Origin of the sequence: Georgenia daeguensis (assembly GCF_039537705.1) — a bacterium.
Lineage (GTDB): Bacteria > Actinomycetota > Actinomycetes > Actinomycetales > Actinomycetaceae > Georgenia > Georgenia daeguensis.
In genome coordinates this window covers 285,013-331,154 of the sequence record NZ_BAABBA010000003.1, presented here as the reverse complement: position 1 = coordinate 331,154, position 46,142 = coordinate 285,013, and the positions used below count along the sequence as shown (strand labels likewise).

General features: G+C 74.6%; 47 protein-coding genes (1 of these 47 running past the window's edge). 25 read left to right on the top strand and 22 right to left on the bottom strand.

The window, feature by feature from the left end:
• Positions 1–441 precede the first annotated feature (441 nt).
• From ABD774_RS04860 to ABD774_RS04850, 3 genes are all read left to right on the top strand, one after another.
• Positions 442–966, top strand: coding sequence for a hypothetical protein (locus ABD774_RS04860; protein ID WP_345038253.1), 525 nt, complete (start codon positions 442–444; stop codon positions 964–966).
• A gap of 162 nt (positions 967–1,128) precedes the next feature.
• A complete protein-coding gene (locus tag ABD774_RS04855) occupies positions 1,129–1,473 on the top strand; it encodes a PadR family transcriptional regulator (RefSeq protein WP_345038251.1) in 345 nt (114 codons plus the stop codon).
• Positions 1,470–2,417 carry a hypothetical protein gene (locus ABD774_RS04850; RefSeq protein WP_345038249.1) on the top strand — a complete coding sequence of 316 codons (948 nt, stop codon included), beginning with the start codon at positions 1,470–1,472 and terminating at the stop codon, positions 2,415–2,417. The genes ABD774_RS04855 and ABD774_RS04850 overlap by 4 nt, the downstream gene beginning before the upstream one ends.
• Positions 2,418–2,514: 97 nt before the next feature.
• Here ABD774_RS04850 and ABD774_RS04845 read toward each other — a convergent pair whose 3' ends face one another.
• The 4 genes from ABD774_RS04845 to ABD774_RS04830 form a co-directional block, all read right to left on the bottom strand.
• Complete coding sequence (locus ABD774_RS04845) at positions 2,515–3,969, bottom strand: Fis family transcriptional regulator (RefSeq protein ID WP_345038246.1); 1,455 nt, start codon at positions 3,967–3,969, stop codon at positions 2,515–2,517.
• A complete protein-coding gene (locus tag ABD774_RS04840; protein WP_345038245.1) occupies positions 3,962–4,315 on the bottom strand; it encodes a helix-turn-helix domain-containing protein in 354 nt (117 codons plus the stop codon). Before ABD774_RS04840 ends, ABD774_RS04845 begins: the two co-directional genes overlap by 8 nt.
• Entirely contained in the window at positions 4,308–5,441 is a 1,134-nt protein-coding gene (locus ABD774_RS04835) for a tyrosine-type recombinase/integrase (RefSeq protein ID WP_345038243.1), read from the bottom strand. Before ABD774_RS04835 ends, ABD774_RS04840 begins: the two co-directional genes overlap by 8 nt.
• Before the next feature lie 378 nt (positions 5,442–5,819).
• Entirely contained in the window at positions 5,820–6,338 is a 519-nt protein-coding gene (locus tag ABD774_RS04830; RefSeq protein ID WP_345038241.1) for a VOC family protein, read from the bottom strand.
• 138 nt (positions 6,339–6,476) lie between these two features.
• Between ABD774_RS04830 and ABD774_RS04825 the strand changes: the two genes are divergently transcribed.
• The 6 genes from ABD774_RS04825 (at position 6,477) to ABD774_RS04800 (ending at position 11,502) form a co-directional block, all read left to right on the top strand.
• Entirely contained in the window at positions 6,477–6,731 is a 255-nt protein-coding gene (locus ABD774_RS04825; RefSeq protein ID WP_345038239.1) for a hypothetical protein, read from the top strand.
• Positions 6,732–6,852: 121 nt separating this feature from the next.
• Positions 6,853–7,260 carry a YciI family protein gene (locus tag ABD774_RS04820; protein ID WP_345038236.1) on the top strand — a complete coding sequence of 136 codons (408 nt, stop codon included), beginning with the start codon at positions 6,853–6,855 and terminating at the stop codon, positions 7,258–7,260.
• A 6-nt stretch (positions 7,261–7,266) separates the two neighbouring features.
• On the top strand, positions 7,267–8,412 hold the full coding sequence (locus ABD774_RS04815; RefSeq protein ID WP_345038235.1) for an RNA polymerase sigma factor: 1,146 nt from the start codon (positions 7,267–7,269) through the stop codon (positions 8,410–8,412).
• 127 nt (positions 8,413–8,539) lie between these two features.
• Positions 8,540–9,523: an NAD-dependent epimerase/dehydratase family protein gene (locus tag ABD774_RS04810; protein ID WP_345038233.1), complete on the top strand. Its 984-nt coding sequence runs from the start codon at positions 8,540–8,542 to the stop codon at positions 9,521–9,523.
• Positions 9,524–9,619: 96 nt separating this feature from the next.
• The gene (locus ABD774_RS04805) at positions 9,620–10,576 is read left to right on the top strand and encodes an NAD-dependent epimerase/dehydratase family protein (protein ID WP_345038230.1); all 957 of its coding nucleotides are present in this window, start codon (positions 9,620–9,622) and stop codon (positions 10,574–10,576) included.
• Positions 10,573–11,502, top strand: coding sequence for an RNA polymerase sigma-70 factor (locus tag ABD774_RS04800; RefSeq protein WP_345038228.1), 930 nt, complete (start codon positions 10,573–10,575; stop codon positions 11,500–11,502). Before ABD774_RS04805 ends, ABD774_RS04800 begins: the two co-directional genes overlap by 4 nt.
• A 40-nt stretch (positions 11,503–11,542) precedes the next feature.
• Here ABD774_RS04800 and ABD774_RS04795 read toward each other — a convergent pair whose 3' ends face one another.
• From ABD774_RS04795 to ABD774_RS04785, 3 genes are all read right to left on the bottom strand, one after another.
• A complete protein-coding gene (locus ABD774_RS04795) occupies positions 11,543–11,962 on the bottom strand; it encodes a DUF2695 domain-containing protein (RefSeq protein WP_345038226.1) in 420 nt (139 codons plus the stop codon).
• Between the two features lie 86 nt (positions 11,963–12,048).
• On the bottom strand, positions 12,049–12,951 hold the full coding sequence (locus ABD774_RS04790) for an ornithine carbamoyltransferase (protein ID WP_345038223.1): 903 nt from the start codon (positions 12,949–12,951) through the stop codon (positions 12,049–12,051).
• 95 nt (positions 12,952–13,046) lie between these two features.
• Positions 13,047–13,970 (bottom strand): S1C family serine protease, encoded by a 924-nt coding sequence (locus tag ABD774_RS04785; RefSeq protein WP_345038221.1) that lies wholly within the window; start codon positions 13,968–13,970, stop codon positions 13,047–13,049.
• A 129-nt stretch (positions 13,971–14,099) separates the two neighbouring features.
• Between ABD774_RS04785 and ABD774_RS04780 the strand changes: the two genes are divergently transcribed.
• Positions 14,100–15,203: a hypothetical protein gene (locus ABD774_RS04780; protein WP_345038219.1), complete on the top strand. Its 1,104-nt coding sequence runs from the start codon at positions 14,100–14,102 to the stop codon at positions 15,201–15,203.
• Between the two features lie 119 nt (positions 15,204–15,322).
• Here the strand turns inward: ABD774_RS04780 and ABD774_RS04775 are convergent, their stop codons facing one another.
• The 8 genes from ABD774_RS04775 to clsA all read right to left on the bottom strand — a co-directional run bounded on the left by ABD774_RS04775 (position 15,323) and on the right by clsA (position 21,017).
• On the bottom strand, positions 15,323–15,844 hold the full coding sequence (locus ABD774_RS04775) for a MerR family transcriptional regulator (protein ID WP_248256285.1): 522 nt from the start codon (positions 15,842–15,844) through the stop codon (positions 15,323–15,325).
• A 259-nt stretch (positions 15,845–16,103) separates the two neighbouring features.
• Complete coding sequence (locus ABD774_RS04770; protein ID WP_345038217.1) at positions 16,104–16,667, bottom strand: bifunctional nuclease family protein; 564 nt, start codon at positions 16,665–16,667, stop codon at positions 16,104–16,106.
• Between the two features lie 69 nt (positions 16,668–16,736).
• Positions 16,737–17,519 carry a transcriptional regulator FtsR gene (gene ftsR, locus ABD774_RS04765; protein ID WP_345038215.1) on the bottom strand — a complete coding sequence of 261 codons (783 nt, stop codon included), beginning with the start codon at positions 17,517–17,519 and terminating at the stop codon, positions 16,737–16,739.
• Positions 17,516–18,013, bottom strand: a complete 498-nt coding sequence (locus tag ABD774_RS04760) for an FHA domain-containing protein (protein WP_345038213.1) — start codon at positions 18,011–18,013, stop codon at positions 17,516–17,518. Before ABD774_RS04760 ends, ftsR begins: the two co-directional genes overlap by 4 nt.
• A gap of 94 nt (positions 18,014–18,107) precedes the next feature.
• Positions 18,108–19,091 (bottom strand): DUF881 domain-containing protein, encoded by a 984-nt coding sequence (locus tag ABD774_RS04755; RefSeq protein ID WP_345038211.1) that lies wholly within the window; start codon positions 19,089–19,091, stop codon positions 18,108–18,110.
• Positions 19,088–19,420 (bottom strand): small basic family protein, encoded by a 333-nt coding sequence (locus ABD774_RS04750; protein ID WP_345038208.1) that lies wholly within the window; start codon positions 19,418–19,420, stop codon positions 19,088–19,090. The genes ABD774_RS04755 and ABD774_RS04750 overlap by 4 nt, the downstream gene beginning before the upstream one ends.
• Complete coding sequence (locus tag ABD774_RS04745) at positions 19,420–20,409, bottom strand: DUF881 domain-containing protein (protein WP_345038206.1); 990 nt, start codon at positions 20,407–20,409, stop codon at positions 19,420–19,422. Before ABD774_RS04745 ends, ABD774_RS04750 begins: the two co-directional genes overlap by 1 nt.
• Complete coding sequence (gene clsA, locus ABD774_RS04740; RefSeq protein ID WP_345038204.1) at positions 20,406–21,017, bottom strand: cardiolipin synthase ClsA; 612 nt, start codon at positions 21,015–21,017, stop codon at positions 20,406–20,408. Before clsA ends, ABD774_RS04745 begins: the two co-directional genes overlap by 4 nt.
• A 95-nt stretch (positions 21,018–21,112) precedes the next feature.
• On the opposite strand from clsA, the gene ABD774_RS04735 reads away from it, so the two are divergent.
• Together ABD774_RS04735 and ABD774_RS04730 are read left to right on the top strand one after the other, a co-directional pair.
• Complete coding sequence (locus ABD774_RS04735; protein ID WP_345038202.1) at positions 21,113–21,742, top strand: DUF4126 domain-containing protein; 630 nt, start codon at positions 21,113–21,115, stop codon at positions 21,740–21,742.
• A 40-nt stretch (positions 21,743–21,782) separates the two neighbouring features.
• Positions 21,783–22,772, top strand: coding sequence for an LLM class F420-dependent oxidoreductase (locus tag ABD774_RS04730; RefSeq protein WP_345038200.1), 990 nt, complete (start codon positions 21,783–21,785; stop codon positions 22,770–22,772).
• Between the two features lie 133 nt (positions 22,773–22,905).
• On the opposite strand, the gene ABD774_RS04725 is transcribed toward ABD774_RS04730, so the two are convergent.
• The 3 genes from ABD774_RS04725 to pepN all read right to left on the bottom strand — a co-directional run bounded on the left by ABD774_RS04725 (position 22,906) and on the right by pepN (position 27,675).
• Positions 22,906–23,787, bottom strand: a complete 882-nt coding sequence (locus ABD774_RS04725) for a ribonuclease H family protein (RefSeq protein ID WP_345038197.1) — start codon at positions 23,785–23,787, stop codon at positions 22,906–22,908.
• 90 nt (positions 23,788–23,877) lie between these two features.
• Positions 23,878–25,035, bottom strand: coding sequence for a glucose-1-phosphate adenylyltransferase family protein (locus ABD774_RS04720; protein ID WP_345038195.1), 1,158 nt, complete (start codon positions 25,033–25,035; stop codon positions 23,878–23,880).
• A 27-nt stretch (positions 25,036–25,062) separates the two neighbouring features.
• A complete protein-coding gene (gene pepN / locus ABD774_RS04715; RefSeq protein ID WP_345038193.1) occupies positions 25,063–27,675 on the bottom strand; it encodes an aminopeptidase N in 2,613 nt (870 codons plus the stop codon).
• Positions 27,676–27,779: 104 nt separating this feature from the next.
• Here pepN and ABD774_RS04710 point away from each other — a divergent pair, with 104 nt between their 5' ends.
• The 6 genes from ABD774_RS04710 (at position 27,780) to ABD774_RS04685 (ending at position 31,955) form a co-directional block, all read left to right on the top strand.
• A complete protein-coding gene (locus ABD774_RS04710; protein WP_345038191.1) occupies positions 27,780–28,667 on the top strand; it encodes a universal stress protein in 888 nt (295 codons plus the stop codon).
• Between the two features lie 72 nt (positions 28,668–28,739).
• Positions 28,740–29,306 (top strand): DUF6328 family protein, encoded by a 567-nt coding sequence (locus ABD774_RS04705; protein ID WP_345038189.1) that lies wholly within the window; start codon positions 28,740–28,742, stop codon positions 29,304–29,306.
• A complete protein-coding gene (gene arfB, locus ABD774_RS04700; protein ID WP_425554465.1) occupies positions 29,303–29,728 on the top strand; it encodes an alternative ribosome rescue aminoacyl-tRNA hydrolase ArfB in 426 nt (141 codons plus the stop codon). The genes ABD774_RS04705 and arfB overlap by 4 nt, the downstream gene beginning before the upstream one ends.
• The gene (locus ABD774_RS04695; protein ID WP_345038185.1) at positions 29,725–30,909 is read left to right on the top strand and encodes a winged helix DNA-binding domain-containing protein; all 1,185 of its coding nucleotides are present in this window, start codon (positions 29,725–29,727) and stop codon (positions 30,907–30,909) included. The genes arfB and ABD774_RS04695 overlap by 4 nt, the downstream gene beginning before the upstream one ends.
• A gap of 128 nt (positions 30,910–31,037) precedes the next feature.
• A complete protein-coding gene (locus tag ABD774_RS04690) occupies positions 31,038–31,463 on the top strand; it encodes a VOC family protein (protein ID WP_345038183.1) in 426 nt (141 codons plus the stop codon).
• Between the two features lie 30 nt (positions 31,464–31,493).
• Positions 31,494–31,955 (top strand): methyltransferase family protein, encoded by a 462-nt coding sequence (locus ABD774_RS04685; protein ID WP_345038180.1) that lies wholly within the window; start codon positions 31,494–31,496, stop codon positions 31,953–31,955.
• Between the two features lie 54 nt (positions 31,956–32,009).
• Here the strand turns inward: ABD774_RS04685 and ABD774_RS04680 are convergent, their stop codons facing one another.
• Positions 32,010–33,671 (bottom strand): LuxR C-terminal-related transcriptional regulator, encoded by a 1,662-nt coding sequence (locus ABD774_RS04680; protein WP_345038178.1) that lies wholly within the window; start codon positions 33,669–33,671, stop codon positions 32,010–32,012.
• 59 nt (positions 33,672–33,730) lie between these two features.
• Positions 33,731–34,093 carry a VOC family protein gene (locus tag ABD774_RS04675; RefSeq protein ID WP_345038176.1) on the bottom strand — a complete coding sequence of 121 codons (363 nt, stop codon included), beginning with the start codon at positions 34,091–34,093 and terminating at the stop codon, positions 33,731–33,733.
• 88 nt (positions 34,094–34,181) lie between these two features.
• Here ABD774_RS04675 and ABD774_RS04670 point away from each other — a divergent pair, with 88 nt between their 5' ends.
• From ABD774_RS04670 to ABD774_RS04650, 5 genes are all read left to right on the top strand, one after another.
• Positions 34,182–35,159: an AAA family ATPase gene (locus ABD774_RS04670; protein ID WP_345038174.1), complete on the top strand. Its 978-nt coding sequence runs from the start codon at positions 34,182–34,184 to the stop codon at positions 35,157–35,159.
• Positions 35,156–36,385: a DUF58 domain-containing protein gene (locus ABD774_RS04665; RefSeq protein ID WP_345038172.1), complete on the top strand. Its 1,230-nt coding sequence runs from the start codon at positions 35,156–35,158 to the stop codon at positions 36,383–36,385. The genes ABD774_RS04670 and ABD774_RS04665 overlap by 4 nt, the downstream gene beginning before the upstream one ends.
• A complete protein-coding gene (locus tag ABD774_RS04660; RefSeq protein ID WP_345038170.1) occupies positions 36,382–38,691 on the top strand; it encodes a transglutaminase TgpA family protein in 2,310 nt (769 codons plus the stop codon). Before ABD774_RS04665 ends, ABD774_RS04660 begins: the two co-directional genes overlap by 4 nt.
• A 114-nt stretch (positions 38,692–38,805) precedes the next feature.
• Entirely contained in the window at positions 38,806–40,122 is a 1,317-nt protein-coding gene (locus ABD774_RS04655; RefSeq protein ID WP_345038168.1) for an AI-2E family transporter, read from the top strand.
• 52 nt (positions 40,123–40,174) lie between these two features.
• On the top strand, positions 40,175–41,128 hold the full coding sequence (locus ABD774_RS04650) for a ferredoxin family protein (protein ID WP_345038166.1): 954 nt from the start codon (positions 40,175–40,177) through the stop codon (positions 41,126–41,128).
• Positions 41,129–41,134: 6 nt separating this feature from the next.
• Here ABD774_RS04650 and hrpB read toward each other — a convergent pair whose 3' ends face one another.
• Positions 41,135–43,654, bottom strand: a complete 2,520-nt coding sequence (hrpB, locus tag ABD774_RS04645) for an ATP-dependent helicase HrpB (protein WP_345038163.1) — start codon at positions 43,652–43,654, stop codon at positions 41,135–41,137.
• Positions 43,655–43,802: 148 nt separating this feature from the next.
• Between hrpB and ABD774_RS04640 the strand changes: the two genes are divergently transcribed.
• Positions 43,803–44,543, top strand: coding sequence for an alpha/beta fold hydrolase (locus tag ABD774_RS04640; protein WP_345038286.1), 741 nt, complete (start codon positions 43,803–43,805; stop codon positions 44,541–44,543).
• Positions 44,540–46,054: a SpoIIE family protein phosphatase gene (locus ABD774_RS04635; protein ID WP_345038161.1), complete on the top strand. Its 1,515-nt coding sequence runs from the start codon at positions 44,540–44,542 to the stop codon at positions 46,052–46,054. Before ABD774_RS04640 ends, ABD774_RS04635 begins: the two co-directional genes overlap by 4 nt.
• Here the strand turns inward: ABD774_RS04635 and rlmC are convergent.
• Positions 46,051–46,142, bottom strand: partial view of a 23S rRNA (uracil(747)-C(5))-methyltransferase RlmC gene (gene rlmC / locus ABD774_RS04630; RefSeq protein ID WP_345038159.1) — the 3' portion only. It continues 1,039 nt past the right edge of the window; only the last 92 of its 1,131 coding nucleotides appear in the window; its start codon lies beyond the right edge, outside the window — the gene reads right to left on this strand; the stop codon is at positions 46,051–46,053. The two genes, ABD774_RS04635 and rlmC, sit on opposite strands and share 4 nt — an antisense overlap.

Sequence of the window (46,142 nt, the reverse complement as noted above, 5' to 3'; positions counted from 1 at the left end):
AGACGGCTGGTTCGTGACCATCTCGACCGCACAGGACCCCGACAGCGCCTTGCAGCTCGAGGAGCTTGTCCAGGGAACCTGGCACCCACTGCCTTGAAACTCTCGCACCTGCTGCAACTCCCGTCAGAAAACTGGCAGCGAGACGTGTTGCAGGAGGACGAGTAGCCGTCGTGGTCGCTGGATTGAACATCGGCGAGGACGCCGCAGAGGCGGTAATCAGCATGCAGTTCCGTCGCCTGAGTCGCCGCGAGCGAACCCCACTAGAAACGGAGATCGAAGACCTCGTCGAGGCGCTCTCGCCCTAAGACCGAGGCCGCTGCCTGTGCTTCGACTCCAGGTAGTTGACTGATAGAGCCGGATATCAGTGAGGCGGGAGTAGCACCCAAGGGTGACACCAAACCCGCGGACATTTGGGCGTTCAAGCGTGGGAGTATCCCTGCCATGAATAGGCCCGTTGACGACGCTTCCGGCGCCCCAGGCGAAGCCGACCGTACGGCGATCGACTGGAGGAGGCTTGACCTCGATGGCGCGTTCGCCCTTGCTGCTGAGGCCGACGACGGCCGCGATGATGTGCCCGGTGTGCTCGCCCAGGCCAGGGATGGCGAAGCGTCGTTCGTCCTGGTTGCGGTGCCCGCCAGTCGGGAGTGGGCAGTTACTCACCTGTTCTTCGCAAGTGGGGGAAAGCGTCGCCATATGAATCTGACCTCCTTGGTTTCCACCCTCGACCGGGAGGTCACCGAGGTCGGGTGTGCCTACGAGCACTCAGATCGGGGACCCAGGTACCACTACGCAGTCATCCGCCGGTCGGCGGTGGCAGAGATCAGGTGCCGCGTTGACGACGGCGCTTGGAGGTCCGTAACCAGGGGCGTAGAGGGCTGGTTCGTGACCATCTCGACCGCACAGGACCCCGACAGCGCCTTGCAGCTCGAGGAGCTTGTCCAGGGAACCTGGCACCCACTGCCTTGAAGCTCTTGCATCTGCTGCAACTCCCGGTAGTTGACTGGTAGAGCCGGATATCGATGAGGCGGGAGTAGCACCCCTCACTGGCACCCCCGGCTAGACCCTCCGAAGCAGGAAGGACGCAGAGAACCCTTCACATACCTTCGCCACGAAGGTATGTTCGCTGACATGCCAAAGCGACTCCAGGAACCCGCCTTCCTGATCCTCTCGGCACTCACAGGGAAGCCGCTGCATGGCTACGGGATCGCCCAGGCGGTCAGCGAACTGTCGGGCGGTGACGTGACGTTGCGGGTGGGCACGCTCTACGGAGCGTTGGACCGGTTGAGCGAGCGCGGCTGGATCGAGGTTAACCACGAGGAAGTGGTGGATTCCCGGTTGCGGAGGTACTACCGCCTGACCGACGCCGGGGCCGAGGTGCTCGCCACGGAAGCGGCCGTGCTTGAGCGGCGCGCGACTCGAGCGCTGGAGCTCCTCGGTCGGCGGCGCCCGACGGTCGCACGGGGGATGGCATGACCACAAACAGTGATGGGCTGGAGAGCCAGTACCGCCGTCTTGTCAGGCTCTTTCCGCCGACCTATCGAACCGCCAAAGGCGAGGAGATTGTGACCGCCTTGATGGACGGCGCGAGACCGGGGCAGGAGCGGCCGGGGCTGGGGGAGCAGTGGGACATTCTCCGCGCGGTGGTCCGCCGGTGGGCGCGCGCGGGCCTCTTGCCGCCGCCCCAGGCGAGGGCTGACGCCCTGGCCGTACTCGCCGTGGTGATGCCATTCGTCCTGCTCTACCCGGCGGCGAAAGCTGTCTCTTTGACGGTGACAAGGGTCGCCTTCACGGGTGCGCTACCGGCGCTCGACGTCGCCCCCACGTGGCCTGCCTGGGTGGTCTGGATCTTGGGCCTTGTAGCGCTGCTGCTCGGTCGCCGGCGGGTGGCCCTCGTCCTGCTCGTAGCGTCAGCCGCGTTGATGGCTCTCACGCTCGGTGCGCTGCTCGCCCATGGGAGCACCCTCGATGTGCTGCGGGAGTTCGGCTGGTTGGTGGGGCAAGCTGTGGCGCTTCTGGCTGTCGCAGCCACCGGTGCGTCGCCCCGCGGCAGATGGCGGATGTCGGCACTCCTGGTCACGGTCGTTGCAGTGGCAGCTTCGATGTACTCCGCTTGGATGCCGCACAACCGGCCGCTGATGTGGACGCTCGGCGGGTTCGCGCTCGTAGCCGCGGGCGCCGCACTGCTCCTCACCCGGCACCGCTACGCAGCACCTCCCATCGCGACAGTCGTAGCGGCTCTCTATGTCGGCCGGTTCGGGCTGGGCGCGGCCGAGCGCCGGATTCCTCTCGAGGGGTTGCAGCTCGATGTGGGAACCATCGCCATGCTCGTGCCCGTACCGCTCCTGACCTACATCGCCGCCGCGGTGGTGCTCTCGCTCGGGCGTCACCTTGGGCGGGCTTCTCGCAGCTCACCGTAGGTGCCGCGGTGGACTCTCAGCGGGCGACGACGGCAGTCCGTCAGACGGCTGCGATCCAGAAGATCGAGCGAGAACGCAACCGCTGATCTTCTGGCGGTCAGCGGCGCGTAGCGATGTAGCGGCCGTAGGTGTTCGCGGCTGCGACGGCGTGCCGCTCGAGGGTGGTCTGGTGGTAGCCGAGGATCTCGGCGAGGACCGGGATCGGGCTCGTCCGGGCCAAGTCGGCGAGGGTGCCGAGCCGGGCAGCCCGGGTGGAGCAGACGGTCTTGAGGCGTTGACGCAGGTGCGCGGCGCTGAGATGGCGGCCGGGGGAGTGGCCTCTGAAGATCCACGGACTGTGGGGGTGCGCAGCCGTGCGGCCGTGCCCGGGATCGGCGAGCAGCTGGCGCAGCGGCTCGTCGAGCGGCGGCGGAAGATCGACGGGCGCTTCGCCGAGGGTGATGGTGGCCAGGTCGTCGGTGACCGTGGCGTCGTCCCAGGTGAGGCGGACGACGTCCTCGACCTGCTGGCCCAGGACGAGGACGAGGATGGCAGCGAGGCGGTCCCTCGCGGTGAGGTCGTCGTGGTGGACGACGGCCTGGACAGCCGCGGCCTGCTCGGTCGCGGGGAGTTTGTCGGCGGTGCCGCGGCGGTGGGGCTGCATGCGCAGGTCCGGGTCGACAAGGTGCGCCTTGATGGCCCAGGCGAGGAAGCGGCTGGCGAGCTCACGGGTGGTGGGCCCGCCGGCCTGCCAGGCATCGAGGTCGGCCTGCGTGAGCCGGCTCAGCGTGGTGCCGCGGGCGCTGAGCCAGGTCAGGAAGTCGATGGTCACGGTCGTGGTCTGCTTCGAGCGCAGGAAGGTGCCCTGGGTGACCGCGCCCGGCGCGGCGTTCATGCGGCGGACGAGGTGCCAGCGGACGAACCGGTCGACGACGTCGCGGTGCTCACCTGCTGGTAGCCGCTCGAGCGCCTGGCCGCTCCAGACAGTGAACCGGGCCAGCAGCTCGTCGCGGCGAGGTAGCGCGCCGTGCTCGACCAGGAGGCCACGGACGTAGTCCCGGGTGCGCGAGGCCGGGAGCTGATCCAGTGCCTCGTGAGTGATGGCGTGTGCGACGGCGAGGTGCTGGAGGAACGCGGTGACGTGGGGCTGCCGGATCCAGGTCAGGCCGCTGTTGGCGCGTTCCATCGACTTCAGGGCCGTCGCCATCGGCAGGAGCTCGGGAGAGACGGTGCCCGTGGCGGGATTGGTCAGCAGCCGGTCGACGGACGCCGCGAGCACGCAGGTCCAGCAGCGGCCGCCGTCGTAGAGCTCGTCCTCCGCCCCGCAGGCGCGGCAGTCGACGTTGAGCCGAACACCTGAGCACCCTCGGCAGGCGGGTTGTTCGTCGACGATGCCGGGCAGGACGCCGATGTGGCCGCAGGCGCAGGTGCCGCGGGTGCGCTTGGCGCGTTGGTAGCAGTAGCCGCAGACCGGACCATCGGGCCAACGGGCGGCGACCTGGTAGTGCTGACCGCACCGCCCGCAGGCCTCGGGGAAGGTGGTTGGGTCGCTGACCTTGCGTGGCCTAGCCATCGTGGTCCGTCGGCACGACCCGGATCCGGCGAGCGATGGGCTGCCCGGGTTTGACGCCGATGTCCTCGGGCCGGCGCGGGGCGTTGGCGGTGGCCGCGGCCCGCATCTCGACGTAGGGCTCGAACAGGTCGTTCGGGGTGCACTCGAGGATGTCGCACAGCGCGGCGAAGGTGCGGGCCGGGATGCGCTCGGGCGTCACGGTGACCAGGCGGTGAACCTGGGCGTTGGACAGGTTGATCCCGCGTGCCTTGAGCAGGGGGATGAGCTCGGTGGTCTTCCACAGGTTCCGTTGGGCCATCAGCTGCCGCAGATTCCAGCGGTAGCCGATACGTCGCTGCTCACTCATGGCTGCTCCCGTCTGTGCCGTCGTCCGCGCCGATGCGGCGGGCGATCATGCGCTGGATGGTCTTGTGCTTGAAGTCGGCCGAGACCGACGTATAGAGCGCGGTCGTGGAGGAGTAGCTGTGGCCAACCTGCTGCTGGACGAAGAGCGGGTCGTAGCCGGCCTCGATCAGGTGGGTGACGTAGGAGTGACGCAGGGCGTGCAACGACAGCTCGACCGGCAGGCCCGCGAGCTCCCGCAGCCGTTGGAAGGACCGGTCGAAGTTGCGCAGCGCAGCGCCGCCCGCGCGTTCGGAGGGCCACATGAGCGTGGAGCGGTCCGCGGTGGGAAAGCGTGCCCGCCCGTCGGGGGAGAGCCAGAACTCCAGCAGCGCGACGACCCAGTCGAACTCCGGCACCGTGAGCACGGTGCGCCGCCGCGGTCCGGAGCCTTTGGTGCCCTTGGCCCACCGGACCTGGACCGAGCCGAACCGCCCGAAGTCGGGCACGTGCGGGTTGGGGCCGAAGTCGACCGACTCGAGCATCGCGAGCTCGCGCCGGCGCAGCCCGTAGGCGTAGGCCACCTTGAACGCGATCGAGTCCCGCAGCGCCGGCAACCAGCGCTTGGAGCCCTTGGCGAACTCGGCGTCGACCAGGTCGTCGGCGGTGTCGAAGAAGGTCTGCAGCTCGCCCCGGGTGAAGCTACGCCGACGCGGCGGGACGGCGTCGTCGGTCGTGTGACGCGGGGTGTTCCACTCGAAGACCACCTGCGAGGGCACGTCACCGAACACCCGTTCGCACAGGCGCGCCCATCCGTACCGAGAGTCGGTGAGGTAGGCACAGAACGCCCGGACGGCGCCGGAGTGGGCCCGCAGGGTCGACAGCGCCAACGGCCGTTCGCCGCTGCGCCGATCCGCGAAGAACTCATCGACATGGTGCGCCGACCACGTCCACGGGTACTCGTTGGAATGCTCCTGGAACCGCTCGACCAGCCGGCACGAGGACTGGATGAACGCCGTCGTCAGCCCGCGGGCCAGCAGCTGCGCGCGCCAGCCGTCAACCATCGCCTCGAACACCCGGTCCTCGGCACGCAGCAGGCCGACACCGTCGTCCGCCAGAAAGTCGGGAACCCGCCCCGGAACCAGCTCCATGCGCCGAACCGTACGCGAGAATCTCTCATTAAACGAGAGATTCGTACGCTGACCTGCACCTAAGCACCGCCACTAAGTACGTCCACGCGGCCCTCCCGTCTCCGAGACAACCCGCCTGACCTGCGAAGACACTGCCCAGGCAGGCTGGGGACGAGTTCTCGCATCTGTTTGAACTCGTCCTCCTTGCGATCCGATAATGCACATTATGTCATTATGCGCGCCGTGTGTACCTCATCGCGTCGCCGGACGACGACGAGTGTGCCGCGCCCTCCCCCTTGGCGCGGACGCGACAGTGCACGGACGGCTGCCGAGGACCGCTCAGGCTCTGACTCGTAGCCAGCACGCTCTCTCGGACGCTCGATGACGCAGCAGGCTCCCTCACGATTTACGGAACGGCTCGAACTGGGACTCGTCGTTCACCGAGGATCCCCGGTACTCGGGCTGCTCTCCCGCCGGTGAAAGGTCCTGGTAGTAGCCGAGGCGGTTACCCCAGGGGTCAGTGAAGTCGACGAACGCGACTACGCCGGACAGTTGCGTCGGCTCCGAACGCGGGATGCGGCGGACATCGAGGAACGCAACCGCCTCGGCCAGATCCTCGACACCGAAACGGATCCTGTTGGTCAGCGGCGCGGCGCCGGTGCGGCCAGCCACCTGGAACCAGCACTCCTGCCCGGCGACGGGAGCCCACTCGAAGAAGTCTTCGTGGGGCTCGAACTCCGGCGCCCGGCCGAAGATCCCGGCGTAGTAGTCACGAGCGGCTCGTGCCTCCTCGGTGGGCACGTACACCTGAAGGGTCAACCCCACCGTGCTGGGCGCCCGGCCAACTTCCTGATCTGCCATGACTTCCACCCTGTTGCAGTTCGCACGCAGCGTCAATCGATCTTGGGTCACGCTCATACGCCTAGAGCATTAGCGCGGCTCCTGCCGAGCACTCCGCCGCAATTTCGGACGGAGGTCGCTGCCCGGGTGGCGGAGGGCACCCGCACGCCGCACACTCGAGATCGAGGTGATGGAGCGGTGGGAGCGAGTGCGACGATGACAGCGAGCCGGCCGGCGACCGCTGTGCTGCGGTTCGTCACGGCGGGACGCCGGATGGAGGTCTGGCTCGTGCGGGTAAGGCGACACGCGCGTACTACCAGCCCGCTCGCACGGCGAATCGCGGGCGCGACCTACGGCGACGTCATCGACGTCTCCCCCGCCGAGGTTTCCGCCGCCGGGCGCCGGCTCGTCGCCGACGAGCACGCCGGCCGGGTGACGCCGGAGTGGATCAGGGTCGTCGCCGGGCTCTGAGCAGCCGAACCGCACGGCGGCCGCGAGAAACGCTGGCGCGGGATGTCGAGGGCGCCCGCACCGCTCCGTCCTGGGGTCGAGAACGGCCACAATGGGCCGTACCGCACCAAGGAGCGAGACGATGGCCAAGTACCTGCTGCTCAAGCACTACCGCGGCGCACCGGCGGCGGTCAACGACGTGCCGATGGACCGGTGGACCCCGGAGGAGATCTCCGCCCACATGAGGTATATGGAGGACTTCGCCGCCCGGCTCCAGGAGACCGGGGAGTTCGTCGACGGGCAGGCCCTCTCCCCCGAGGGCACCTTCGTCCGCTACGACGGCGAGGGCCGCCCGCCGGTTACCGACGGCCCGTTCGCGGAGACCAAGGACCTCATCGCCGGGTGGATGGTGATCGACGTCGAGAGCTACGAGCGCGCGCTCGCGCTCGCCGGCGAGCTGTCCGCGGCTCCGGGGGCCGGCGGCCGGCCGATCCACGAGTGGCTCGAGGTGCGCCCGTTCCTCGCTCCCCCGCCGACCGTCACCGAGTGACACCTTGTGGACGAGAGCCTGCTGCGGACGCTCACGCCCGCGGTGATCGGCGTCCTCGTCCGCCGCGGAGCCAGCTTCGCGGCGGCCGAGGACGCCGTGCAGGAGAGCCTCGTCGAGGCGCTGCGGGTGTGGCCGAAGGACCCGCCGCGCGACCCGAAGGGCTGGTTGGTCGCCGTCGCGTGGCGGAAGTTCCTCGACGCCGCCCGCGCCGAGACCTCCAGGCGCCGGCGTGAGGTCCGGGTCGTCTCCGAGCCGGCGCCCGGTCCCGGCGCCGAGGTCGACGACACCCTCTGGCTGTACTTTCTGTGCGCGCACCCGTCCCTGACACCGGCGTCGGCCGTCGCGCTCACGCTCCGCGCCGTCGCGGGCCTCACCACGCGGCAGATCGCCCAGGCCTACCTCGTCCCGGAGGCGACCATGGCACAGCGCATCAGCCGCGCGAAGCGGACCGTGTCCGGCGTCCGCCTCGACCAGCCGGGTGACGTCGCGACGGTGCTGCGCGTCCTCTACCTCGTCTTCAACGAGGGCTACTCCGGCGACGTCGACCTCGCCGCCGAGGCCGTCCGGATCACCCGCGAGCTGGCGGCGCGGGTCGACCACGCGGAGGTCGCGGGGCTGCTCGCCCTCATGCTGCTCCACCACGCCCGGCGCCCGGCCCGGACCCGCCCCGACGGCAGCCTCGTGCCCCTCGCCGAGCAGGACCGCAGCCTGTGGGACACCCGGATGATCGCCGAGGGCGTCTCCGTGCTGCAGACGGCGCTCGCCCGCGACCGCCTCGGCGAGTTCCAGGCCCAGGCCGCCGTCGCCGCCCTCCACGCCGACGCACGGACGGCGGCGGAGACCGACTGGGTGCAGATCGTCGAGTGGTACGACGAGGTCGTGCGCCTGACCGACAGCCCGGTCGCCCGGCTCAACCGCGCCGTCGCGGTCGGCGAGGCCGACGGCGCACGGGCCGGGCTCGCCGTGCTGGCGGGACTCGACCCCTCCCTGCCCAGGTATGCCGCCGTCGCGGCGTACCTGCACGAACGCGACGGCGACGCCGCGACCGCGGCACGGCTCTACGCCGAGGCGGCGCGCTCGGCACCGAACCTGCCCGAGCGCGAGCACCTCACCCGGCAGGCCGCGCGGCTCAACGCCTCTCTCCGTCGCTGAGCGGTCGCCGGCGGACGTCTGGCCTCCCCGTGCCTCCGACCCCTGTCGCTGCTCCCCCGTGTCACAGCGGGCACGGCTGTCTCGTCTCAGGGACGAGAGCCGGACGAGGGAGCGGAAGGTGAGGATCATGCGAGTGTTTGTCGCAGGCGGGTCCGGGGTCGTGGGAAGGCGGCTGGTGCCGCAGCTCGTGGCGCGCGGGCACCAGGTGACCGCGACGACGACGTCCCCGGCGAGGTTAGGGACGCTCGAGCGGCTGGGCGCCGACGCCGTCGTCATGGACGGCCTGGACCCCGCGTCGGTCGGCGAGGCGGTGGCCGCAGCCCGGCCGGACGCGATCGTGAACGAGATGACGGCCATCTCGCGGCTCCACGCGGGCAAGCCCGATATCAAGCACCCGGACCGCTGGTTCGCCGTCACCAACCGGCTGCGCACCGAGGGGACGGACCACCTGCTGGCCGCCGCCGAGGCGACCGGCGTGTCCAACGTCGTCGCCCAGGGCTACGCCAGCTGGAACGGCGCGCCCGAGGGCGGCTGGGTGAAGACCGAGGAGGACCCGCTGAACCCCATGACGGGCACGGCGGCGCAGCCGGGCACGGAGGCCGTGGCCCATCTCGAGGACGCCGTCCTCAGGGCCGGCGGGGCGGTCCTGCGCTACGGCGCGCTCTACGGGCCGGGGGCCACCGACGACCAGGTCGAGCTGGTGCGCCGGCGCCAGTTCCCGCTGGTCGGGCGCGCCACCGGCTACAGCTCCTGGGTGCACCTCGACGACGCCGCCAGCGCCACGGTCCTGGCCGTGGAGCAGCAAGCCACGGGCGTGTTCAACATCGTCGACGACGAGCCCGCCCCGGCGAGCGAGTGGCTGCCCTACCTGGCCGAGTGCGCCGGGGCGAAGCCGCCCCGGCGGGTCCCCGTGTGGCTGGCCCGGCTGCTGGCCGGCGAGCAGGCGGTGGTGATGATGACCGAGGGACGCGGGTTCTCCAACGCCAAGGCCAAGCGGGAGCTCGGCTGGGTGCTGCACTACCCCTCCTGGCGCCAGGGCTTCAAGGAGGAGCTCGCCGGAACCGGACGGGCCCGTGTCACAGACGGACGGGCTGTCTCGTCTCGGGAGTGACAGAGGCCGCCGGGCTGTCTCGTCCCGGCGGGAACACGCATCGGCGGGCTGTCTCGTCCTCGGACGGACAGCCGCCGTGGAGCAAGGAGGGTCACCATGCGGGTGTTCGTGGCAGGCGGGTCCGGGGCCATCGGGAGGCGGCTGGTTCCCCAGCTGGTGTCCCGCGGCCATGAGGTGACGGCAACGACGACGAGCGCCGGCAAGGTCGCGCTGCTCGAGCGGCTGGGCGCCGAGGGGGTGGTGATGGACGGGCGTGATCCGGCGTCGGTGAGCAGGGCCGTCGCCGCGGCGCGCCCGGACGTGATCGTGAACGAGATGACTGCCCTCTCCGCCGCGCACGCCGGGAAGCCCGACCTGCGGAGGGCCGACCGCTTCTTCGCCACCACCAACGAGCTCCGCAGCGCGGGGACCGACCACCTCCTGGCCGCCGCCGAGGCGACCGGCGTCCCGCACGTGGTCGCGCAGGGCCACGCCAGCATGAACGGAGCCCGCCAGGGCGGGTGGGTCAAGACCGAGGACGACCCGCTGGAGGTGATCGAGGGGACGAGGGCGATCACCCACCTCGAGGACGCCGTCGTCCGCGCCGGCGGAGCGGTCCTGCGCTACGGCGGGTTCTACGGGCCCGGCGCCAACGACGACCAGGTCGAGCTGGTGCGTCGGCGGCTGTTCCCGCTCGTCGGCGGCGGCACCGGCTACTTCTCGTGGATCCACCTCGACGACGCCGCGAGCGCTACCGTCCTCGCTGTGGAGCAGAGGGCGCAGGGAGTCTTCAACATCGTCGACGACGAGCCCGCCCCGGCGAGCGAGTGGCTGCCGTACCTGGCGGAGTGCGCCGGGGCAAGGCCACCCCGGCGGGTCCCCGCGTGGCTGGCCCGGCTGCTGGCCGGGGAGATGGTGGTCGGCATGATGACCGAGGGGCGTGGCTTCTCCAACGCCAAGGCCAAGCGGGAGCTCGGCTGGGTGCTGCGCTACCCCTCCTGGCGCCTGGGCTTCCGGGAGGAGCTGGCCCCAGCGGTGCCGAGGGGCCCCGGCCTGAGGAAGGCGCCGGCGTGAGCCGAGCCGAGGAGTTCGAGGACCTGCGCCCGCTGCTCTTCGCGATCGCGTACCGGCTCCTCGGGAGCGTGAGCGAGGCCGAGGACGCGGTCCAGGAGACCTGGCTGCGCTACGAGGCCACCACAACGGTCCCGACCTCGACGAAGGCGTTCCTCTCGGCCGTGGTCACGAGGATCTCGATCGACGTCCTGCGCTCCGCCCGCTCCCGGCGGGAGCAGTACGTGGGCCAGTGGTTCCCCGAGCCGCTGGTCGACGACCCGTACGCGGACCCGGTGCGGTCGGCGGAGCTGGCCGACTCGGTGTCGATGGCGGCCCTGCTGCTGCTCGAGCGGCTCAGCCCGCTCGAGCGGGCGGTGTTCGTGCTGCGGGAGGTGTTCGGGTTCAGCTTCCCCGAGGTCGCCGAGGCGGTGGGGAGGTCCGAGGCCGCGTGCCGGCAGCTCGCGGTGCGGGCGCGGCGCCACATGGACGAGGGACGGCCGCGGTTCGCGGCGGACCGCCGCGACCGGGAGGAGCTGGCGGCACGCTTCTTCGACGCCCTGCGGGAGGGCGATGTCGACGGGCTGCGCGAGCTGCTGGCCGCCGACGTCCAGATGGTCGGGGACAGTGGCGGCAAGGCGCCGCAGTGGGGCGCCGGCATCTTCGGTGCCGAGAAGGTCGCCCGGGTGCTGACCGCAACCCTCCCCTGGTTGTTCGAGATCGGCGGGGTGATGGAACCGCACGCGCTCAACGGCCAGCCGGGTGCGATCTTCCGGTACCGGGACGGCAAGGTGGTCAGCACGCTGACGCTGGACGTGCTCGGCGGGAAGGTCCAGGCGATCCGAGCCGTGATCAACCCCGACAAGCTCGGCCACCTGGGCCCGGTGGCCGACGCCTGGGCGGTCAACCGCGAGGCGATGCGGGCACGCCGGTCGGCGCCGGGCGCCTGAGGCCGTGACGCTGGTACACCCCCACCTCGGCGCCTCGCCGTCAGTCCCAGTCGCTGCGCCGTCGCACCGGCCAACGCTGCGGCGCGCGGCGTGCCCAGAGCGTGCACGGCTGCGTCGTCCCGTTGCGCACCCCTCGGCATCCCTGGACGTCGTCCGGCCAGCGGTCCTCGCCCGTCATCGGGTCGTGCTCCACCGCCACGGTGACGTCCCAGCCGTTCGTGAACAGCTCGCAGTCGCAGAACGCGCCCTCACGCCCGATGCGCCGCTCGAGCTGCGTGGCACGGGGCGCACGCAGAGCTCGCCACCGCCGGGTCCACCGCAGCGAGGTGTCGCAGCCGAACTGCACGAGCATCCGGTTGACGTAGCACAGCACGCACTCGTGCGGCCCCGGTGCGGTCAGGTCCTGCGCCAGGCTCGCCAGCTCGATCTCCAGCGTGCGCACGCCGTCGTCCACGGACATGGGTCCTCCCCTGCTCTCGCGACGCCCGAACCCCGTGTTCGAACGCATGTGCGAGAGGATGCCAGCGGGGACTGACATCGGGTGCCTCAGCCGCCCAGGACCCACTCCACGATCGCGGCGTGCGTCGGTGCCAGGTTCCGCTTGGCGGCGAAGGTGACCGAGCGCGGGTCGTCGAAGGCCTCCGCGGAGACCTCGTCCCCGCGGTGGACCGGCATCACGTGCATCAGCATCACGTCCGGCCCCGCCTCGTCCAGCACGTCGGTGGTCACGCGGTACGGCTCGAAGGCGGTGCGCCGGCGCCCGGGCGTGCGCGCGGACGTCGGCCAGACGTCCGTGTAGATGACGTCGGTGCCGCTCACGCCCTCCGCGAGGTCGTGCCCGACGGTCACGCTCCCCCGCTGGCCGTGGGCGGCCAGCTCGGCGAGAAAGTCCTCGTGCAGTCCGTGGCCGGGCGGGCACACCTGGCGCACTCGGAGGGCGAACGGCACCGTGAGCTCGCACCAGGAGCGCAGCACGTTCGAGTCCTCCCCCACGAAGGTCAGGGTGACGTCGTTGAGGGGCCCGCGTCGCTCGAAGATCGTGTACGCCTCGGAGAAGACCTCCACCGGGTGCCCGCCGTCGGTCATTGCGTTGATGACCGGCACCTCGCAGACCTCGGCGAGCTCGCAGACCGCGGCGTGGTCGCGTGCGCGGACCACCACCGCGTCGACGGCCCCGGAGAGGATGGCGGCGGTGTCGCTGACCGTCTCGCGCTGACCGAGCACGAGCGGCACGTCGACGCGGTGGGCCCCGACGGCGTCGATGGCGGTGTCGTACGCGAGCCTGGTCCGGAAGCTCGTGGCGTCGAAGATCGTGGCCACGCGCCGGTCCGCGAAGCGCAGCCGGCGGCGCACGCGCTGGCTCTTCCAGCCGGCCGAGGCGAGCCAGAGCGACTCCAGGTCGGGACGCGAGAGGTCGAGCAGCGTCAGCAGACTCCGGGGATGGGACACCCCGCCAACCTATCGCAGCCCGCACCCGCCCCCGGGCCGCCAACCGACCGGTGGCCGCGTCCCGGCCGGCGGCCCGCAGGTGGTCGGCCGGCGGCTCACGCGATGAGCTCGCCCAGGGTGGCGACGACGTCGACGAGCGCCCCGCGCCGGTAGACGGTGACCGGGAACGGCCGGTCCACGGCGGTGCCGAGCATCAGGCGCTGCAGGTCCTGGGCCCTCCGCACGGGATGCTCCCCCGCGGCGATCACGATGTCGCCGAGGTAGATGCCGGCGGTGGCGGCCGGGCTGCCCGGGACGACCTCGGTCACGTGCAGGCCGGTGCGGCGGCCGAGTCGCTCGGCCAGCGCCGGAGGCACGGCCAGGGTGATCCCACCGATGCCGAGCCAGGCCCGCCGGACCCGGCCCGTGCTGATCAGCTCGGCGAGGATCCGGCGGGTGGTGGAGTTCACCGGCACCGCCAGGCCCAGGCCTACGCCGGCGACGGCGGTGTTGACCCCGACGACGGTCGCCGTCGAGTCCGCCAGCGCGCCCCCGCTGTTGCCGGGGTTGAGGGCGGCGTCGGTCTGGATGACGTCGTCGATCGAGTGCGCGCCCCGCGCGGTGCGCACCGGGAGCGAGCGTCCGAGGGCGCTGACCACTCCGGCCGTGACCGAGCCGGCGAAGCCCATCGGGTTCCCGACGGCGACCACGAGCTGGCCCACCCGCAGCGTGTCGGCGTCGCCGAGCTCGGCGGGGCTGGTGAGCCCCGGCCTGGTCCGCAGCACCGCCAGCTCGGAGAGACGGTCCGCGCCCAGGACGTCGAACGGCGCCTCCTCGCCGTCGGCCGCGACCACCCCTCCCCCGGTCACGCCCTCGACGACGTGGGCGCTGGTGAGCAGCAGGCCGTCGTCGGTGAAGGCCACCGCCGAGCCGGTGGCGCTCCCCCGCCGGCTTCGGACCAGCACGGTCAGGACCTTGGGCTGGAGCGCGGCGGCCACCGTGGTCACGACCTCGGAGTAGGCGTCGAGCGGATCCGTCATGTTCGTTCAACACCGCCGGCGCGCCCGGCATGCCGTCGGCGGATCCGCCCTCGGCGATCATTCGCGGCCGTGCCCGCGGCGCCCACCGCCGCCGGTTCCGTGCGGGCTCGTCCGGATACCCTGTGCCTCGTGCCTGGTTCCCGCGCCGTCGTCGCCCTCGCCGCCGCGCTGACCGTGGCCGCCGGGCTGACGGCGTGCGAGCCCACCGGGCAGCCCACCGAGGACGCCAACACCGCGGAGCTGCAGGACCAGCTCGCCGCCGTGCCGGGCGTCACGCAGTCGCGGGTGCGGCACAGCCCCGGCGACTACGAGTACCTGAGCATCGACCTCGAGCTGGGCGCCGGCACCCACGCCCTCGCGACGGCGCCGGTCATCGAGGTCACCCAGGACCTGGTCGAGGGCTCCGAGTACCGCGACACGGAGCTCATGGTCTCGCTCAGGTGGGGCGAGGACGACCAGGACCTGCGCATGTACGCGCACGGCCCGTCCGCCATGCTCAGCGCCCTGTCCAACGAGACGCGAGCGATGGCGGTCCTCGAGCAGCACGGGTTCGAGGAGACCACCCTCTCGGTCTCCGACACCGCGGTCGATGCGCAGTACCGCCGGTCCATCGACGTCGGGCTGGGGCCCGGCACACCCGGCAGGGCCCTGAACCGCGTCCGCGAGGCCGTGGCGACCCAGCTGCCCGACGCCCAGCAGGAGACAGACCTCTCGGTCAGGTACTACGGCGAGTACGACCCGGACCGCCCCACGGACACGCGCTCGCTCCGGGTCCCGGCGGCGGCGCCCGACGAGATCGTCGCCCTGGCCGACGCCTACCTCCGCCAGCCCGTGCCGGTGGGCTGGGCCGGCGCCACGGACGTCCATGTCAGCGTGAGCGGGTCCGGCGCCGACGTCGCCGGCTGGTACATCTCGGTCGACGTCACGGTCGCCCCGGAGTCGCTGTGGTCGACGCCGGAGGGCGACCTGGAGAGCCACGCCGGGGACGACGTCGTCATGGACGTGGGGCACCACGCCGCCCGGACCGTCGTGCCGACCGTGGCAGACATGTTCCTCGACCTCCGGCTGGAGAGTGCCGACGGCTACGTCGACGTGGCCGGCTTCTACTCGGCGGACTGCGCGGCGGCGTGGGAGGACGGGAGCGGGCGGTCGCGCGCCCTGTGGAGGACGTGGGTGGAGGCGGGCGGCCGGCCGGACGACGGCGCCACCGCGACGGAGTGCCCGGACGCCTAGGAACAGCGGGGTGCGGGAGCCGCACCGGTCGCGCAGCGGGCTCGCCGTCGACGTCGCGCCGCGCCGCTGCAGCAGGAACGCCCCCGACCACCGGGTCGGGGGCGTCGACGGCGGGTGGGTCAGCCGGCGTTGCGGGCGGCTCGCCGCCGGGCGAGCTCGTCCTCCACGGTCAGGTCCTCCTCCTCGTGGGCCCGCTCGGTCGGCAGCTGGGCCAGGTCCCCCTCGACCTCGCGCCAGACCCGGCCGACCGCGATGCCGAAGACGCCCTGGCCGCCCTGGACGAGATCGATGACCTCGTCGGCGGAGGTGCACTCGTAGACCGACGCGCCGTCGCTCATGAGCGTGATCTGGGCGAGGTCCTCGACGCCGCGCTCGTGCAGGGCCTGGATGGCGCTGCGGATCTGCTGGAGCGAGACCCCGGTGTCGAGCAGGCGCTTGACGACCTTCAGGACCAGGATGTCGCGGAAGCTGTAGAGGCGCTGGCTGCCGGAGCCCTTCGCGCCCCGGATGCTCGGCTCCACGAGCCCCGTGCGCGCCCAGTAGTCGAGCTGGCGGTACGTGATGCCGGCCGCCCGGCAGGCGGTCGGGCCGCGGTAGCCGGTGTCCTGGTCCAGGTCGGGCAGCGTGTCCCCGAAGAGCATGCCCTGGGCCCGCTGGGGGACGCCGGGGACGGCGCCGGCCGTCGCATCAGTGCCGCTCACAGGGTTCTCCGTTCGTCCGCGATCCCTCGAACTGCCGCTCTCGCCGCTTCGTCCGAGGATACCGCTCGTTCCTCATGATGGGGCCACGCTATGGCTGCGCCGGTACCTGGTCAACGAGGCGCACCGCAAACGGGTGCGGCGTGTCTGCCGCGCGTGTCTCACCCTCGACCCGAGGTTGAGAGTCGAGCTCGGTTCCGGCTCACCGCTCGTCGGGCTCGTCCGGCGAGCCCGCGCTCCGGGTGCCCTTCGGACCGGTGGCGAAGTCCTCCGGCTCCACGCCCTCGAGGAACGTCCGGAACTCCTCCATGACCTCCGGGGTGGCCTGCGCGCTCCCGTGCACCGCCTCCTCGTCCGCCTCGTCCAGGCCGGCCTCCTCCATCGGCACACCGGCCAGCGTGAGGAGCGTCTCGTCGCACAGCACCGGGCAGTGGGCGCGCAGCGCGATCGCGATCCCGTCCGAGGGGCGGGCGTCGATGACCTGCCCGCCGCTCAGCACCAGCTCGGCGTGGAAGATCCCGTGCACCACCTGCGTCACCCGCACCTCCTTCACCCCGACACCGAGGTGGTCGAGGATGGAGACGAGCAGATCGTGCGTGAGCGGGCGCGGCGGGACCAGGCCGGCCTGCGCCGACGCGATCGCCGCGCCCTCACGCGGGCCGATGACGATGGGCAGCACGCGGGTGCCGCCGGGCTCGCCCAGCACCACGACGACCTCGTTCCCGGGAACGCTCACCCTCACGCCGAGCACCACCATCTCGCGCATGCCGCAACGGTACGTCCCGCGGGGGCGCCACGCTCACGGAACACGTCCCTCCGACCGATCCGGCGTGTCTCAGCCGAGGCGGTCGACGGCGGAGCGCAGGAGCTCCGCGTGGAGCGTCACGTAGAGCTCGGCGAGCTCGGCCGCCTGGGCCGCGCTGCGCTCGCGCGCGGCGCCGGAGCGCTGAGCGCGGGTCGGGGCGACGACCTGGTCGATGACGTCGGCCTCCCGCTCGGCGCTCGTGCGGACGGTCCGCAGGTGGCGGGCGCTGATGCCGTGGCGGCCGAGCGCCAGGACGGCCTGGACCACCTGGACGGACCGGCCGGGGAACCGCCCCCTCGTGTCGGCCAGCACGAGGCCCGCCTGTGCCATCTCGTCCAGCTCCGCCTCGGTCGCGCCCGTGAGCTCGCAGATCTCCTTGGCGCTCACGCGCGCGCCGGCGGCGGGACGCACGAGCTCGCCGTCGCGGGTGACGACGCGGGCGTGGGCGGGCTGCTCGACCTGGCGCCCGGCGTCGAGGTCGGCGAGCTGCTCCCGGATCACCCGCAGCGGCAGGTAGCTGTCGCGCTGGGCCGTCAGGGCGAACCGGATCCGTTCGGCGTCGGCCCGCGAGTACATCCGGTAGCCGGAGCCTGTCCGTCGCGGGGTCACGAGGCCCTGCTCCTCCAGGAAGCGCAGCTTCGAGATGGTGACGGCCGGGAACTCGGGCTTGAGCGCGGCGAGGACGGCGCCGATGCTCATGGACGGCTCGTGCGAGACCTCCTGGGGCCAGCTGAGCGGCGCCTCGGTCCGGGACCTCGCCGCGGGCGCGCCGGCGTGCGCGGCGTCGGGCCGACGTCGTGCTGCAGGGCTCACTTCTGGCCAGCACCTGCCGGGGAGGCGCCGCGGTTGGGGCTGGGATGGTAGGTCAGGCGGTACTTGCCGATCTGCACCTCGTCGCCGGCCCGCAGGCGGGCGGTGTCGATGCGCTCACGGTTCACGTAGGTCCCGTTGAGGCTGCCCACGTCGCGCACGGAGAAGCCGCCGTCCTCGGTGAGGAACTCGGCATGCTTGCGTGACACGGTGACGTCGTCGAGGAAGATGTCCGAGCTCGGGTGACGACCGGCCGTGGTGCGATCGGCGTCGAGCAGGAACCGGGCACCGGCGTTGGGACCGCGCTGGACGATGAGGAGCGCGGAGGCGGGCGGGAGCGCCTCGACGGCCGCCGCGTCGTCGTTGCTGAGCCCCTGGGAGATCAGCTCGCTCTCGGTCTCGGCGCCGATGGCACCGAACCGGGCCGTGCTGGTCACGTCGTTGCGCTCGCCCTCGCCGCCCTCTCCCGGGCGGTCCGGTCGCTGCGGGGTGGTCATAGGGCTACCTCCTGCGTCGTCGTGGTCCGGCCCTCGGCCGCCGTCCTAGAAGCAACAATAGGGGTCAACGGCCCGTGGTTGTCGGACGAGCCGGTCATCCGTCCGACTCCTCGGGCGGCACCGGGGTCGCGTGCTCGGGCTCGGTCAGCTCCTTGGTCGCGGTGATCCGGAGATCCTCCTCCTCCGTCACGGTCACCTCGCCGCCGGCGTTGCGTACGGAGGCGAGCGCACCGCCGGGGATGTCGAGCGCCACGGAGAGCGTCGCCGGATCGCCGATGGCGAGCCACTCGTAGGGGCTGTCGACCACGGCGCCGTCCACCACCAGCCCGCCCTCCGGTCCGTCCAGGATCCAGCTGCTGGCCGTGAGGCGCTGACCGGACAGCTCGACCGACTCGACCCCGGCGTTGCGCAGCTCCTCCAGGATGGTCACGAAGACCTGGGCGCGCACGCCCCCGCCCGGGTCCTCGATCTCCACCCGGACGCCGGGGCCGTGCACGGGCAGCGTGCCTGCCAGGACGCCCCGCGTCCGGGCCTGGATCTCCGCCGCCTCCTGCGCGGCCTCGCGGGACGTCGTGCTCGAGCGCAGTTCGGCGAGGTCCCGGCGCAGCTCCTCCTGCTCGTCGGAGAGGTCGGCGTTGCGCTGGGTGAGCTCGTCGAGGAGCCGGACGAGATCGTCCTGCCGCATCCCGGAGAGCACGTCCTCCTGGGTCTGACGGACCTGGGCGACGACGGCGAAGCCGAGGCCGGCGCACAGCAGTGCGACCGCGACGTGCCCGAGGGTGAGGCGCGGGACGAGCAGGGAGCGCCAGCGCTCGTGGGTGGGACGCTCCCCGGAAGATGCCGCCGGGTCAGCAGGTGGAGTCGCGCCTGCATGCGCCGCCGGGCCGCCACTCGCTTCGCGTCCCGCGGCGGCGTCGGGTCGCGCGGGCGCGTCGGGTTTCGCGGGCGCGTCGGGTTCCGTGGGCGCGTCAGGTCGCGCGGCCCCGGAGCTCGCCGCGGTCGGGGCGTCCGGGGTGCTGCGACCGGGCTCGGCCCGCCTGTCGCCTGCCGAGGTCTGGTCCGGGCGTGCCGGGCTCATGCGCGGAAGACGTGCCGGCGGATCGCCGCGACGTTGGAGAAGATGCGGATGCCGAGGACCACGACGACGGCGGTGCTCAGCTGCGTGCCGACGCCGAGCTGGTCGCCGAGCCAGACGATGAACGCGGCGACGAGCACGTTGAAGACGAACGAGACCACGAAGACCCGTTCGTTGAACACGCCGTCGAAGCGGGCCCGCAGGCCCCCGAAGAGCGCGTCGAGCGCGGCGATCACGGCGATGGGCAGGTAGGGCTGGAAGAAGCTCGGCACCGTGGGATCGAGCAGGACGCCGGCGACGACCCCCAGTGCGAGTCCGACCAGAGCGAGCACTAGCCCACCTTCCCCTCCGACGCCCGTCCCCGGGCGGCCGCCGTGCCGTCACCCGAGGGTTTCACATCCTGCGCCGGGTTCGAAACGCCCGCGCCGCCGTCGCCGGACGTGAGCGGCTCCGCGAGGCGCGGGGTCAGCTGGGGCAGCGCCTCCAGCTCGAGCTCGTCGGCGGCCCGGATGTCCACGCGGATGCCGTAGCTGCTCCGCAGCACCCCCAGGTGGGTGCTCGCCGGCGTGCGGGCGAGTCTCGTCTGCAGGTCCGCCGGGTCACCGACCACCTCGACCTCGTAGGGCGAGACCACGGGGTCGAGGTTGACCAGGATGGCCTCTCCCGCCGTGCGGATCGCGCTCGTCGACCCCAGGCGGTGCCCGTCGACGGAGATCGCCTCGGCGCCCGACGCCCACAAGGAGTTCACGAGGACCTGCAGGTCGACGTCGGTGACCCGCTCGTCCTCCGCGCCGGCGACGCCGAGCTGCGCCGCGTCGGAGTCCTCCAGCTCCACGACGATCCCGGGGCCGCGCACAGCGACCTGCCCGGACGCCGCGCCCAGATCCGTCACGGTGGCGAGGAGATCCCCGTCGGCGCGCGAGAGCGCGGCGTCCCGCAGGCTCGTGATCTCCGCGTTGCGCTCCTCGTTCGCGGCGCGCAGCTCCTCACCCTCCGCCGCCCGCTCCTCGATCTGCTCGACGAGCAGCGCGCGGGCGGGGAGCATGCCCGACTGCGGCCCGCGCAGCTCGCGCGCCGCCCACACCCCTCCCATGCCGATGGCCGCGCAGAGCATCAGGACGACGCCCCGGCGCCACGCCGGGACCTTCCGGTCAGGCCGGGCGGCGCGGGCGGCGACGGCGAGGTACCCGGCGTCGAGCGGGTTCTCGAGCAGCTCGCGCAGGAGCGACATCGACTCGTCGGGCCGTCTCGGCCGGGTGGCCGGGCCGGCCACCGCCGGCGGCGCGCCCGGCCCGCCGGCGTCGTCGCGGGCGTGCGTCATGATCGGGTGCGGCCGCGGTCCTGGCGCACGATGCGCACCACCTGCTCCACGTAGAGCAGGGCGGCGAACCAGTACAGCCCGACTCCCCACCAGGCGCTGGCCCACCCGAACGTCCAGGCCAGCGTCCCCACCGTCCCGGGGACGCCGGCGAGCAGCAGCAGCGGGAAGGCGTACATCAGCGCGAAGGTCCCGGCCTTGCCGGCGAGGTGGACGGGCAGCGGACCGTAGCCGTGCCGGGTGAGGATGGGCAGCAGTCCCGCCAGCACGACGTCACGCGCGACGATGACGAGCACCAGCCACCACGGCACGAGGTCGCGCCAGGCGAGCCCGACGAGGGTCACGAAGATGTAGAGGCGGTCGGCCGCCGGGTCGAGGAGCTGCCCCAGCCGGCTCGTCTGGTTGAAGCGCCGGGCGATCACGCCGTCGAACCAGTCGCTGGCGCCGGCGACCACCAGCACGACGAGCGCGGCGACGTCCTGCTCGTTGAGGATCAGGACGCCGAAGACGGGCACGAGCAGCAGCCGCAGCGCCGAGATCACGTTCGGGACGGTCCAGACCCGGTCGGCGACCTCTCTGCCCGCCTGGCTCTGGGGCGTCCGCGTTCTCACCGCCCCAGCCTATGCGGCGCCGCTGTCACCGGGTGTGCTTGTCGGCGGGCGGGTTGCGCCGCGCGCCAGCTCCCGCGCCGTGGGACCCTGCTGGCGTGCTCGAGCTGCTCACGGGGTCCGGGATGGCGATGGCCGCCGGCCTCAACGGGTACGTCCCCCTGATCGGGCTGGGCCTGCTCTCCCGCTACACCGACCTGCTCGCCCTCCCGGCAGGCTGGGGCTGGCTCGAGAGCACACCGGCCCTGGTGGTGCTCGGCGTCCTGCTGGCCGTGGAGGTGGTCGCGGACAAGATCCCGGTGGTCGACTCCGTCAACGACGTGCTGCAGACGGTGGTGCGGCCCGCCGCCGGCGGCATCGTCTTCGCCGCGGGCTCCGCCTCGGAGACGACGGCGGTGGCCGATCCCGGCACCCTGCTGCAGGACTGGCAGTGGGTGCCGGTCGTGCTGGGCGTGCTGCTCGCCCTCACCACGCACACCACCAAGGCCGTCGCCCGGCCGGCGGTCAACACGGTGACTGCGGGCACCGGCGCACCCGTGGTCTCGGCGGCGGAGGACGTCTCCGCGGTGGCCCTGGTGCTGGTCTCGGTGGTGCTGCCCGCCCTGGTGGCGCTGCTCGTCGTCGTGGTCGTCGTCCTCCTCGTGCTCGCGGTCCGGCGCCGGATCGCCGCCCGGGCGGCCAGGCCGCTGCGGCACGCGAGCGGCGGACCGCCCGGGCTCCCGGGCTAGCGTCGCGCCGTCACGCCCGGCGCGCCCTACGCTGTCGCCCATGAGATTCGGACTCTTCCTCCCGCAGGGCTGGCGCTTCGACCTGGCGGGCATCGACGACTCCCAGCACTGGCCGACCATGGTCTCATTGGCGCGCCGCGCGGACGCGGGCGAGCTGTGGGAGTCGGTGTGGGTCTACGACCACTTCCACACCACCCCGGTCCCGAGCGAGGAGGCGACGCACGAGGCGTGGTCCCTCATGGCGGGGCTCGCGGCCAGCACCGACCGGGTGCGGCTGGGTCAGATGTGCACGTGCATGGCGTACCGCAACCCGATGTACCTCGCGAAGGTGGCGGCCACGGTCGACCACATCAGCGGCGGGCGCCTCGAGATGGGCATCGGCGCCGGCTGGTACGAGCACGAGTGGCGCGCCTACGGGTACGGCTTCCCGCGGGCCGGTGCACGGCTGAAGATGCTCGAGGAGGGCGTGCAGATCTTCGAGCAGGCCTGGCGGCAGGGGGTCGCGACCTTCCACGGCGAGCACTACGACGTCGATGGCGCGATCTGCCGCCCCCTGCCGCTCCAGCCGGGCGGGGTCCCGCTGTGGATCGCGGGCGGCGGCGAGAAGGTCACCCTCCGGATCGCCGCGCAGCACGCCCGGTACACGAACTTCGACGGCACGCTCGAGGGCTTCACCCGCAAGAGCGCGATCCTGCGCGAGCACTGCGCCGCGGTGGGGACGGACTTCGAGCAGATCACCCGGTCGGCCAACTACAACGTCCTGATCGGCTCCACGGAGGCGGAGGTCCGGGAGCGCACCGACGAACTGGTGGCCCGGCTCAGCCCGCACATGGACGAGGACCACGTGGAGAAGCAGCTGCGCGGCTTCCGCGGCATGCCCGCCTACGGGACGCCCGAGCAGGTGGTCGAGAAGCTCTCGGCCCTGAAGGCGCAGGGCATGTCCTACGGCATCTTCTACTTCCCCGACGCCGCCTACACCACGGAGTCGATCGAGCTCTTCGAGCGCGAGGTCATGCCCTCGCTGATGTAGCCGGGCAGTCCGATGCAGCCGGGCGGGGCGTCATGCCCTCGCCGGTCCCGCCGGACGGTGACGCATCCCCTCGCCGACCCCGCCGGTCCGCGAGGGCGCTCTCGCCGACGCCGCCGGGCAGGGAGGTGGCCGGTCACCAGAGGGTGACCGGCTCCTCCGCTTCCGGCACGACGGCGCCCGCCGCAGCCGCGCCCGCGCCCGCGGCTGCGGCTGCGGCTGACGAGACCGACGTCGAGGAAGCCCCGGCGGTCGAGGATCCTCCCGCCGCCCTGGCGCCCGCCGTGGCGGCCTTGGCGGCCGCGACGGCCAGCTCGTCGGCCCGCTCGTTGTGCACGTCACCGGTGTGCCCCCGCACCCACTCAAAGTCGGTGCGCCCGCGGCGCCCCTCGAGCAGCTCGAGGATCTCCTTGACCAGCTCGAGGTTCTCCGGGACCTTGCCGTCACCCTTGCGCCACCCGCGCCGCCGCCAGCCCTTGGCCCACTTGGTCGCGATGTTGATGACGTACTGCGAGTCCGCACGGATGAGCAGGGCCCCGTCAGGGCCGGCGTGGCGCAGCCCCTCGCGCAGCGCGAGCAGCTCGCCGATGTTGTTGGTGCCGTGCGGCAGCCCGCCCGACCCGGTCTCCCCGGTGGTCTGGTCCACCCAGGCCCAGCCGGTCGGGCCGGGGTTGCCGAGGGCCGACCCGTCGGTCGCGATGACCTTGTCGTAGCCGTCGGTGGGACGCGGCGGCTCGTCGACGGCCACCGCGGCCTTGCCCGTGCGCGCCGGCGCCCCCGGCTCGGCGGGGCTGAGCCCCTTCTCGCGCAGGAGGGCGGGGACCTGCTCCCCGTGCCAGACGAAGAACGGTGTGCCGTCCTTGAGCGTGCGCTCGGCAGCCAGCCCGTCGGCCAGCGCCTTCTCCGTGGCGCTGCTGCCGTCCTTGAGGCCGAGCTCGCTCAGGTGCGTGCCGATCTGCCGGGCGGTGAGCCCGAACTGCTTCCCGAGCTCGGTCTGCGTGGACCACTTCTTGGGCAAATGTCTCTCCTCGTGCGGGGCGGGCGGGTGCCCGGCGACCGTCAACCCTACGCCGCGCCGCCGCTCACGCCGGGCAGCCGAGGGGGCGCGTCACTCGGGGTACCGGCCTCCCGCCGGCACCCGCTTGCGGGGATGGACGACGGCGTGGGCCGCCACCAGCGCGACGACGTCGCCCTCTGCCGCTCCCCCGACCTCGGCCCGGCCGCGCACCCGCACCCCCTCGTCCACCACCGTCCGGCGCACGACGGCGCCCGGCCCCACCCGGACGTCGTCGAGCAGCACGGAGTCGATCACCTCCGCGCCCGCCGCCACCCGCACCCCGGCGCCGAGCACGCTGCGCCGCACGGTGCCCTCGACGACGCTGCCGGGCCCGAGCAGCGCGTCCGCGACCTGGCCGGCGCCGAGCACGCGCGCGCCCCCGTGGCGCCGCACACGGGTGGTGACGGGCCAGGCGGGGTCGTCCAGGTCGAACGGCGGCCGGTCGAGCAGGTCCATGTGCACCCGCCAGTACTCCTCCACGGTGCCGACCTCCGCCCAGTAGCCCTGGTGGCGCTGCTCGACGGCCTCGCCGCGTCCGACCAGGGCCGGGAGCAGATGGTCGCCGAGGTCGCCCAGGCCGTCGGCCCCGCGCGCGGACCGGACGTCCTCGAGGCCGGCGAGCAGGGCCGCCGGGTCGAACGCAAGCACCCCGGTGGCGGCGAGGTCGCCGCGGGGGTGCTCCGGCCGGCTCACGTACTCCGTGACCCGTCCCTCGTGCACCTGGACAGTCCCGTGGCGGGGCAGGTCCCCGTCGCGCCGGGTGGTCACCACCGTGAGCGCCGCGCGGGCGGCCAGGTGCCGGGCGACGACGTCGGTGAAGTCCATGCGGTACACCGCGCCGGCCGGGGCGACGAGGACCACCTCGGGCTCGTGGGCCCGGATCGCCCCGGCACGACGCCACAGCGCCTCCGCCGTCCCGGCGAGCGGCTCCCCCGGCTCCGGTCCGAGCACGAGCAGCCCGCCGCGCGTGCGGTCCAGGTCCCACGGCCGCCCGCCCGCGAGGTGTTCGGTGACCGAGAGCGGGTGGTGCTGCTCGACCACCCACACGTCCGAGATGCCGCTGTTGGCGGCGTGGCTGAGCGTGAAGTCGATGAGCCGGTGCGTGCCGCCGTACGGCAGGGCGGGTTTCGCACGCCTCGCGGTGAGGGACTCCAGGCGTGAGCCGGCGTCCCCGGCGAGCACGACGAGCAGGGTGCGGGTGAGGGCCAAGGGGGTCTCCTTCGGGCGGGTGGCGCGTCAGGGCCGCGCGGCCTCCTGGGCGCGCAGGGATCGCAGCAGCTGGTCGCGGGCCTCGATGACCAGACGGCGCAGGGCGGCGGGGGCGTCGGCGTTCTCCTCCAGCCACGCGGTGGTGCGCAGGACCACCGGGTCGTCCTGGGGCGCCCGGCCCGCCACGGCGTCCTGGTGGCCCGGGTAGAGGCGCCGGACGAGCCGGCTCGCGATCTCGATGCTGTGCCGCTCCCAGATCTGGCGCAGCGCGTCGAAGTACCGCTCGGTGAAGGGCGCGGTCAGCTCGCGGTGCCACGGCTGGGTGAAGCCGGTCAGCGTGGCGTCCACGTGGTCGTTGCTCAGCGCACCGGGGGTCATCAGCGTGTCCCACGACGCCGCCTTGACGTCGGCGTCCGGGAAGCTCGTGACGGCCGCGAGGTGCTGCGTGGCGCCGTCGGCGGTACGGTCCCGGGCGAGCTCCTCGTCCAGCTCGTCGAGGCTGGCGGCGCCGAGAGCCGCGAGCGCCTGCCACAGGGACCACCGCAGCTCGGGGTCCAGGGGCAGGCCGGGAACCGCCTCGGAACCGCTGAGCAACCCCCGCAGCCGCGGGGCGGCGGCCGGCGTGGTGGCGGCGACCCGGGCGAGCGAGCGGGCCCAGACGAGCTGGGCGTCCGAGCCCGGCTCGGCGTCGCGCAGGTGCCCGAACGAGCCCTGCCCGAGCCGGAGCCGCAGCTCGTCGCGCAGGGCGGGTGGCGCGTAGAGCTCGACGGCGGTGCTGGCGTTGAGGGTGAGGCCGCCGAGGACGGCGCTGTCGGTCTCGGCGGGTCCGTGCCGCAGGACGAGGCCGAGGTAGTCGGCGGCCGGCAGGAGGGCGTCGCGGGTGGCGTTCCACAGGGCGGCCCAGACGAGCGAGCGGGCGAGAGGCTCGCGCAGGTCTCCGAGGTGCTCGCGGACCGTGGCGAGGGAGTCGGCGTCGAGCCGGAGCTTGCCGTAGGTGAGGTCGTCGTCGTTGACGAGCACGAGCGCCGGGCGGGGCAGTCCCGCCGCCCCGGGCACCGGGGCGCTCTCCCCGGTGAGCTCGACCTCGAACCGGTGGGTGCGGGTCAGGGCGGCTGCGCCGTCGGCCTCCGTCAGGTCGTAGAGGCCGACTGCGAGGCGGTGCGGGCGGACCACGGTCTGGCCCGTCCGCGGGTCGGTGCCGCTCTGGTGGACGCTCAGCGAGCCGATGCGGTCCCCGGCGGCGACGAGCTCCGCACGCAGGGTCGGGGTGCCGGCCGTCTGCAGCCACAGCCGGCTCCACTCCCCCAGCTCGCGGCCGGAGGTGGCCTCCAGCGCGGCGAGGAGGTCGGGCAGCGTGGTCGATCCGTAGGCGTGCTCGGCGAAGTACCGGCGGGCGCCCGCGAAGAACGCGTCGGTGCCCACGTAGGCGACCAGCTGCTTCAGCACGGCGGCACCCTTGGCGTAGGTGATGCCGTCGAAGTTCTGCTTGGCCGCCTCCAGGTCCGGGATGTCCGCGACCACGGGATGGGTGGTGGGCAGCTGGTCCTGGGTGTAGGCCCAGGCCTTGCGGCGGTTGGCGAAGGAGACCCACGCGCCGGTGAACTCGGTGGCGGCGACGGAGGCGTGGGCACCCATGTAGTCGGCGAAGGACTCCTTGAGCCACAGGTCGTCCCACCACCGCGGGGTCACGAGGTCGCCGAACCACATGTGGGCCATCTCGTGCAGGATCGTGTTGGCGCGGCCCTGGTGCTGGGCGCGGGTGGCGGCCGAGCGGAACACGTAGGACTCGGTGAACGTGACGCAGCCCGGGTTCTCCATCGCCCCGAGGTTGTACTCGGGGACGAAGACCTGGTCGTACTTGCCCCAGGGGTACGGGGTGCCGAAGTGCTCGTGGAAGAAGTCCAGGCCCTGACGCGTCACCGTGAGGATCTCCTCGGCGTCGAGGTGCTCGGCCAGGGAGGCCCGGCACAGCACCCCGAGCTCGACGTCGAGGGTGCCGCCGTCGGCGAGCGCGCCCGACCACCGCCCGTCCACCCGGTGGTAGCGCCCGGCGACCACCGCGGTGAGGTAGCTCGAGACTGGCGGCGTCGGCGCGAACGCGGTGCGCACGGTGCCGTCCCCCCGGTCCTCCGACCCTGTCGCGGGCTGGTTGGACAGGACCCGCCAGCCGGCCGGCGCGACGACGGCGAAGGTGAAGGGTGCCTTGAGGTCAGGCTGCTCGAACACCGCCATGACGCGCCGGGAGTCCGCCGGCTCGTACTGGGTGTAGAGGTAGGTCTCGCCGTCGGCGGGGTCGACGAACCGGTGCAGCCCCTCCCCGGAGCGGGAGTACGCCGCCTCGCCGACGACCGTGACCTCGTTCTCGGCCGCCAGCCCGTCCAGCGTGATGCGGGCGCCGTCGTAGCAGGCCGCGGGGTCGACCTCGCGCCCGTTGACGACGACGGAGCGCACCTCGCCGAGGAAGTCCAGGAACGTCGCCGGTGCGCTGGCCGTGAAACGCACGGTCGTGGTGGAGCCGAAGGTGTCGCGACCGAGGTCGCGGGCGCCGCCGAGGTCGAGCTCGACGCGGTAGTCGCGCACGGTGAGGCGGTCGGACCGCTCGGCGGCCTCCGCGCGGGTGAGGTTCGCGGTGGTGGTCACCAGGGCAGGTTAGCCACCCCGGTCCCGCACCCCCGCCCGGCGGCGGCCCGGGTCGGCAGTGCATTCCGGCGTGTCGCCCCGCCGACGGCGGCAGACTCAGGGCCATGGACACACTGGACGTTCCCGAGGGCGCCGTCGTCGCCGGCGTGGACGGCTCCGCGCGGGCGGCACGCGCGCTCGAGCTCGCCGCCCGCGAGGCCGAGCGACGCAGGGCCGTGCTCCACGTGGTCCACGCGTTCCCGTGGCTCAGCCAGGCGCACGGGTGGGAGTTCGCCCCGGAGGCCGGGGCCATGTCCGTCGCCGAGCGGGTCGTCGCCGACGCCGTCGACCAGGTCCGTGCCGCCCACGGCGGGCTCACCGTGACGGGGCAGGTGGTTGTCGACGACCCCACGGTCGTGCTGGTCGAGGCCTCGGAACGCGCCGCCATCGTCGTCATCGGGGCACGCGGCCTCGGGCGGGTCGCGGGCCAGCTGCTGGGCTCGGTGTCCCAGAAGGTGGCGGCGCACGCGCACGGCCCCGTGCTCGTGGTGCGGGAGCAGGCCCCGGACGACGGCGGACCCGTCGCCGTCGGCGCGGACCCGTCCGGCGACGCGCCCGAGGTTCTCGAGTACGCCTTCGAGGAGGCCGTCCGCCGCGGCACCGGCCTGCTGGCCGTCCTGGCGGTCGAGCCCGAGTCGGTGCCGCCCGACTACGACGACGACCGGGTGACGACGCTGCTGCAGCAGGCCACCAGGACGACCCAGGAGCGCTTCCGCGCGGACCTCGCGGCGTGGGAGCGTCGCTACCCGGGCGTCCCGGTGGAGCCGCTCCTTCCCCGCCAGCACCCGGTGGAGGCCCTCGTCACGGCCGCGGAGCGCGCCTGCGTCGTCGTGGTCGGCAGCCGGGGCAGGCGCGGCCTGCGGGCCGTGCGCCTCGGCTCGGTCGCCCGCGGGGTGCTCCACCGCGCCCCGGCGGTCGTCGTCGTGCGTGTCCCGGCCGCCGGACGGGGCTGAACCCCGGCACGCCGCCGCGCCCGCGGCCCTGGGCGGTCCTACGCTGAAGCCGTCGAGGACCGAGGAGGGTGCGTGGACGATCGGACGGGTGGGACGGGTGGGGGTCGTGACGGGACGGCCGGTGGCCACGGCGAGCGTGCCGACGACGACGGCTGGAACAAGGGCCGCCACGAGACGCCCGACGAGCGTGCCGACCGCAACTGGAACGAGCTCCTCCAGGAGCTGCGCGTCACCCAGACCGGCGTCCAGCTGCTCACGGGCTTCCTGCTCACCCTGCCTTTCCAGCAGCGCTTCGCCGACCTCGACGACGTCCAGGTCGGCATGTACCTCACGCTCGTCCTCCTCGCGGCGCTCACGACCGTGCTGGTCATCGCCCCCGTGAGCCTGCACCGGCTGCTCTTCGGGCGCCGTCTCAAGGCGACGACCGTGCGGACGGGCCACGCGATCGCGCTCGCCGGGCTCGCCTCGCTCGCGCTGGTCGTGGCCGGCACGGTGCTGCTGGTCTTCGACGTCGTCGTGGGCCGGTCGACCGCGATCGCGGTGGCGGCCGCCGTGCTCATGGTGGTCATCCTCGGGTGGCTCGTGGCCCCGCTGGTGTTCGGGCGCCGCGCGGCACCGGCGGAGGACGCCGACGCGTGAGCGACCCCGTCCGCGTCACCTCCACCGTCCACCTCGACCCGGCGGAGCTGCGCTGGCGCTTCTCGCGCGCCTCCGGCCCGGGCGGTCAGGGCGTGAACACCACCGACTCGAGGGTCGAGCTCTCGTTCGACGTGACGCGCTCCCCGGCCCTCTCGGACGTCCAGCGCAGCCGCGTCCTCGACCGCCTCGGCGGCCGGCTCAGCGACGGTGTGCTCACCGTCGTCGCCGCCGAGCACCGCTCGCAGCTGCAGAACCGCAGGGCCGCGCTCGACCGGCTCGTCGAGCAGCTGCAGGAGGCGCTGGCGCCCCCGCCCCGGCCCCGTCGCCCCACCCGCCCGTCCCGCGGTGCGGTCCGGCGCCGCGCCGAGGCCAAGCAGCGCCGCAGCTCGACCAAGCAGCTGCGCCGCCGCCCGGAGCGGTGACCGGCGACCTGACGGCCGGCGAGGTGCTCGCCCGCCGCGCGGCCCGCCACCACCTCCTCACGCCGGCCGTGGAGGGTCCGGCGGCGGCGGCGCGGGTCGTCTGCGGCGTCCACGCCCAGATCATGTCGGCCGCCGAGCTCTCGCTCGGGCTGCGCGTGGCCGGCGCCACGCGCTCGCACGTGCGTCGCGCGCTGTGGGAGGACCGCACCCTCGTCAAGACCTTCGGCCCGCGCGGCACGGTGCACCTGCTCGCCGCCGAGGACCTGCCGCTGTGGACCGCGGCGCTGTCCGCCGTCCCCCGCCCCGGCGAGAGCTGGGCCGACGAGGTACGCCTCACGCCCGACCGGACCGAGGCCGTACTCGCGGCGATCGTCGACGCCCTCCGCGGCGAGCCTCTGACGGCCGAGGAGCTCGGCGAGGCCGTGGTGGAGCGGACGGGTGCGTGGGCGGCCGACCCGGTGCTGCCCGCCTTCGGCGGCTGGTGGCCGCGCTGGCGGCAGGCGCTGGGCACCGCGGCGCACCGCGGCACGGTCGTGTTCGGGCCCGACCGGGGACGGCGTGCGACGTACACGCACCCCATGCGGGCGGTGCCCGGGTTCGCGCCCGCGGATCAGCAGACGGCGCTGCGCTTCCTGGTGCGCTCCTACCTCCACGCCTACGGGCCGGCCTCCTCCGACCACCTCGCACGCTGGCTGGCAGCGCCGCCCGCGTGGGCCGCCGACCTGATCACCACGATGGGTGACGAGCTCGAGGCCGTCACGATCCAGGGCGCCGGTCCCCTCTGGCAGCTCGCGGACGAGCGGCCCGCGCAGGTCGGCCGGCCCCCCGCCGAGCCGCCGCCGGCCGAGGCGCTGCCCGGGGTCCGCCTGCTGCCCTACTTCGACGCCTACGTCGTCGGGTCCCACCCGCGCGACCTGATCTTCCCCGGCCGCGCCGCGGACCGGGCCCTGAACCGCGGCCAGGCTGGCAACTATCCCGTCCTGCTCGTCGACGGCGTGGTGGCCGGCGTCTGGCACCTGCGCCGGTCCGGGACCCGGCTGGCCGTCACCGTCGAGCCGCTGCGGGCCCTCGGTGAGGCTCGGCGGCGCGAGCTCGAGGAGCAGGTCGAGCGCGTCGGCCACATCCTCGAGGGCACCGCGACGCTGACCGTGGGCAGGTTGAGCGTGGGCCCGCACGCGTGAGCGGCGGCCCGGACGCACGGCCGGCGGGACGCATGGTCGGCGGGGCGCCCGCGTGGGGGCCGCCCACGCTGGGACGGTGACGGCCCCGGCGAGACCCCTCGGTCGGTGCCCTGCGTTACTGTCCCGGCATGGAGCAGCGAGTGAGCCTGGTCACCCTCGGCGTCGCCGACCTCGACAGGGCCCGTTCCTTCTACTCGGGGCTCGGCTGGTCGCCGACGCGGGACCTGGACGAGGTGGTCTTCTACCAGGCGGGCGGGATCGTCGTCGCCCTGTGGGGCCGGGCGGAGCTGGCGGCGGACACGGCCGTGCGCGACTCCGGCGGCTGGGGCGGCATCACCCTCGCCCACAACGTGCGCAGCCCGGCCGAGGTGGACGCCGTGCTCGCGGAGGCGGAGCGCGCCGGCGGGCGGGTGCGCCGCGCCGGCGCACCGACGGAGTGGGGCGGCTACTCGGGCGTCTTCTCCGACCCGGACGGTCACGCCTGGGAGGTCGCGCACAACCCGGAGTGGACCGTCACGGACGACGGCGCCACGCTGATCTCCGGGCCGGTCTGAGGCGAGGGCCGGCGAGTGGACCGTGCCGACGTGACGCGGGGCCGGGGGACGGACCTCGCTGACCTGCTCGTGGCCGCGCAGGCGGCCGCGCTGACGGGCGTGCTCTGGCCCGGCCGGGCGCGGTGGCGCCTGCCGGCGGCGGCGATCGTGGGCGCGGGCGCGCTCGTCGTCTCGGGAGGCGCCCTCGCGCTCGCCGGCGCCGCCCCGCACACCCGCCTGACGCCCCGCGTGCGCCCGCCCGCCGACGCCCGTCTCCTCACCACCGGTGTGTACGCGCGGACCCGCAACCCCATCTACGTGGGGCTGACCGCCGCGACGTGGGGCGCCGCCGTGCTGCGGCGCCGACGCGGGCCGCTGGTCGCGGCCGCGGCGCTGACGGCCGTGCTGGCCGTGAAGTCACGCCTCGAGGAGGGCGCCCTGGCCGATCGGTTCGGTCCCGCCTACCTCGACTACGCCGCCCGCACGCCGCGGTTCCTCGGGCGGGCCCGCTGAGCGGAGCGCGCGATGTGTTCGCGTGACCTGGGCCTGCGTGACTTCTGCCTACCGTCAGGCCCTGACCAGCCCGTGCTCGTAGGCGTAGGCGGTGGCGGCGGCCCGGGACGGCAGGTCGAGCTTGTCGAAGATGTTGGACAGGTGGCGCGCGACCGTCTTCTCGCTGAGGAACAGCTCGGCGGCGATCGCCCGGTTCGTCCGGCCGGTGGCGACGAGCCGGAGCACCTCGACCTCACGGTCGGTCAGCCCCACGACCCGCGGCACGCCCGGGGCGAGCCGGCCGAGGTCTGCCCGCGCCACCGCCAGGTCCGGCCCCGCACCGAGCCGCTCGAAGGCCTGGCACGCGGACTCCAGCTCGAGCCGGGCTCCGTCCTCGTCCCCGACTGCGCACCCCGCCCGGGCGAGCAGCAGGCGTGCGCGGGCGACCTCGTAGGGCACGTCGAGGCGGACCCAGGCGGCCCAGGAGCGCCGGAGCGGCTCCAGGGCGGCGCGCGCACGCCCCTGCGCGAGCAGGACCTCCCCGGCGGCCCGGTCGGCCAGGGCGGTGAGCATGCCGCCGGTGCCGCCGCGGACCGCGGCGAGCTCGGCGGCGGCCCGGGCGGCGCCGTCGAGGTCGCCGTCGGCGAGGAGGATCTCGGCGGCCGCGGCGAGGAGGGGCACCGCGGCGTGCGGGCCCGCCTCCGCCCGGACGCGCCGGACCGCGGCGGCCGCGTCCGTCGTCCTGCCCTGGGCGAGGCGCAGGAGCGACAGCCCGGGCTGCGGCTCGTACCCGTGCACGTCCGCGCTGCGGTAGGCGGCCTCGGCCTCCTCCAGGTCACCGCGCAGCCGGAGCACCTCGCCGAGCTCGTACCACGCCTCTCCTGCACCGCGCTGGCCGGGCGGGTCGCTCAGCCTCGTCACGGCGCGGCCGGCCTCGGCCAGCGCGTCGTCCCAGCTGCCCCGCAGCCGCATGAGGCGGGCGCGGTTCACGAGGCACTCGCCCCGGAAGAGGACCAGATCGGGCTGGGCGTCGCACCAGCGGGTCAGCGCCGTGGTCCACTCCCGCGCCCGCGGCAAATCCATGCTCGCGGTGCAGAGCTCGATGACGGCGCAGTACACGATCCCGGCCGGGACGGCGGAGACCCCGCCGGTCGTCACGTCGACCATCACCTCGTCCAGGGTGGCGAGACCCCGGGCGCTGCGGCCGCGCATCACGTCCCACGCCCCGAGGGTGAGGCGAGCGAGGGCCGTCAGGTCGCGGTCGCCGGCGCGCTCGCCCGTCTCCAGCGCGGCGGCGGCCAGCTCGCCGGCCCGGTCGGCGTCGCCGGAACCAGCGGCGGCGTCGGAACCAGCGAGCATGGCCTGCCGGGCCGTGGCCACCGCGAGGTAGGCCCGCTCCACCTCGCCCGCCCCCGCGTCGACGAGCCGCTGGGCGAGGGACAGCCACCCCGCCCCCCGGGCCGCCTGGCCCCGGTTGAGCAGCGACATGCCGGCCCAGAAGGCGCACCGGGAGGCGCGGTCGGGACGAGCGTCGCCGAGGAAGCCGCGGTAGGACGCGGCGAGCAGGTCGTCGGCCTCGCCGTCGCGGCCCAGGAGCATCGCGGAGGTGGCCAGGCGGAAGAGATCCTCGGGCGGGAGCGCCGCCTCGGCGCCCGCGGCCGCGATGCTCGCGTAGGCCTCGCCCCACTCCCGGCGCGCGTAGGCGCGGCGCCCCCGGTCGAGCTGGTCCACCCTCATCGCTCGCTCCTGCGATCCGCGCGTCGCCGCGCAGCTCAACGGTACCCGGGCACGGGTTCTCAGACGATCTGCTGCACGGCCCAGCCGTTGCCGTCCGGGTCGGAGAAGAAGACGAACCGCCCCCACGGGAAGTCCGCGATCTCGGAGACCGCGACGCCACGGCCGGCCAGCTCGGCGCGCGCGGCCTCGATGTCCGTGACCACCAGCTGCAGGCCCTCGACCGACCCGGGCCGCATCTCGCTCAGTCCCTCGCCGATGGCGATCGAGGCCGGGGAGCCGGGCGGGGTGAGCTGGACGAAACGGACGCCCCCGCCGACGTCGTGGTCGTGGTCGAGGACGAAGCCGGCCCGGTTTACGTAGAAGTCGAGGGCGCGGTCGACGTCGGCGACGGGGACCTGGACGAGCTCGAGGCGGAAGTCCATGGCGCGACCGTACGCTCCCGGCGCGCTGCCCGGGCACGGTTGGGCCCAACCGTTCCCACGGACGCTCGCGATGGGGCACGATCGGTGCATGGACCCGGTGGTGGCCGACGTCGACGTCGACCTCGAGCGCCTGCATGCCGTGACGGCGGCCGCGCAGCGCGCCATGACGAGCGTGATCGAGGGCAAGGACGACGTGGTGCGCACCGCTCTGACCGTGCTCCTGGCGGGCGGCCACCTGCTCATCGAGGACGTGCCCGGGGTCGGCAAGACGATGCTCGCCAAGGCGCTCGCCCGCACGGTCGACTCCACGGTGCGGCGCATCCAGTTCACCCCGGACCTGCTCCCGAGCGACATCACCGGCGTCAGCGTGTTCAACCAGGACACCCACGCGTTCGAGTTCCGCCCCGGCGCCGTGTTCGCCAACGTCGTGGTCGGGGACGAGATCAACCGCGCCTCCCCCAAGACCCAGTCCGCGCTCCTCGAGGCCATGGAGGAGCGTCAGGTCACGGTGGACGGACGGACCTACCCCCTCCCGGAACCCTTCATCGTCATGGCCACCCAGAACCCGTTCGAGATGGAGGGCACCTACCCCCTGCCCGAGGCGCAGCGGGACCGGTTCATGGCCCGGATCTCGATGGGCTACCCGGACCCCGCAGCCGAGCTGCGCATGCTCGCCTCGCACGGCTCGGGCTCGCCGCTGGCCGAGCTGCGCCCGGTCACCGACGCCGCGACGATCGCCGGCCTCGTGCGCACGGTCGAGCGCCTGCACACCGCGCCCGCCGTCCACCAGTACGTGGTGGACCTCGTCACCGCCACCCGCACCAGCCGCTACCTGCGCCTCGGCGCCTCCCCGCGCGCCGGGCTGCAGCTGCTGCGCGCCGCCCGCGCGCACGCCGCGCTGGCCGGCAGGGACCACGTCCTGCCCGACGACGTCCAGCACCTCCTCGCGCCGGTGCTCGCGCACCGCGTGATCCTCACCGCCGAGGCCGAGCTCGGCGGGGCCAGCGCCGCCGACGTGCTCAGCGCGATCGTCACGGCCGTCCGGGTACCCGCCGCACCCCGATGAAGCCCCCGCGCCTGACAACCCGCGGCCGCGCGTTCCTCGCCGCGGGCGTCGTGGTGGTCCTCGGCGCCACGCTGCTCGGCTTCCCGGACGTCACCCGCATCGGCGCGCTCCTCGCGCTCCTGCCCCTGCTGGCGGCGGCGTCGATCTGGCGCCGGGCGCCCCGGCTGGAGCTGCGGCGCACGGTGGTGCCGGCACAGCTCCAGCGCGGCGACGAGGGGCACGTCGAGCTCGCCCTGCACAACCTGGGCCGCCACGCGACGCTGCCGCACCTGGCCCTGGAGCGCCTGGACCCGGCGCTCGGCGAGCCCGCCCGGTTCGTCCTGCCGCGCATGGTCCCCGGCGAGCGGCGCACCGTCACCTACGGGGTGCAGGCACGGGTGCGCGGCACGTACCGGCCGGGCCCGCTGGTGCTCACGCTGACCGACCCCTTCGGCATGGCGAGCAGCCGGGTGGAGCTGCGCGCCTCGGGCGAGGTCGTCGTGCTGCCCCGCATCGTCGCGCTCGGCGGGTCCGGGATGCGCCGCCAGGGCGGCGCGGGCGACTGGCCGGTGCCGCACATGGTGGCCACGCAGGGCGAGGACGACGTGAGCACCCGGACCTATCACCACGGCGACGACCTGCGCCGCATCCACTGGCCCGCCACCGCCCACCGCTCCGAGCTCATGGTCCGCCAGGAGGAGCAGCCGGCGCGGCGCCGCGCCGTCCTGGTGCTGGACTCGCGGCGCCTGCACCACCGCGGCTCCGGCGAGGCCAGCTCCTTCGAGTGGGCGGTGAGCGCGCTCGCCTCCGCCGCCGTGCACCTCGCGGGCCGCGGCTACGCCCTCCACCTGGTCTCCACCGAGACCGTGCGCGAGGGACGGGCGGGCGCTGTCCTCGCGCTCGGCACGGTGCTGCGCTACCTCGCCCTGGCGCTCCCGGAGGCCGCCGACCTAGGGCCGGTGCTGCGGGCGGCGCGCTCCCTCGCCGCCGGGGTGGTCGTCGCGGTGGTCTCCGACGGCGACCCGGCCGCCTTCCACGCGTACGCCCGCGCCCGCCCGGCGGGCACCACCGGGGTCATGCTCGTCCTGGACGCCCCAGGGTTCGCCGGGGCCGTGGGCGACGGCGGGGCGGACCGGATCGCCGACGTCGCCCGGGCGGCGGGCTGGCGCACCCACGTGGTCACGGCGGGCACCGACGTCGCCATGGCCTGGCGGCGCGCGACGGCGGCCCGGCAGGTGGTCCGGTGACCGCCCGCAGCCGCTGGGCCGACGCCCTCCTGGCGCTCCTCGCGACGCTGGTCGCGAGCTGGGCGGTGGGGCCGCTCGTGCAGGGCCGCGGGTGGGTCGGCCCCATGCTCCTCGGCCTTCTCGCGGTCACCGCCGCCGGCGTCCTCGCCCGGGCGGTCCGCCTCCCCGCCCCGCTGGTCCTCATCGTCCAGGCCGGAGCCGCGTGGACGGTGCTCAGCTGGGTCTTCGTGCCCGGCAACCACTGGCTGGGGATCCCGCTCGGCTCCGCGCTGACGGACGCGGCCGCGCTGGTGCGCCAGGGGTCCGAGGCGATCCGGGTCGAGTCGGTGCCCGCCCCGGGCAGCCCCGGCCTGCTGCTCGTGGTCGCCGGGTCGATGGTGGCCGTGGGCCTCGCGGTCGACCTGATCGGGGTGACGCTGCGCTCGCCCGCCCTCGCCGGGCTGCCGCTCCTCGTGGTCCTCGCCGTCACGGCCTCCGGCACCGGCCAGCCCCTCTCACCGCGGTACTTCCTCCTCACGGCGGCCGTGTGGCTGGCGCTCGTGGCGCGCCAGAGCATCACGACCGTGCGCACCTGGCCCAACCAGCACAGCTGGTCCCGGACCGTGCCGGTGCCGGCCGACAGCGAGGACGACGCCGGCCGCACCGGTCGCCGCCACCGCGCCTGGGCGGCCTCGCTCGGTGCCGTCACGGTCGCCCTCGCGGTGGTGCTCCCCGGATCGCTCCCCCACCTCGCGCCGACCGCGCTGATCCAGGGCCTGGGCACCGCACCGGGCCGCGCGGCAGGGGGCGTGACGTTCACCGACACCCTCGACCTCTCGGCCGACCTCGCCGACCGCAGCGACCGGCCCGTCCTTCGCTACCGGGCCGACGGCGCCCGCCCCACCCCGCTGCGGGTGCTGGTGACGAGCCGGTACGCCAACGGGCGGTGGTGGCCGGTGGCCGGCGAGGGCGGCGCGCCCCTCCCCCCGCCGGTGCCCGCCGACCCCGTCGCGGTGACGACGGAGAACCTCGAGCTCACCGTCGTCTCCAACAACCTCGACGCGCCGCAGGTGGCCCTGCCCTACCCTCTGGCGTCGGCGGACTTCGGGGACATCGCCGCCCGGACGGACCCGCGCACCGGGTCGGTGTCCGTCGCCGCCCGCCCGAGCAGCTACGAGGCCGTCTCGCCCCAGATCACCGGCACGCTCCCGGCCGGGGCGGGCGACCCGCCCCTGCGCGAGGCGGTCACCCCCGAGCTCCTGCAGGTCGACCCGGCCGCGGCGCCGGTCCTGCGGGAGGTCCTGGCCGAGGTGGCCGCGGAGGAGACGAACCAGCTGCGGATCGCCCGCGCCATCCAGTCCTACCTGCGCGGCCCGGACTTCACCTACTCCCTCACGCTCGCCGAGCCGGTCCGGGGCCCGGACGGGCGCCCGCTCGACCCCGTCACCCACTTCCTCACCACCAAGCTCGGGTACTGCACCCAGTTCGCCTCCGCGATGGTGCTGCTGGCCCGCGAGGCGGGGATCCCCGCCCGGCTGGCGGTCGGGTTCCTGCCCGGGGAGCGGGAGATCGACGGGTCGTACACCGTGGTGGCCTCCGACGCGCACGCCTGGCCCGAGCTGTACATCGCCCGGCTCGGGTGGACGCGGTTCGAGCCGACCCCCGCCGGACGCTCCGGCGCCGCCCCCGTATACCTGACGCAGTCCGACGTCGGCGCCCCGGTCCCCACCGCCGGGACAACGACCGCGCCCCCCGGGGAACGGCCGGTCATGGACCCCGGCGGCGCCGTTGCCGGCCAGGAGGCTCCGGCGTCGAACTGGATGGTCGGGACGCTGCGGGCGCTCGGCCAGGCGGCCGGCGTCCTGGCGGTGGTGGCCGCGGCCGTGCTCGCCGTCCCGCTCGCCGGGCGGTGGCGCCGGGAGGCGGGGCGCCGCCGCGCGCGCGACGACGGCTCCCACGTCGAGGCGGAGTGGCACCTCCTCGCCGCGACGCTCGCGGACCTGGGGCTGGCGGCCCCGGTCGGCGCCACCCCACGGCAGGCCGCCGAGCACTACCGGCGCGCGGCCGGGCTGTCCGGGGAGGCCGCCGACGCGCTCGTCCGCGCCGCCGCCCGGCTCGAGCGCGCCCGGTACGCGCCCGGGGGTGCCGACCCGGGCACCATGGCGCGCGACGTCCGCACGGTCGTCCACCGGGTGCGCGCCGCCCGGTCCCGGCGGACCCGGCTGCGGGCCGTGCTGTGGCCGGCGAGCGGCGTCGAGCAGCTGCGTGCGTGGGGCGACCGGCTCGGCGCGATGGGGCGGGCGCGCTCGCTGCGTCCGCGAGTGTGACGGTGCGGCGCCCGGCGCGCCGGGCCGCTCCCTGACACCTCCGACGCGCGCCCGCGGGGCCGGGGCCGGCGCGTGCGATCATGAGCACGCCAGCAGGGTCCGGAAAGGGGCACGATGACCAGCACGGAGCCGCCCGGCCGGGCCGCAGGGGTCCGCCCGGGTGCGGGGCAGGTGCTCGCCGTCGTCGCCGCCGCCCTGGTGGTCGCCACCGCCGGTCTCCACGCCGTCTCCGGCATCTTCGCCCCCGCCTTCCTGGCCCTGACGCTGGTCCTGGCCGCCCACCCGCTCCAGCGGCGGCTGGTCGCCCGGCGCTGGCACCCGCTCGTGGCCTCCGGCGTGGTCCTCCTCGGCCTGTACGCGCTGCTCCTCGTCCTGGTCCTCGCGACCGGCTTCGCCGTCGTCCAGCTCTCCGGCGCGCTCCCCCGCTACGCCGACGACTTCCCGGCCCTGTACGAGCACGCGCTCGCCTGGCTGGCCACGGTCGGCGTCGACGCGACCAGGGTCGGGGACGTCCTGGCCGGCGTGGACCTGGTCGGGCTCGCCGGGGACCTCCTCGACTACCTCGGGGCCGCGTCGTCGCAGGTGCTGCTCGTGGTCATGGTGATGTTCTTCCTGTCCCTCGACCTCTCCGCCGTGCGCAACCGCTCCGCACGGCTGCGGGCCGCCCGCCCGCGGGTCGCGGCGGCGCTGTCCGACTTCGCCCGGCGCGTGCGGACCTACTGGGTGGTCTCCACCGTCTTCGGTCTCGTCGTGGCCGCCCTCGACGTCGTGGCGCTCGCGCTCCTGGGCGTCCCGCTCGCCCTGACCTGGGGCATCCTCGCCTTCGTCACCAACTACATCCCCAACATCGGCTTCGTCATCGGCCTGGTGCCCCCGGCGCTCCTCGCGCTGCTGGAGGGTGACGTGGCCACGATGGTCTGGGTGATCGTCGTCTACTCGGTCATCAACTTCACGCTGCAGTCGCTGATCCAGCCGAAGTTCGTCGGCGACGCCGTGGGGCTGAACCCGACCGTCACCTTCCTCTCCCTGGTGTTCTGGTCCTTCGTGGTCGGGCCGCTCGGCGCGATCCTGGCCGTGCCGCTGACACTGTTCTTCCAGAGCCTGCTCATCACCACCGAGCCGCGCGCCGGCTGGCTCAACGTCTTCCTCGAGTCGGACCGCCGGGACGACGGCGCCGTGCGCCCGGGCGTGCGCCCCGGCGGGGAACCGGGCGCCGACCGCGGCGGGGAACCGGGTGCGGACCGCGGCGTCGAACCGGGTGCGGACCGCGGTGTGGCGCCGGTCGCGGCCGCGGGGCCGGTGGCGCCGCCCCGCCCGCACCGGGACGGCCGGGATGACGGCGCACCCGCCCCGGACGAGGGCGCAGCGGCGCCGGACGTCGTCGCACCCGCCCCGGAGGACGGCGGGGACCGACCCGTGGCCCGCTCGTAGCCGCACGGCCCCCTGCCCGAAGCCACCGGCCCTCACCCCTAGACTCGGCGCTGTGACGACCGCCGAGGTGACCAGCCCCCGCCCCCTCGCGTGCAGCCGGCTGAGCCTCGAGGCCGACGAGGACCTCTCCGGCACCGCGTCCACCGTCGCCGGCTACCTGGTCCTCGAGCACGGCGGCCCCTGGGGCACCAAGGTCCTGCGCGACGCCCCCTTCTCCGACCCGGACGGCACCGCCGTGCCCCTCGGGGCGCACCTGTCCACGACCCTGGGCCCGCTCGGCGTGACCACGCTGCTCGCGCGCCGCCCCGGAGCCCGCCACGGGATCCCGCGCCGGCCGACGGTGATGCTCGTCGCGTTCGACGGCGCCGCCGCGCACGGCGCCCGAACCACGGTCGGGGCCGTCTCCCGCCTCTTCGGGTGGAAGCTCCCCGCGCTCCTCGCCGGCCTACGCTCCGGCGTCGTGCCCGAGGGGTGGGAGCCGCTGGAGACGCAGTACCTCGTGTGCGCCCACGCCCGGCGCGACGCCTGCTGCGGCGAGCTCGGCCGCCCTCTGGTGACGGCGCTGGCCGCGCTCGACCAGGAGCACGTCTGGGAGGTCAGCCACGTCGGCGGGCACCGGTTCGCGCCGAACACCCTTGTGCTGCCCGAGGGACTCGTCTACGGGCGCCTGCCCGCCACCCGCGGTCGGGAGCTCGTCGACGCCCACGCCGCCGGGCGGCTGCTGCCCGGGGCGCTGCGCGGCCGGGCCGGGCTGACCGGGCCCGCCCAGGCCGCCGAGATCGCCGTGCGGCAGGCGGCCGGCGAGGACCGCGCCGACCAGGTGAGGCTGCTGGGCGCCGACGAGGACGGGGCGCGGACCTCGACCCGCTGGTCCGTCGCCGGGCGCACCTGGCGCGCCGAGGTGGAGACGCTCCCGGGGCAGGGCGAGCCCCGGCCGAGCAGCTGCGGGAAGGCGCCGGAGCCGCCGTCGCCGCGCCACCTGGTGCGCGAGGTCGCCCCGGAGTAGCCGGGCTCAGCGGGCCGGCCGCCGCACACCCCGGGCGGGTTCCGCCGTCGCCGGGTCCTCCGGCCAGGCGTGCTTGGGGTAGCGCCCGCGCAGGTCGGCGCGCACCTGGGCGTACCCCTGGGCCCAGAAGGTGGCGAGGTCCGCCGTGACGGCCGCGGGCCGGCGCGCCGGGGAGAGCAGCTCGAGGACGAGCGGGACCCGCCCGCCCGCGAGGCGCGGGGCGCCCCGCCAGCCGAACACCTCCTGCACGCGCACCGCGAGCACGGCGCGGTCGCCGTCGTAGTCGACGCGGATCTCGGAGCCGGACGGGACCCGCACCTTCTCGGGCGCGAGCTCGTCGAGCCGGGCGGCGTCCGGCCAGGGCAGCAGTCGCCGCAGCGCGGTCAGGACGTCGACGCGTTCGAGGTCCCGCGCCGAGCGCACGCGCGTGAGGTCCGGCCCGAGCCAGGCGTCGACGTCGGCGAGGAGGGCCGCGTCGGAGACGTCCGGCCACGGGCTGCCGAGCGTCGCGTGGAGGAACGCGAGGCGGCGCCGCAGGCTCGTCGCGGCCGCCGACCACGACAGCACTGCCAGGCCGTCCCGGGCCAGGCCGTCGCGCACGGCGGCCACGACCGCCGCGGCGGGCGGGTCATGGACGACGGCGGAGGAGAGCTCGATCGCGCCGAGCCAGGTCCGCCGCCGGGCCAGCACCTGGCCCTGCTCCCAGACGACCGACTCCTTCTCTCGCAGCAACGAGGGCGCGGCCTCGATGGCGAGGTCCTCGTCCAGCGGCGCGGCGGAGCGGACTGTGGCGTCGCGCCGGCCCGCGCCGCGGTCGGCGTCGGCCACGGCCAGCCAGGGCAGCCCGGCCAGCGCCGAGCCGGGCGGCAGGGCCGCCCCGGTGCCGGAGGCCATGAGGTAGGCGGACCCGCCCGGGCGGCGGCGCGCGATCCGGTCGGGGTGGGCCAGCGCGACGACCAGGCCGACGGCGACGTCGTCGGTGAGCCGTCCGGCGGAGCGCCCGGCCGCGCTCCCGTCCCGGCCGGCGTCGTCCACGGCCTCGCGCAGCCGGCGCGCCTGCGCCTCCCAGGCGGGCGCGCCGCCGCGACGCACGGCGCGCAGCCCGGCGACGAGGTCACCGCCCGGGACCGGGACGTCCTCGTCGAGCAGCGCGACGATCTCGGCGGCCCGGCGCGCCCCGACCAGGGGCGAGCCGTCGATCAGGGCGCGGGCTAGCCGCGGGTCGGCGGCGACCGCCGCGATGGCCCGGCCGCGGCCGGTGACACCGCCGTCGGGCGCGACCGCCCCCAGCTGCTCCAGCGTGGCGCGCGCCGCGGCCATGGCGGCCTCGGGCGGCGGGTCGAGGAGGGCGAGACCCTCACCGCCGGGCGTGCCCCAGCAGGCGAGCTCCAGCGCGAAGGCGGTCAGGTCCGCCGTCGTGATCTCGGGCCGGGGGTGGGCGCGCAGGCGAGCGTGGTCGTGCTCGGTCCAGCAGCGGTAGACGGCGCCCGGGCCCTCCCGGCCCGCGCGCCCGGCCCGCTGGTCGGCCGCGGCCCGGCTCACCGACACGGTCACCAGCCCGGCCAGCCCGCGGCGGTGGTCGGTGCGGGGCTCGCGGGAGAGCCCGGCGTCCACCACGACGCGCACGTTGGGCACGGTCAGGGAGGACTCGGCGACGGCGGTGGAGACCACGACGCGGCGGCGCGGGCCCTCGGTCAGCGCCCGGTCCTGCTCGCGGTGCGGGAGCCGGCCGTGCAGGGGCCGCACGTCGGCCCCGACCCCGGCGAGCCGGCGCGCCACGCCGTCGACCTCGCCCGCGCCGGGCAGGAAGACGAGCACGTCGCCGGCCCGCTCCGCCAGGGCCCGCCGCACGGTGGCCGCCACGTGGTCGAGGAAGGCGGGGGTGACGCCGCGCTCGTCGGTCCGCGCGGCGCGGGGCGGCGGCGGGCACCAGATCGTCTCCACCGGGTGCAGGCTGCCCGCGACCTCCACCACCGGGGCGTCCGCCCCGCCGCCGAGGAGGCCGGCGGTGCGCTCCGCCTCCACGGTGGCGGACATGGCGACCACCGGCAGGTCCTCGCGCAGGTGGGTGCGCACGTCCACGAGGAGGGCGAGCGTCAGGTCCGCGTCGAGGTGGCGCTCGTGCACCTCGTCCAGGACGACGGCGCCGACGCCCGGGAGCTCCGGGTCGCGCTGGAGTCGGCGCAGCAGGACCCCCGTCGTGACGACCTCCACGCGGGTGGCACCGCTCGTGCGCCGGTCCCCGCGCACGGTGTGGCCTACCGTGCGGCCCACCGGCTCGCCGAGGAGGGACGCGAGCCGCCGGGCGGCCGCCCGCGCGGCGAGCCGGCGCGGCTGGGTGACGACGACCGTGCCCTCGACCGCGGCGGCGAGGGCGGGCGGGACCAGGGTGGTCTTGCCCGTGCCGGGCGGGGCCTGCACGACGGCGGTGCCGCGCTCGCGGACGGCAGAGACGACGGCGGGCAGCGCCTCGCGCACCGGCAGGTCGGGCGGGTCGGCGAGCAGGCGGGCGATCGGGTCGGGCACGGGTGCAGTCTGCACCGCCTCGGCCCCCGCGTGCCGGACCCGGGGCCCGCATCGACGGCCCGCCGCCCGATTCGTCCCGTACTGTCGCACCGTGGATGTGCTGCGACGGAACAACGTACGGGTGAGTGGCACGGCGGACGGGCCGACGATGGTCCTCGCCCACGGCTTCGGCTGCGACCAGCAGATGTGGCGGCTCGTCGCCCCGCACTTCGAGGCGACCCACCGGGTGGTGCTGTTCGACCACGTAGGGGCCGGCGGCGCGGACCCGGCCGCGTTCGACTCCGCTCGTCACGCGCGCCTCGAGGGGTACGCGCAGGACGTCGTGGAGATCGTCGACGCGCTCGGCACCGGGCCGGTGGTGTTCGTCGGGCACTCCGTCAGCGCCATGATCGGTGCGCTCGCCGCCCGCGAGCGCCCCGAGCTGTTCGACCGGCTGGTGCTAGTCGGTCCCAGCCCGCGGTACATCGACGACGGCGACTACCGCGGCGGGTTCAGCCAGGAGGAGATCGACGAGCTCCTGGAGACCATGGACGACAACTACCTCGGCTGGTCCGCGCACATCGCCCCGGTCATCATGGGCGTGCCAGACCGGCCGGAGCTCGGCGCGGAGCTCACCGCCAGCTTCTGCCGGACCGACCCGGCGCTCGCCCGCCGGTTCGCCCGCACCACGTTCCTCTCCGACAACCGGGCCGACCTGCCCGAGGTCCGCACCCCCGCGCTCGTCGTGCAGTGCCGCGAGGACGTCATCGCCCCGATCGAGGTGGGCGAGTACGTCCGGGACAACCTCCCGAACAGCGACTTCACCGTGCTGGACGCCGTCGGTCACTGCCCGAACCTCAGCGCACCGGACCAGCTCGTCGCGGCGATGAAGGCGTACCTGCCCGCGTGAACGGCCGTGCCACCGCGTGGGACGAGGCGCCGTGCGGCCTGCTCACGCTGGCTCCCGACGGCACGGTGCTCGACGCCAACCGCACCTTCCTGGAGTGGGTGGGACGGCCGGCCGGCGAGGTCCTCGGGCGCCTGCGGCTGAGCCAGCTGCTCTCGGTCGGCGGCCGGATCTACTGGGAGACGCACCTGTCCCCCCTGCTGCTCGTCGAGGGCCGGGTCGACGAGGTGGCCCTCGAGCTCCGCGGCCCGCACGGCCGGCTGCCGGTGCTCATGACCGCCGTCGTGGCCCCGGACGGCACCGGCGAGCTCCGGGTGTCCGTCTCCAGCGCCCGCGACCGGTCGCGCTACGAGCGTGAGCTGCTGGCCGCGCGGAAGGACGCCGACACCGCCGCGGCGCGCACCCGGGTGCTGCAGGAGGTCACCGCGGCGCTCTCGGCCGGCGTGGGCCAGGACGGCGTGGCGGCGGCTCTCCTCGGCGCCACCCGCTCCCTCGGTGCGCGCGCGGCGACGTGCTGGCTGCGCGACGACCGGGGCCAGCTGGTCCCCCGTGCCGCCACCGGCGAGGAGCTCGACGCCGCCGGCCCGCTTCCCGCCGGGACGTGGCCGGACGCCGCCGTGCACCACGAGGGCCGGATCCTCGTCCCGCTCCACGGGCAGTCGTCGCTCCGCGGGGTGCTCTCCCTCCTGCCCGACGAGGGCGCCGGGGCCGAGCCGCCCGACCCGGCGACGCTCACCGCCGTCGGCCAGCAGGCAGGGACCGCGCTGGACCGCGCCCGCTTCTTCGACCGCAGCGCGGCGATCGCTCACCAGCTCCAGCAGGCCCTCCTCACCGCCCCGCTGCCGCAGGACGACCGCTTCGTCGTGACGACGGCGTACCGGCCCGGCGTGGCGCCGCTCGAGGTGGGCGGCGACTGGCACGACGCCTTCCTGCTGGACGAGAACGTCCTCGCCGTCGTCGTCGGCGACATCGTGGGACGCGGGCTGGAGGCCGCCATCGCCATGGGGCAGCTGCGCAGCGCCGTCCGGGCCGTCGCGGGCCCCGGCGTCGGCCCGGCGCGCGTGCTCGATGCGCTCGACCCGTTCGTCGGGCGGGTCCCGGACGCCGCCTCGGCGACGGTGGTCTACGGCGAGCTGGACCTGAGGTCCGGCAGGTTCCGCCTCGCCTGCGCGGGCCACCCGCCGCCGCTGCTCCTGGGCGGCGACGGCGGCGCACGCCTGGTGTGGGACGGCCGTTCCACACCGCTCGGTCTGAGGGTGCCCGGCCGCGGGCGGACCGAGGCCGAGCTCGACCTCACGCCCGGCGACCGGCTGCTGCTCTACACCGACGGGCTCGTGGAACGGCGCGACCAGCCGCTCCCGGCCAGGTTCGAGGAGCTCGCCGCGGTCGGCGCCGAGCTGCTGCCTCTGGGCCCGGACGAGGCCGTGCACTCCCTCACCGAGCGCCTGCTGACGCCCGGCGAGGGGCACGACGACGTGTGCCTCCTGCTGCTGTCCTGGCGGGGGCCCACCTAGAGCGGTGCGCGCTCGAGGAGCACCATGACCTCGTAGTGGGTGGTCTGCGGGAACATGTCGAGCACCCGTGCGCGGGTGGGCCGCAGCG

Excerpts from the sequence above, each read along its gene's own strand:
- ABD774_RS04835 (WP_345038243.1), bottom strand. The coding sequence starts at position 5,441 with ATGGAGCTGGTTCCGGGGCGGGTTCCCGACTTTCTGGCGGACGACGGT.
- ABD774_RS04850 (WP_345038249.1), top strand. The coding sequence starts at position 1,470 with ATGACCACAAACAGTGATGGGCTGGAGAGCCAGTACCGCCGTCTTGTC.
- ABD774_RS04655 (WP_345038168.1), top strand. The coding sequence starts at position 38,806 with ATGACCAGCACGGAGCCGCCCGGCCGGGCCGCAGGGGTCCGCCCGGGT.
- ABD774_RS04855 (WP_345038251.1), top strand. The coding sequence starts at position 1,129 with ATGCCAAAGCGACTCCAGGAACCCGCCTTCCTGATCCTCTCGGCACTC.
- ABD774_RS04775 (WP_248256285.1), bottom strand. The coding sequence starts at position 15,844 with ATGCTCTTCGGGGACACGCTGCCCGACCTGGACCAGGACACCGGCTAC.
- ABD774_RS04860 (WP_345038253.1), top strand. The coding sequence starts at position 442 with ATGAATAGGCCCGTTGACGACGCTTCCGGCGCCCCAGGCGAAGCCGAC.
- ABD774_RS04730 (WP_345038200.1), top strand. The coding sequence starts at position 21,783 with ATGAGATTCGGACTCTTCCTCCCGCAGGGCTGGCGCTTCGACCTGGCG.
- ABD774_RS04825 (WP_345038239.1), top strand. The coding sequence starts at position 6,477 with ATGACAGCGAGCCGGCCGGCGACCGCTGTGCTGCGGTTCGTCACGGCG.
- ABD774_RS04820 (WP_345038236.1), top strand. The coding sequence starts at position 6,853 with ATGGCCAAGTACCTGCTGCTCAAGCACTACCGCGGCGCACCGGCGGCG.
- ABD774_RS04795 (WP_345038226.1), bottom strand. The coding sequence starts at position 11,962 with ATGTCCGTGGACGACGGCGTGCGCACGCTGGAGATCGAGCTGGCGAGC.
- ABD774_RS04640 (WP_345038286.1), top strand. The coding sequence starts at position 43,803 with ATGGTCCTCGCCCACGGCTTCGGCTGCGACCAGCAGATGTGGCGGCTC.
- ABD774_RS04785 (WP_345038221.1), bottom strand. The coding sequence starts at position 13,970 with ATGACGGATCCGCTCGACGCCTACTCCGAGGTCGTGACCACGGTGGCC.
- ABD774_RS04830 (WP_345038241.1), bottom strand. The coding sequence starts at position 6,338 with ATGAGCGTGACCCAAGATCGATTGACGCTGCGTGCGAACTGCAACAGG.
- ABD774_RS04810 (WP_345038233.1), top strand. The coding sequence starts at position 8,540 with ATGCGAGTGTTTGTCGCAGGCGGGTCCGGGGTCGTGGGAAGGCGGCTG.
- ABD774_RS04670 (WP_345038174.1), top strand. The coding sequence starts at position 34,182 with ATGGACCCGGTGGTGGCCGACGTCGACGTCGACCTCGAGCGCCTGCAT.
- ABD774_RS04665 (WP_345038172.1), top strand. The coding sequence starts at position 35,156 with ATGAAGCCCCCGCGCCTGACAACCCGCGGCCGCGCGTTCCTCGCCGCG.
- ABD774_RS04755 (WP_345038211.1), bottom strand. The coding sequence starts at position 19,091 with ATGAGCCCGGCACGCCCGGACCAGACCTCGGCAGGCGACAGGCGGGCC.
- ABD774_RS04770 (WP_345038217.1), bottom strand. The coding sequence starts at position 16,667 with ATGCGCGAGATGGTGGTGCTCGGCGTGAGGGTGAGCGTTCCCGGGAAC.
- ABD774_RS04760 (WP_345038213.1), bottom strand. The coding sequence starts at position 18,013 with ATGACCACCCCGCAGCGACCGGACCGCCCGGGAGAGGGCGGCGAGGGC.
- ABD774_RS04690 (WP_345038183.1), top strand. The coding sequence starts at position 31,038 with ATGGAGCAGCGAGTGAGCCTGGTCACCCTCGGCGTCGCCGACCTCGAC.
- ABD774_RS04845 (WP_345038246.1), bottom strand. The coding sequence starts at position 3,969 with ATGGCTAGGCCACGCAAGGTCAGCGACCCAACCACCTTCCCCGAGGCC.
- ABD774_RS04680 (WP_345038178.1), bottom strand. The coding sequence starts at position 33,671 with ATGAGGGTGGACCAGCTCGACCGGGGGCGCCGCGCCTACGCGCGCCGG.
- ABD774_RS04805 (WP_345038230.1), top strand. The coding sequence starts at position 9,620 with ATGCGGGTGTTCGTGGCAGGCGGGTCCGGGGCCATCGGGAGGCGGCTG.
- ABD774_RS04675 (WP_345038176.1), bottom strand. The coding sequence starts at position 34,093 with ATGGACTTCCGCCTCGAGCTCGTCCAGGTCCCCGTCGCCGACGTCGAC.
- ABD774_RS04840 (WP_345038245.1), bottom strand. The coding sequence starts at position 4,315 with ATGAGTGAGCAGCGACGTATCGGCTACCGCTGGAATCTGCGGCAGCTG.
- ABD774_RS04745 (WP_345038206.1), bottom strand. The coding sequence starts at position 20,409 with ATGACGCACGCCCGCGACGACGCCGGCGGGCCGGGCGCGCCGCCGGCG.
- ABD774_RS04710 (WP_345038191.1), top strand. The coding sequence starts at position 27,780 with ATGGACACACTGGACGTTCCCGAGGGCGCCGTCGTCGCCGGCGTGGAC.